Source organism: Tenacibaculum litopenaei (assembly GCF_964514025.1).
GTDB classification, from domain to species: domain Bacteria; phylum Bacteroidota; class Bacteroidia; order Flavobacteriales; family Flavobacteriaceae; genus Polaribacter; species Polaribacter litopenaei.
In genome coordinates, this window is record NZ_CAZEQT010000007.1 from 631896 (window position 1) to 689566 (window position 57671).

Annotated in this window: 48 protein-coding genes and 2 tRNA genes (2 of these 50 cut by a window edge); 14 read left to right on the forward strand and 36 right to left on the reverse strand. The window is 37.0% G+C overall.

Annotated elements, in window-relative coordinates; genetic code table 11:
• The 5 genes from ccsA to ACKTS5_RS17545 all read left to right on the forward strand — a co-directional run.
• Positions 1-2649 carry the 3' portion of a cytochrome c biogenesis protein CcsA gene (gene ccsA / locus ACKTS5_RS17525; protein WP_408045179.1) on the forward strand. It extends 498 nt beyond the left edge of the window, so only the last 2649 of its 3147 coding nucleotides appear in the window; its start codon lies off the left edge, out of view; its stop codon occupies positions 2647-2649.
• Positions 2650-2704: 55 nt separating this feature from the next.
• Positions 2705-3220, forward strand: coding sequence for a DUF2892 domain-containing protein (locus tag ACKTS5_RS17530; RefSeq protein WP_408045180.1), 516 nt, complete (start codon positions 2705-2707; stop codon positions 3218-3220).
• 63 nt (positions 3221-3283) lie between these two features.
• The gene (locus ACKTS5_RS17535) at positions 3284-5188 is read left to right on the forward strand and encodes a polysaccharide biosynthesis protein (RefSeq protein WP_408045181.1); all 1905 of its coding nucleotides are present in this window, start codon (positions 3284-3286) and stop codon (positions 5186-5188) included.
• Positions 5157-5984 (forward strand): polysaccharide biosynthesis/export family protein, encoded by an 828-nt coding sequence (locus ACKTS5_RS17540; RefSeq protein ID WP_408045182.1) that lies wholly within the window; start codon positions 5157-5159, stop codon positions 5982-5984. Before ACKTS5_RS17535 ends, ACKTS5_RS17540 begins: the two co-directional genes overlap by 32 nt.
• 7 nt (positions 5985-5991) lie before the next feature.
• Positions 5992-8364 (forward strand): GumC family protein, encoded by a 2373-nt coding sequence (locus tag ACKTS5_RS17545; protein ID WP_408045183.1) that lies wholly within the window; start codon positions 5992-5994, stop codon positions 8362-8364.
• Between the two features lie 50 nt (positions 8365-8414).
• Here the strand turns inward: ACKTS5_RS17545 and ACKTS5_RS17550 are convergent, their stop codons facing one another.
• The 3 genes from ACKTS5_RS17550 to gldJ all read right to left on the reverse strand — a co-directional run bounded on the left by ACKTS5_RS17550 (position 8415) and on the right by gldJ (position 12212).
• A complete protein-coding gene (locus tag ACKTS5_RS17550) occupies positions 8415-9152 on the reverse strand; it encodes a tyrosine-protein phosphatase (protein WP_408045184.1) in 738 nt (245 codons plus the stop codon).
• A gap of 32 nt (positions 9153-9184) precedes the next feature.
• The gene (locus ACKTS5_RS17555) at positions 9185-10438 is read right to left on the reverse strand and encodes a UDP-N-acetylmuramoyl-tripeptide--D-alanyl-D-alanine ligase (protein WP_408045185.1); all 1254 of its coding nucleotides are present in this window, start codon (positions 10436-10438) and stop codon (positions 9185-9187) included.
• A 61-nt stretch (positions 10439-10499) separates the two neighbouring features.
• Positions 10500-12212 (reverse strand): gliding motility lipoprotein GldJ, encoded by a 1713-nt coding sequence (gldJ, locus tag ACKTS5_RS17560; RefSeq protein WP_408045186.1) that lies wholly within the window; start codon positions 12210-12212, stop codon positions 10500-10502.
• 192 nt (positions 12213-12404) lie between these two features.
• Here gldJ and porU point away from each other — a divergent pair, with 192 nt between their 5' ends.
• The 6 genes from porU (at position 12405) to ACKTS5_RS17590 (ending at position 22166) form a co-directional block, all read left to right on the forward strand.
• The gene (gene porU, locus ACKTS5_RS17565; protein ID WP_408045187.1) at positions 12405-15803 is read left to right on the forward strand and encodes a type IX secretion system sortase PorU; all 3399 of its coding nucleotides are present in this window, start codon (positions 12405-12407) and stop codon (positions 15801-15803) included.
• Positions 15804-15850: 47 nt separating this feature from the next.
• Positions 15851-16927, forward strand: a complete 1077-nt coding sequence (gene porV, locus ACKTS5_RS17570; RefSeq protein ID WP_408045188.1) for a type IX secretion system outer membrane channel protein PorV — start codon at positions 15851-15853, stop codon at positions 16925-16927.
• A gap of 75 nt (positions 16928-17002) precedes the next feature.
• Positions 17003-17485 (forward strand): cytidine deaminase, encoded by a 483-nt coding sequence (cdd, locus tag ACKTS5_RS17575; RefSeq protein ID WP_408045189.1) that lies wholly within the window; start codon positions 17003-17005, stop codon positions 17483-17485.
• Positions 17486-17598: 113 nt separating this feature from the next.
• On the forward strand, positions 17599-18663 hold the full coding sequence (locus ACKTS5_RS17580) for a 3-oxoacyl-ACP synthase III family protein (RefSeq protein ID WP_408045190.1): 1065 nt from the start codon (positions 17599-17601) through the stop codon (positions 18661-18663).
• 58 nt (positions 18664-18721) lie between these two features.
• Positions 18722-20257: a glutamine-hydrolyzing GMP synthase gene (gene guaA, locus ACKTS5_RS17585; RefSeq protein WP_408045239.1), complete on the forward strand. Its 1536-nt coding sequence runs from the start codon at positions 18722-18724 to the stop codon at positions 20255-20257.
• Positions 20258-20297: 40 nt separating this feature from the next.
• Positions 20298-22166 carry a LysM peptidoglycan-binding domain-containing protein gene (locus tag ACKTS5_RS17590; RefSeq protein WP_408045191.1) on the forward strand — a complete coding sequence of 623 codons (1869 nt, stop codon included), beginning with the start codon at positions 20298-20300 and terminating at the stop codon, positions 22164-22166.
• 68 nt (positions 22167-22234) lie between these two features.
• Here ACKTS5_RS17590 and rfbB read toward each other — a convergent pair whose 3' ends face one another.
• The 32 genes from rfbB to ACKTS5_RS17750 all read right to left on the reverse strand — a co-directional run bounded on the left by rfbB (position 22235) and on the right by ACKTS5_RS17750 (position 54058).
• Positions 22235-23284 carry a dTDP-glucose 4,6-dehydratase gene (gene rfbB, locus ACKTS5_RS17595; protein ID WP_408045192.1) on the reverse strand — a complete coding sequence of 350 codons (1050 nt, stop codon included), beginning with the start codon at positions 23282-23284 and terminating at the stop codon, positions 22235-22237.
• Between the two features lie 3 nt (positions 23285-23287).
• The gene (gene rfbA, locus ACKTS5_RS17600; protein ID WP_408045193.1) at positions 23288-24172 is read right to left on the reverse strand and encodes a glucose-1-phosphate thymidylyltransferase RfbA; all 885 of its coding nucleotides are present in this window, start codon (positions 24170-24172) and stop codon (positions 23288-23290) included.
• A 12-nt stretch (positions 24173-24184) separates the two neighbouring features.
• Positions 24185-24769, reverse strand: a complete 585-nt coding sequence (locus ACKTS5_RS17605) for a PglD-related sugar-binding protein (RefSeq protein ID WP_408045194.1) — start codon at positions 24767-24769, stop codon at positions 24185-24187.
• Between the two features lie 2 nt (positions 24770-24771).
• Positions 24772-25608, reverse strand: coding sequence for a formyltransferase family protein (locus ACKTS5_RS17610; protein ID WP_408045195.1), 837 nt, complete (start codon positions 25606-25608; stop codon positions 24772-24774).
• Between the two features lie 11 nt (positions 25609-25619).
• Complete coding sequence (locus tag ACKTS5_RS17615) at positions 25620-26183, reverse strand: sugar transferase (RefSeq protein WP_408045196.1); 564 nt, start codon at positions 26181-26183, stop codon at positions 25620-25622.
• Positions 26184-26192: 9 nt separating this feature from the next.
• Entirely contained in the window at positions 26193-26876 is a 684-nt protein-coding gene (locus tag ACKTS5_RS17620; RefSeq protein WP_408045197.1) for a PIG-L deacetylase family protein, read from the reverse strand.
• A complete protein-coding gene (locus ACKTS5_RS17625) occupies positions 26873-27787 on the reverse strand; it encodes an NAD-dependent epimerase/dehydratase family protein (RefSeq protein ID WP_408045198.1) in 915 nt (304 codons plus the stop codon). The genes ACKTS5_RS17620 and ACKTS5_RS17625 overlap by 4 nt, the downstream gene beginning before the upstream one ends.
• Entirely contained in the window at positions 27780-28958 is a 1179-nt protein-coding gene (locus ACKTS5_RS17630) for a glycosyltransferase family 4 protein (RefSeq protein ID WP_408045199.1), read from the reverse strand. Before ACKTS5_RS17630 ends, ACKTS5_RS17625 begins: the two co-directional genes overlap by 8 nt.
• The gene (locus tag ACKTS5_RS17635) at positions 28955-30535 is read right to left on the reverse strand and encodes a heparinase II/III domain-containing protein (RefSeq protein WP_408045200.1); all 1581 of its coding nucleotides are present in this window, start codon (positions 30533-30535) and stop codon (positions 28955-28957) included. Before ACKTS5_RS17635 ends, ACKTS5_RS17630 begins: the two co-directional genes overlap by 4 nt.
• Positions 30525-32354: an asparagine synthase (glutamine-hydrolyzing) gene (gene asnB, locus ACKTS5_RS17640; RefSeq protein WP_408045201.1), complete on the reverse strand. Its 1830-nt coding sequence runs from the start codon at positions 32352-32354 to the stop codon at positions 30525-30527. The genes ACKTS5_RS17635 and asnB (ACKTS5_RS17640) overlap by 11 nt, the downstream gene beginning before the upstream one ends.
• A gap of 5 nt (positions 32355-32359) precedes the next feature.
• Positions 32360-33415 (reverse strand): glycosyltransferase family 4 protein, encoded by a 1056-nt coding sequence (locus ACKTS5_RS17645; RefSeq protein WP_408045202.1) that lies wholly within the window; start codon positions 33413-33415, stop codon positions 32360-32362.
• The gene (asnB, locus tag ACKTS5_RS17650; RefSeq protein ID WP_408045203.1) at positions 33402-35312 is read right to left on the reverse strand and encodes an asparagine synthase (glutamine-hydrolyzing); all 1911 of its coding nucleotides are present in this window, start codon (positions 35310-35312) and stop codon (positions 33402-33404) included. Before asnB (ACKTS5_RS17650) ends, ACKTS5_RS17645 begins: the two co-directional genes overlap by 14 nt.
• Positions 35313-35343: 31 nt before the next feature.
• Positions 35344-35778: a serine O-acetyltransferase gene (locus ACKTS5_RS17655; protein WP_408045204.1), complete on the reverse strand. Its 435-nt coding sequence runs from the start codon at positions 35776-35778 to the stop codon at positions 35344-35346.
• A 14-nt stretch (positions 35779-35792) separates the two neighbouring features.
• Positions 35793-36962, reverse strand: coding sequence for a hypothetical protein (locus tag ACKTS5_RS17660; protein WP_408045205.1), 1170 nt, complete (start codon positions 36960-36962; stop codon positions 35793-35795).
• Positions 36962-38212, reverse strand: a complete 1251-nt coding sequence (locus ACKTS5_RS17665) for an O-antigen polymerase (RefSeq protein ID WP_408045206.1) — start codon at positions 38210-38212, stop codon at positions 36962-36964. Before ACKTS5_RS17665 ends, ACKTS5_RS17660 begins: the two co-directional genes overlap by 1 nt.
• Positions 38213-38219: 7 nt before the next feature.
• Positions 38220-39431, reverse strand: coding sequence for a UDP-N-acetyl-D-mannosamine dehydrogenase (gene wecC, locus ACKTS5_RS17670; protein ID WP_408045207.1), 1212 nt, complete (start codon positions 39429-39431; stop codon positions 38220-38222).
• A 3-nt stretch (positions 39432-39434) separates the two neighbouring features.
• A complete protein-coding gene (gene wecB, locus ACKTS5_RS17675) occupies positions 39435-40562 on the reverse strand; it encodes a non-hydrolyzing UDP-N-acetylglucosamine 2-epimerase (protein WP_408045208.1) in 1128 nt (375 codons plus the stop codon).
• A gap of 49 nt (positions 40563-40611) precedes the next feature.
• Positions 40612-41628, reverse strand: a complete 1017-nt coding sequence (locus ACKTS5_RS17680; protein WP_408045209.1) for an NAD-dependent epimerase — start codon at positions 41626-41628, stop codon at positions 40612-40614.
• Positions 41628-42953, reverse strand: coding sequence for a UDP-glucose dehydrogenase family protein (locus ACKTS5_RS17685; protein WP_408045210.1), 1326 nt, complete (start codon positions 42951-42953; stop codon positions 41628-41630). The genes ACKTS5_RS17680 and ACKTS5_RS17685 overlap by 1 nt, the downstream gene beginning before the upstream one ends.
• Before the next feature lie 4 nt (positions 42954-42957).
• The gene (locus ACKTS5_RS17690; protein ID WP_408045211.1) at positions 42958-43392 is read right to left on the reverse strand and encodes an adenylyltransferase/cytidyltransferase family protein; all 435 of its coding nucleotides are present in this window, start codon (positions 43390-43392) and stop codon (positions 42958-42960) included.
• Between the two features lie 39 nt (positions 43393-43431).
• Positions 43432-44364: a Gfo/Idh/MocA family oxidoreductase gene (locus ACKTS5_RS17695; protein WP_408045212.1), complete on the reverse strand. Its 933-nt coding sequence runs from the start codon at positions 44362-44364 to the stop codon at positions 43432-43434.
• 33 nt (positions 44365-44397) lie between these two features.
• Positions 44398-44982 (reverse strand): acyltransferase, encoded by a 585-nt coding sequence (locus ACKTS5_RS17700; RefSeq protein ID WP_456243507.1) that lies wholly within the window; start codon positions 44980-44982, stop codon positions 44398-44400.
• Between the two features lie 45 nt (positions 44983-45027).
• Positions 45028-46311 carry a nucleotide sugar dehydrogenase gene (locus ACKTS5_RS17705; RefSeq protein WP_408045213.1) on the reverse strand — a complete coding sequence of 428 codons (1284 nt, stop codon included), beginning with the start codon at positions 46309-46311 and terminating at the stop codon, positions 45028-45030.
• 112 nt (positions 46312-46423) lie between these two features.
• Positions 46424-46498 (reverse strand) — tRNA-Val (locus tag ACKTS5_RS17710).
• A gap of 25 nt (positions 46499-46523) precedes the next feature.
• Positions 46524-46598, reverse strand: a tRNA-Val gene (locus ACKTS5_RS17715).
• Between the two features lie 78 nt (positions 46599-46676).
• The gene (locus ACKTS5_RS17720; RefSeq protein WP_408045214.1) at positions 46677-47888 is read right to left on the reverse strand and encodes a bifunctional folylpolyglutamate synthase/dihydrofolate synthase; all 1212 of its coding nucleotides are present in this window, start codon (positions 47886-47888) and stop codon (positions 46677-46679) included.
• A 20-nt stretch (positions 47889-47908) separates the two neighbouring features.
• On the reverse strand, positions 47909-48754 hold the full coding sequence (locus ACKTS5_RS17725) for an energy transducer TonB (RefSeq protein ID WP_408045215.1): 846 nt from the start codon (positions 48752-48754) through the stop codon (positions 47909-47911).
• Positions 48755-49147: an ExbD/TolR family protein gene (locus ACKTS5_RS17730; RefSeq protein WP_408045216.1), complete on the reverse strand. Its 393-nt coding sequence runs from the start codon at positions 49145-49147 to the stop codon at positions 48755-48757.
• Positions 49147-49833, reverse strand: a complete 687-nt coding sequence (locus ACKTS5_RS17735) for a MotA/TolQ/ExbB proton channel family protein (RefSeq protein WP_408045217.1) — start codon at positions 49831-49833, stop codon at positions 49147-49149. Before ACKTS5_RS17735 ends, ACKTS5_RS17730 begins: the two co-directional genes overlap by 1 nt.
• Positions 49834-49949: 116 nt before the next feature.
• The gene (nhaB, locus tag ACKTS5_RS17740) at positions 49950-51422 is read right to left on the reverse strand and encodes a sodium/proton antiporter NhaB (RefSeq protein WP_408045218.1); all 1473 of its coding nucleotides are present in this window, start codon (positions 51420-51422) and stop codon (positions 49950-49952) included.
• 20 nt (positions 51423-51442) lie between these two features.
• On the reverse strand, positions 51443-52669 hold the full coding sequence (locus ACKTS5_RS17745; RefSeq protein WP_408045219.1) for a Glu/Leu/Phe/Val dehydrogenase dimerization domain-containing protein: 1227 nt from the start codon (positions 52667-52669) through the stop codon (positions 51443-51445).
• Between the two features lie 300 nt (positions 52670-52969).
• Positions 52970-54058 (reverse strand): anhydro-N-acetylmuramic acid kinase, encoded by a 1089-nt coding sequence (locus ACKTS5_RS17750; RefSeq protein WP_408045220.1) that lies wholly within the window; start codon positions 54056-54058, stop codon positions 52970-52972.
• A 274-nt stretch (positions 54059-54332) separates the two neighbouring features.
• Between ACKTS5_RS17750 and ACKTS5_RS17755 the strand changes: the two genes are divergently transcribed.
• Together ACKTS5_RS17755 and ACKTS5_RS17760 are read left to right on the forward strand one after the other, a co-directional pair.
• On the forward strand, positions 54333-55475 hold the full coding sequence (locus tag ACKTS5_RS17755) for an acyl-CoA dehydrogenase (RefSeq protein WP_408045221.1): 1143 nt from the start codon (positions 54333-54335) through the stop codon (positions 55473-55475).
• 143 nt (positions 55476-55618) lie between these two features.
• Positions 55619-56734, forward strand: a complete 1116-nt coding sequence (locus tag ACKTS5_RS17760; protein ID WP_408045222.1) for a WD40/YVTN/BNR-like repeat-containing protein — start codon at positions 55619-55621, stop codon at positions 56732-56734.
• 149 nt (positions 56735-56883) lie between these two features.
• Here the strand turns inward: ACKTS5_RS17760 and ACKTS5_RS17765 are convergent, their stop codons facing one another.
• On the reverse strand, positions 56884-57477 hold the full coding sequence (locus ACKTS5_RS17765) for a hypothetical protein (protein WP_408045223.1): 594 nt from the start codon (positions 57475-57477) through the stop codon (positions 56884-56886).
• A gap of 183 nt (positions 57478-57660) precedes the next feature.
• On the opposite strand from ACKTS5_RS17765, the gene ACKTS5_RS17770 reads away from it, so the two are divergent.
• Positions 57661-57671: the beginning of a GNAT family N-acetyltransferase gene (locus ACKTS5_RS17770; protein ID WP_408045224.1), read on the forward strand. Its footprint extends 664 nt past the window's final position; only the first 11 of its 675 coding nucleotides appear in the window; the start codon lies at positions 57661-57663; its stop codon lies off the right edge, out of view.

Consider the following 57671-nt stretch of genomic DNA (forward strand, 5'->3'; position numbering starts at 1 on the left):
GACTTCAAACTCGTAAACTACATTCCGTGGTCAGAACGCAAATTCGTAGTCGATGACAATGGTGTTGAACATCTCTTTTTGGTGGAAAGTTCCTCTGGATCAAGACATGAGCACTACATTAAAAGAGGAACCATCGAAAACATTCACAATATACTAGTCGGGTTTGATGCTCCAGAAGACAATGCAAATATCAACTTCAAATACGATAACGGAAGTTTAAAATTAAAAGCTAAAAGCGATGGTGATTGGTTTAGAATGGCTGACCAAAAGAAGGGAGCCATTGTAAAAGACAGTTTACACCATTTTCAATACCTAACCCTGCACAACGTAGGTGGATTGCAGTTTGTAGTTCCTAAAACACCTGAAAAAGGAGGTATGCAAACCTTGAGAGGTAAAAAAGACAAGACAAAATACGATACTGTCGTTTTTGACATCACCGCCAACGGCGAGACAAAACGCGTTACTTTTTACGGAGGGCAATTCAATGTTGACAATCAAGAAAATTTTAGCATCGGTGAGCTAAACTTTAGAGCCTGGTACGGGTCTAAGCAACTACAAACACCATTTAAAATTAAGCTCAACGATTTCCAATTAGAAAAATATCCAGGATCTGAAAGTGCTGCTGCCTTTGCGAGTGAGATCACCGTTATCAGTCCTGAAGAAACCTTTGATTTCCGTATTTTCATGAATCATATTTTAGATTACCAAGGCTACAAGTTTTTCCAATCGAGTTATAAAATTGAAGGAGAGCACGAACAAACTCACCTTTCTGTAAACCACGATTTTTGGGGTACTTGGATTACCTATATAGGATATTTCATGTTATTTTTCGGTTTGCTTGCCGGTCTGTTTGTGAAAGGTACTCGATTTGACCACCTCAAAAAGGCGCTTGCTAAAATAGAAAAGAAAAAAAGTGCTTTAACCCTATTATTAGTAGTCTTTTCAACGTTGACTTTTGCACAACACGGAAGCACACATGCTCCAAAAGCACTAACAGAAGCTCAAATAGACTCTATTTTTAAAGCCAATACTGTGAGTAAGGAACATTCTGATCTTTTCAGCACCCTTGTTATTCAAGATGCAGGAGGAAGGATGAAACCTGCCCATACCTTTGCTTCCGAACTCGTAAGAAAGGTGTCGCAGGGAGAAAAATTCAGAGGCATGGACCCGAGCCAAGTGTTCTTATCGATCACAGAAAACCCGATGTTTTGGCTAAATGTTCCCTTTATCTATCTAGAAAGAGGGAATACACAGATTCGTGAAGTGCTCGGTGTAGACAAAGATGCAAAATACGCTCGATTCATAGACTTTTACACCCCTACTGGAGCGAGGAAACTTGACAAACTCGTCATAGAGGCTCAAAAGAAAAAAATTCAAAACAAATTCGAAAAGGACGTTATTAAAATTGAAAAACGCGTTTGGTTGTTATCACAAGCTTTGGGAGGAGGTATGCTTCGCATATTCCCAATTCCTAATGATGAAAACAACAAATGGGTTTCACAACCTGAAACTGCTCAAGCTAATTTTAAAGGAACTGATTCGGTTTTTGTTCGTCAGTCATTACCGGTATATTTGCAATTATTGCAAGCTTCAAAAAAATCGGGAGACTATACTGAAACTAACAAAATGCTAGACGGGATCAAAAGATTCCAACGCAAGCACGGATCGGAAGTAATGCCTTCGCAAGAGAAAATCGATTTAGAAATTGCTTATAACAAATCAAATATTTTCGTCAATCTATCGAAAGTATATGCTGTGGTAAGTGCCCTGTTGTTTTTATTGGTGTTCTTCCAAATTTTATCCAACAAAAAGTGGGTTAATAAAGCCGTTAAAATAATGATCTATCTCGTTATGGTAATAACAACCGTACACGCTTTAGGATTGGGTGCACGTTGGTACATCAGTGGGAATGCTCCTTGGGGTAATGCCTATGAAGCTGTCATATTTGTGGGCTTAGCCACCATGTTTTTCGCATTGGTAATTGGAAGAAAGTCGTCTTTAACGATTACAGCTACCACCTTCCTAACCGCGATCATTTTAGGATTCGCTCACCAAAACTGGTTAGACCCAGAAATTGCCAACCTAGTTCCTGTGTTAAACTCATGGTGGATGTACGTACACGTTTCGGTTATTGTTGCGAGCTACGGACCCTTTGCGATGGCCATGATTTTAGGGGTATTTGCCATGTTCTTAATCATAGCAACTACCAAAGCTAATCGCAAAACAATGGAAGAACGAATTAAAGAACTTACTGTCATCAACGAAATGGCTATGACCGTTGGGCTCGTGATGTTGACCATAGGAAACTTTTTAGGTGGAATGTGGGCCAACGAAAGTTGGGGGCGCTATTGGGGTTGGGATCCTAAAGAAACATGGGCACTGGTCTCTATTATGGTTTACGCCTTTATACTACACATGCGCTTAATTCCCGGATTACGATCGCGTTACACCTTTAACTTGTGGTCAATTATCGGATTTTACGCCATCATGTTTACCTTTTTCGGAGTAAACTTCTACTTGTCAGGATTGCATTCTTATGCAAGTGGAGATAGGGTAATTACGCCTTCATCTGTATATTATTCGATAGGGTTTGTAATAATAGTAGGAATTGCTGCTTGGTATAAGCATCAAAAATTTTACAAGAAATAAAATGAAGTTTCATAAAAAACGTACTTTTGCGCTTTAACAAAAAAGAATTGTAACTATGTTTCATAAAAATATAAAACTAGCCATCGCAGCCTTAATAACAGGATATGCCATTTACCAATTTAGCCAAGGAGAAATAGGAAATGGAATCGCCTTGCTTTTATTGGCGGGGATTTTCGTATTCTTTTATTTTAAGAATGAATTCATCTTAATGGCTTTTATCAAGTTAAGAAGTCAGGATTTTGAAGGTGCTCAGCAGTGGTTAAACCGCATTAAAAATCCTAGTGCGGCATTGATTCAGAAACAGGAAGGTTATTATAATTACCTTCACGGAATTATGCTTTCTCAAACCAATATCACCAAAGCGGAGAAATTTTTAAAGAAGGCTATCAAACTCGGATTAGCAATGGACCACGATTTAGCCATGGCAAAGCTTCAATTAGCGGGTATCGCTATGACCAAGCGCAGAAAACGAGAAGCGACTACGCTTATGAATGAAGCAAAAAAACTAGACAAACACGGAATGTTAAAAGAACAAATGCAAATGATGAAACAGCAACTAAAAAAAATATAACCCCCTACACTGCAACCCCTTATCCAATATAATTTGTACATTTACACAGTTAGGCCTAAATAAATGATTAGATCTCTTTTTTTTAAATTAATAGACAAATACGCTTCAAAGTGGGTTGTATTAGGAATAGATATTGTTTTAGTATGTATTTCTTTTGTTCTGGCATATACCGTTCGGTTTAATGCATCGTTGAATTTTAATGTTCAGGATTTATACATACAAATTCCATTTGTTGCATCCATAGCTTTTATAAGTTTTTTAACCGTAGGATCTTACAGAGGAATTATTAGACATACAGGAACCAGAGATGCTTTCAATGTCTTTGTGGGGGTTACCTTATTATCCATGATGGTTATCAGTTTTGTATTGTTTAACTCAACCTTTAAACTGATACCTAACTTCACCATACCAAAGTCAATTGTTATTATCCATTATCTCATATCTGTACTAGTTTTAGTAATCAGCAGGTATATTTTCAAAGCTTTCTTTGAAATTATTTCATCGGATTTGAATGAAATAACTAACGTCTTAATCTACGGTGCAGGAGATTCAGGTATGATTACTTATGGAGCACTAAATCGCGATACCAAAAACAACTATCAAGTTGTTGGTTTCATCGATGATAACGATAAGAAAATCGGCAAAAAGATTAATCGAATAAAAATTTATGATAGTTCGACTATAGATTTAGATTTCATCAAAAAGAAAGAAATTGACGAAATCATTATCTCTATCCAAAATATCAAATCTGATAAACTTCTAGTGTTAACTGATCGTTTATTCGAACTCGGTGTCAGTATTAAGATTGTCCCTCCTTTAACAAAATGGATTGACGGGGATTTTGAAGCCAATCAAATAAAACAAGTAAGAATTGAGGATTTGTTAAATAGAAAACCTATTTCCATCGACAATCCTATCGTCAAACGTGATGTAGATAAAAAAGTAGTATTGGTCACGGGAGCAGCAGGCTCTATTGGTTCAGAAATATCGAGACAGTTAAGTGAATACAATTGTCAGCAATTAATTTTGGTAGATCAATCTGAATCTCCCTTATATGATTTACAACAAGAATTGTTTCAAAAAAACCGGAAAAACTTTACCGCAATAGTTGCAGATGTTAGAGATATTCATCGAATGGATGAGATTTTTACTACATACAAACCTCATAAAGTATTCCATGCTGCTGCCTATAAGCATGTACCACTAATGGAACTTAGCCCGTATGAAGCTGTTAAAATAAACATTGGTGGCACTAAAAACATTGCTGATCTCGCAATAAAACATTCCGTAGAACGTTTCGTTATGGTTTCTACAGATAAAGCCGTAAACCCAACCAATGTAATGGGGGCAACAAAACGCATAGCTGAAATGTACATAGGTTGTTTAAATAATAACGAAAATCATAATACTAAATTTACTACTACCCGATTTGGAAACGTTTTGGGGTCTAATGGTTCTGTCATTCCTTTATTTAAGAAACAAATTGAAAATGGAGGACCTTTAACTGTTACGCATAAAGACATTACTCGTTATTTTATGACCATTCCTGAAGCATGTAGACTAGTTCTAGAAGCAGGAACCATGGGAAATGGTGGAGAAATTTACATTTTTGATATGGGCGAATCTGTTAAAATTTATGATATCGCTAAACGGATGATTAATCTTTCAGGACTTAGATACCCGGAGGATATTGATATCAAAATTACCGGGTTGAGACCAGGAGAAAAACTTTATGAAGAGCTACTCGCAAATGGTGAAAATACAACCCCAACTTACCATGAAAAAATTATGATAGCTAAAGTTCAACAGCTCGACTATGAGGAAACCGAAAAGAAAATATTAAACCTTTGTAAACAATACGAAGATACAACAGCAAATAGGTGTGTTCAATTAATGAAAGAGATTGTTCCAGAATACATTTCTAACAATTCTGTTTATGAAAAATTGGACACCAAAATCAAAAATTAAATCACTACTTTCGCAAAAATTTCAACAAATGCAAAAAGTCAAAAAAATTGTTTTATTCTCAGTAATAGCAATACTTTCATCTTGTGTTCCTAAAAAGGACATTGTTTACTTTCAAAATGATAAAATTGATCAAGAAAAGTTTTCTAATAGTTACAAAACAGTCATTAAACCAGCAGATTTATTACAAATTACAGTTTCCTCTGTTGACTTGGAGGCTGCCAAACCATTCAATCTCCCTGCCGTAGCGTATTCTACAACGACGAATAACATTATTGGTACTCCTAGGCAACAAGAATACTTAGTTGACAATAACGGTAATATTGATTTCCCCGTATTGGGATCGATAAAAGTTGGAGGTCTTAGTAGACAAGAATTAATTCAATATTTAAAAAAGCGACTTGTTCCTGATTATATTAAGAATCCAACAATAATTGTAAGGATTTCTAATTTCTCTGTTACTATCTTAGGTGATGTTAAAAAACCAGGTACCTATACTATTCCTAACGAACGTATTACTGTGCTTCAGGCAATCGGACTCGCAAGCGATTTAAATATATCAGGGAAACGAAATATTCAGGTAAAAAGAGAAGAGGCTGGAAAAATTAAAACTTATGATATTGATTTACGCTCTAATACACTATTCACTTCACCTGCATACTACTTGCAACAGAATGACATTGTATACGTACAACCGAATAGAGCGGCATCACAGTCTGCTTCATATAATCAAAATACAGGGCTTTTTATTTCTATCGGATCTGTACTAGTAGCATTAATTTCAGTATTAACACGTTAATTTAACCATGAAAAAAGACCAATATACGACTCATAAGATAAAAGAAAATGAGACGATAAATATACGAGCAGAGCTTGAAAAGTACATGATACACTGGAAATGGTTTGCTTTGGGTATTTTTTTAGCACTTTCTGGAGCTTTTCTTTTCCTTAGGTATTCTACACCAAAATACGCTGCTTCGTCTACAATACTAATTAAAAACGATAAAAAAGGAGGTTTATCTGAAGAGTTGGCCGCTTTTGAAGATCTTGGTATTGTAGGAGGATCAAGTAAAAATATAGACAATGAAATAGAAATTATAAAGTCTCGAAAGTTAATAACTCAAGTAGTAAAAAAGCTTAATTTAACGGTGACTTATCTCACTGAAGCCAGAATTAAGGAATCTGAACTATACAATAACAGCCCTTTAAACCTGATTAATTTCCCAAAAATCAAAAAGGATACTACATTTTTTGTGAATATTGTATCAAATTCAACCTATAAAACCATCAAAACATCAGGTGAAGAATCAGATATAATACCTTTTGACACCACAACAGAAAATATAGACCCGTCTAAGATTCATATAAAAAGTACTTCTTACCTCACTGAGAAGCAGATTGGAAAGACTATTAAAATTACAATTAAGCCAATCGATGCGGTAATTGATTATTACAGGAGCGCTATTAATGTTAGCTCTATCAATAAAAAATCAAGTGTTGTTAAAATGGGACTAAAGTCTGCTGTTCGAAAGAAAGCAGAAGATATTTTGAATCAATTAATATCACAATACAATGAAGACGCTATCAATGACAAAAAGGAAGTTTCCGAAAGAACGAGTGTTTTTATTGCTGATCGTTTAGAAAGTGTTTCAAAAGAACTCGGCAAACTAGATGATAATGTTAAAAGATTTAAAGACGAGAACAAGATTACGGATATAGAATCTGAATCTGAAATAATGTTAAAAACAAATAGTGTTAACAGAGAAAAATTAATTGAAGCATCAACACAGCTCAATTTGGTGAAAGCCTTAAATGATGAGATTGATGAGGGTTATGATTTATTACCTTCCAATCTCGGATTGGATGACCCCAATATCTCGAAATCAATATACGAATACAATAAACTAGTATTACAACGTAAACGTCTTCTCAAAAGTGCAGGAGAAAAGAACACTCTTGTGATTGAACTCAGCGAGAATATTGCCAAGGTCAAATCGTCATTAAAAAAGAGTATTTCGAACAGAGAAAAGTTACTTCAAATTAATTTGAATAATCTTAATAGAGAATCAAGGACATTCAGCTCTAAAATTTCTTCTATCCCAGCAAAAGAAAGAGATTTTCTTGATATCGCACGTCAGCAAAAGATCATTGCAGGTTTATACTCTTATCTTTTAAAGAAAAAAGAAGAAACTGCCATATCGTTAACAGCAACTGCAGTTCCTAATGCGAAAATTATTGACTCCGCATATAGTTCTAATATACCTGTTAGTCCTAAGAAAAAGATCATTTTCCTAGCTGCTATCCTTATCGGTCTAGTAGTTCCCTTCGTTATAATTTACTTAAAAGATTTATTAGACACGAAAGTTCATACGAAAAAAGATATTGAGGAATTAACTAACATTCCTTTCCTAGGAGATGTTCCGCATTCTGAGACCAAAGAAAAAATCGTTATTAATGCGGGAGCTAGGTCAAGTACGGCTGAAGCCTTCCGTTTGATTCGTACCAATTTGGATTTTATGCTATCAAATGCAGATGAAAAATTTGGAAAAACAATTTTCGTTACCTCAACCACAAGTGGAGAAGGAAAATCATTTACGTCTATTAACTTAGCAGCCTCTTTATCTTTATCAGGTAAAAGCGTGGTATTAGTTGGATTGGATTTACGTGCTCCAAAAATTACAGAGTACCTAGAGATTCCAGACAGAAAAGGGGTAACTAATTTTATTACCAATGATGAAATCACGTTGGATTCTTTGAAATTTAGTATTCCTGAAATCCCAAAACTTGACATCATCGCTTCTGGTGCCATACCACCAAACCCAGCAGAACTTCTGATGACGAATAAAATCAAAGAGATGTTCGATGAATTAAAAAATCAATACGACTACGTAATAATCGATACCGCTCCTGTGAATTTAGTGACGGATACCTTATTAATTTCTAAATATTCAGATTTGGTACTTTATGTAACACGAGCTAATTATTTAGATAAGCGTATGTTAATTGTTCCACAAACATTGTATAACGACAAAAAGTTACCGAACCTCGCAATCATATTAAATGATACTGATTTAAAGCGTGGTTATGGATACGGTTATGGATACGGTTACGGATACGGATACGGTGTTGCCGATGAAATTGGTACACCATGGTATAAAAAACTATTCGATAGATCGTAAAACAATCACAATAAAAAAAGAAGCTAATTCAAAAATTAGCTTCTTTTTTTTTATTGAAATGAGGCATTGTTTTTTATCAAATGTTCAATTTGTTTGACCGTCTTTTTATCCCCTATTTTCTGCAATAGTTTCAAGTGATTGTTGTGATGGGTATCTGTACCGACAAAGTCATACAAATTCTCTTTTAATAGCTGTTGCGCAGTTTTCTGTACCCCTTTCCCATATTGTTCCGTTAAAGACAACAAGTTTAACTGAAATAAACAACCCGCTTTTTTCAGTTTGTAATACATTTGGAAATCACGATGGTAAAAATTATAGCGCTCTGGATGTGCTAATACAGGTTTATATCCCTGTAATTGTATTTCAAATAAGATGTCAAACAAATTATAAGGCGCATTAAAATAAGACATCTCAACCAAGATTTTATTGTCCTTCAAGGTCAGTAAATCTTTTTGCTTTAGACGTTCAACAAACTGTTCATCCATCATGTATTCCGCAGCAGCTCGAAATGAGATTCCTTCTATACCTCTTTTCTTCAATTCTGTTCTCACTTCCTCAGCCTTTTCCTGAATAAGCGCCGTAGAATTTGGATATACATCACCCAAAACGTGTGGTGTTGTGATAAACTTTGTAATCCCGTAAGAGATCATTTTTTCTATCAATGCAATGGAATGATCCATGTCTTTCGCACCATCGTCAATTCCCGGAAGTAAGTGTGAATGGATATCTACAAATTCCACATCAAAAACTTCATTTAACGGGATTTCTTTCTTTTTTAGAAAAAACATAACACTAATATTATAAGTAAGTTTTTATTGATTTAAACAAGCTCTAAAACACGTTCCAGAGCCATTCCTCTCGACCCCTTTATTAACCAGGTCGTTTGCTCGATTTTTTGGGTAGTTAATACAGTTTCTAATTCTTCAAAATTCTTCAATTGCTCCAAGTCTGTATCGACCTCTGAAAAATGAGCCCCTACCAAAAAGGCATGATCGAACTGGAAACTAGCTGCTAGTGTTGCTATAGCCTGATGCTCTTCCGCACTCTGAGCTCCCAACTCAAACATATCGCCTAGCACTACCACCTTTCGTTCCGCTTCTAATTGCGCAAAACTTTTCAATGCGGACTCCATACTGGTAGGATTGGCATTGTAGGCATCCAATACAATGGTATTAGTTCCTTTTTGAATCACCTGCGAACGATTGTTTTCAGGAATATATCCTTGAATGCCCGCGATAATAGCCTTAGGTGAAACATCAAAAATTGTTCCTAAAGTAATCGCAGCCGCAATATTGGTAAAATTATAAGCTCCTATTAATTTTGTTTCAAAGCTTACACCGTCGAAACCTATAGTCACAAACGGATTCGCGCCTTTGTACTCAACGCTGTCCTCAAACATGATACGATCCATTCCTTCTGTGCGATCCAATTGTTTTTTGTCAGCAGGATTTACGATTACCTTTCGCTGATGAGCTCTCAAAAACTCATAGAGTTCCGACTTCGCTTCAACTACACCTTCTTCGGATCCAAAGCCCTCCAAATGCGCTTTCCCGAAATTGGTTATAAATCCATAATCAGGAGCCGCAATAGACGCTAACAATTCAATTTCCTTATGGTGATTTGCGCCCATCTCTACAATCCCTATTTCTAACTCAGGTGTAAATTGGAGCAGGGTTAAGGGCACCCCTATATGATTGTTCAAATTCCCTTTCGTAGCTCCTACCCTATAGCGCTGCTTTAAAACTGCATGCATCAACTCTTTCGAAGTCGTTTTTCCATTACTTCCGGTCAAACCAATAATCGGAATCGCCAATTGCTCTCTGTGATAATTGGCAAGTTCCTGTAAACATAGCAAGACATCTTTGACGAATACTATGTTCGGATGATTGGCATATGCTTCCTCATCTACAACGGCATAACTAGCCCCTTTTTCCAAGGCTTCTAAAGCAAATTTATTTCCGTTAAAATTAGCTCCTTTCAAGGCAAAAAACACACTCTTTGGAGCAATGCTACGAGTATCGGTACTCACCGTATACGACTGCTTATACAGCTCATAAAGTTGTTCTATCTTCATATTGTAAAAATAAAAAAACCCCATTTAATAATGGGGTTTTTATAACTCTTTAAGTGTATTCTTATTTATTTTGATAACGAGGCGTAGCAGTTTTACGCTTGTTCATCATCATTGGTCCCATCTTGTCAGTCGCACATCGGAATCCAATGTAGTTCGTCGACATATACTCTGGGAAATATCTTCTCTGTGCTGGATCTAACCAATATTCTCTATCGGCCCAAGAACCTCCCTTAAACACACGTGACTGATCACTAATCAAAGTAGTTCTCTTCTTATCGTCGTACTTGTAATTATTAATTACACGACCTAAAGAATCTTTTTCAGCTTCGGGCTTTGTAGGTGAATTATACATTCGTGGCTTCCCTGTTAATTGGTCCTTGTCTAACTCGTAGAACTTAGAAGAAGCTTGATCACCGTCTCCTAAACTAGAGTTATCTGCCAAGTTATAATTTCTACGCATGTAGGTATCTTCTTTCGTAATCGGAATGTACTTTACACTACCTGGTAAGTCTTTAGGAATGATACGCCCATTTTCAAGAGTATCGTATTCTATTTCTCCTAACTCATCTCCAACGATAACCACTTTACCGTCTTCGTTAATTAATTTCTTTGTAAAGATATTACCTCTAAAATAATTAAAGTCATTCGCCTCTGAATCGATAATTGGACGGTAAACATCCTCTACCCATTCTGCTACGTTTCCTGACATATCGTATAATCCGAAAGCATTTGGTGGATAACTGCGAACGGCATTTGGAATATCCGAACCATCACTACTCCATCCAGCAATACCTGAATAGTTTCCTTTACCTTGCTTGAAGTTCGCTAATTGATCTCCTCTTCTTCTCTTATCTCTATCTCTGGTGTACTTTCCGTTCCACGCGTACTTTTTTCTTCCGCGGATATTGTTGTATTCACGATTTTCAAACGTTGCTTTTGCAGCGTATTCCCACTCCACTTCTGTTGGTAATCTGAATTTTTGCGATAAAATACCATCTGTAGAAGTTACGTGTCTTCCGGTAAAAGCACCTTTTACTGGTTTTGGCTCTCCTTTTTTACGCGGTACAGGCAATCCTTTTTTATAGATTGTAGAATCTCCTTCAAATAAGGCGTAAGGATTTGTTAAATACGCATCGGTATCGAAGTTATTTTTTCCTTGGAAAGCGAGTGAATCTTCTTTAAAGATATTTTTAATGATCCCTTTCTTCATTAAAATATCAAGGTTTACTGCATTGGTACGCCATTTACAGAACTTGTTCGCCTGAAGCCAGCTAACTCCAACAACTGGATACTCAGCATACGACGGGTGACGCAAATAACTTTCTGATAATAAATTGGTATTCCCCAATCCTTTTCTCCATACAAGGGTATCTGGAAGAATTGACGCGTAAATGTGTTTGTATTGTGGCTCTTCTGGTGGGAAAACTGCTTTGGTATATTGCATGAATAAACCGTATTCAGAATTCGTTACCTCAACTTCATCCATATAAAATGAACGTACGTGCATTTGTCTTGGGGTGGTATTCCAATCAAACATAACATCATCCTGTACCAATCCCATGGTAAAGGTACCTCCTTCAATATGTACCATACCAGGAGGAACATTATTTCCTTCTTTGTACTTCCCCTTTAAAAAACCTCCGTAATTAGGGTCATTAAAGTTCCATCCAGTGAGGGAAGATTGCGATGATGAACCGCCTCTCCTACTGCTACAAGAGGCAACCAACAATCCTGTGATGGCTACTAAACTTAATAATTTTAACGTACTTTTCATGTATTTTTAACTATTTTTAAGGGTGCTGCAATTTACAATATTTCTCACTTCTTACAACTAAATTCATTTTTATTTTCAAATACAATCGAAATTAAAACACGGTATTTGCTAGAGTTGAAACGATAGTTTTTATACTTTATTATGACGAATCTAATAAAAAGATTAAAATAACTAACGTTAAAATTCGTTATTTTGTCACGTATTATGAAGCTTCGAAGTTTAATTTTTTTGTTGCTATTCTCTTGGAGTAGCTTTTCACAGACCAGATCTGTTTTGGCCGATGGTCGTTGGTATCAATTTTCCATCTCCAAATCAGGCGTTTATAAAATTGACCGCAATTTCCTTCAAGGTTTAGGAATCGATGTCAATGCCATCAACCCACAGCAACTCCAAATATACGGTAATGGTGGTGCCATGCTTCCGGAACGACTCGCTGAAGCCCGCCCTCAAGATTTACAGGAAAATGCCATTTATGTCCAGGGAGAAGCTGACGGACGCTTCGATTCAGATGATTTTATTTTGTTTTACGGCCAGGGGCCCCACGATTGGAATCTAAATTTTGCCCCCGCGACTCAAGAACACCGTCAAAATATTTATTCCGACAAGTCCTATTATTATATACGCTTGGCAAATCAACCAGGGAAGCGCATTCAAAATCTCCCAGTAGTACCCGGAACTCCAGTAGCCTCTTATACCGATTACGACGGTCGACTCTTTTACGAAAAAGAAGAACGCAACCTCTTTGCTGTCGGAAGAGCTTGGTTTGGTGAAGATTTTAGTTTTCAAAACTCACAGCGATTCGAGTTGGACTTTCCCAATCAACTTCCAGGAAGCACGGTGAATATCAAAATTAGAGCGGTAGCTATTTCTTCTCTGAGTTCATCGATGAGCGTTTCGGCAAACGGAAATACAATTGCGCCCTTAACTTTTGCCCCAGCCTCTACTTCTGCTGGTAGCCAGCTGGCTTCAGCCAATACCGTAACAGGGACCATTGCTGCAAGCACCAACTCCCGAATTAGCATAGACTTAAATTACAATAACAACGGACTTCCTTCCGCAAAAGCCTATTTGGATTATATAGAAATTACGGGAAAAAAGCGGCTAGAAGGAGGTACCCGACAGTTTAATTTCAGAAATATCGCAGCCCAGGCTGCAGCAGGAACCGTTGCCTATAGCCTGCAAAACAGCAGCCAAGTTTTTGCCGTTTGGGACGTAACAACTCCATACAACGCCGGTGCACTTCAAAACACAGGAAGCGCTACAAACTTCCAATTTACAGCTGCTGGTGGTAGCTTAAAAGAATACGTGGCAGTTAACCTCAGTGACACCTACAGTCCCAACAGAGAAGAGCAAGCGCAAATACCAAATCAAAATTTACACGGCTTGTCGAACATAGAATACCTCGTGATCACCCATAATTCACTGCTTGCCCAAGGACAACGATTAGCGGATCATCACCGAAAAAATGCTAGTTTAGCAACGGCTGTTATTCCATTGTATCAAATTTATCGCGAGTTTTCATCGGGCTCACCTGATGTTACCGGTATTCGAGATTTTATTAAATTTCTCTATGACCATTCTTCTACTTCGAAAAAATTAAAATACGTTTGTTTTTTAGGAGACTCGTCTTACGATTATAAAAACAGACTCACGAACAATAACAATTTAGTCCCCACATTTCACGCTCGGGAAAGTTTTGACTTAGTATCCTCTTATGTTACCGATGATTATTATGTAATGCTCGACGCTACCGATGGTGGAATGGTTACCAGTGACGGAATTGACGTAGCCTCTGGAAGAATTCCTGTGAATAATCCGCAAGAAGCCCGCGTTGTTATCGACAAAATATTGAGTTATTACAGTCAACAGGCGCTTGGAGACTGGCGACAAAATGTAACGTTACTCGCTGATGATATTGACCAAGATGCCGATAAAACACTACAAGCAGGCTTGGAGGAAGTCGCAGATTCCATCAGAAAACATCAGCCTATTTTCAATGTAAACAAATTATACGCCGACGCTTTTAAACAAGAAAACTCATCGGGTGGTGAACGCTATCCTCAGGTTAAAAATGCCGTGAGTAATGCTATCGAGAATGGAACCCTGGTGTTTGATTACTTTGGTCATGGAGGAGAAGATGGTTTAGCCGATGAACGATTATTAGAAATCCCACAAATTGACGCACTCAACAACAGCCAAACACTGCCCTTATTCATCACAGTGACCTGTGAGTTTTCTCGATTTGACAATCCGCTGAGAACAACTGCGGGAGAAAAACTTTTCCGAAACCCACGAGGTGGAGCCGTGAGTATGATTACGACAACTCGAGATGTCTATATTTCTACGGGGGAACGCTTTAATAAAGAATTGGTGAAATTTGTTCTGGATTTTGAAAGAAATGGCGGAAGCATTGCCCAAAATTTAGTCAAGGCAAAAAACGTTACCAGCAGCAATCAAAAGTACTTTATATTTTACTTCGGAGACCCAGCTATGGAACTCGCTATTCCTGAACCCAATATCCTCTTGACAAAAATGAACGGGAAAGACATGTCAGTGGCCATCGATACGATGAAAGCGCTGTCACGTGTCCGATTTGAAGGAGTAGTTACCGATGCCAGCAATACGCCGCTCAACAACTTTAACGGAACCCTATTCACGACTATTTTTGATAAATCAATTATAAAACAAACCCTAGATAACGACGGTTTCGGGGTAATCAATCAATTCGATTCTCAGGAAAGCAAATTATTCCGTGGTAAGGCCTCCGTTACTAACGGGCGCTTTAACTTCGAGTTCATCGTTCCTAAAGACATCCGCATTGCCTACGGTAAAGGAAAGGTCAGTTTGTATGCCCACAATAATGCAATTGACAAAGGAGGGGCTAATTTCAACGTGACTGTTGGTGGGATTAACCCTAACGCACCCAGTGATACAACAGGACCAGAAATACAAGCATTTATGAACGACGAATCGTTTGTTGAGGGCGGAAATACCAACGCCTCTCCTAACCTCGTTTTAAAATTAGCAGATATCAGTGGAATCAATACGTCCATTACCGCTGTGGACCACGATATTGTGGCCATACTGGACGGTAACGAATCGGAACCCATTATCTTAAACGATTACTATCAAACCGAACTCGATGACTTTACCAAGGGGAATGTCACCTATAAACTTCGCAATTTAAGTGAAGGAAAACACCATTTAAAAATAAAAGCCTGGGATACTTACAATAATTCATCTGAGACTTCGTTAACCTTTGTGGTTGTAAACGATGCTGGACTTACCCTCTCTAACGTGTTGAATTACCCAAATCCGTTTGTCAATTACACGGAGTTTTGGTTCAATCACAACAAACCCAATGAACCATTGGAAGTGCGAGTACAAATCTTCACTGTTTCGGGGAAGCTAGTTAAAACAATACTCCAACCAACCCAAACTACGGGAAATCTGTCGCGTTCTGTAACCTGGAACGGCCGAGATGATTTCGGAAACAAGCTAGGGAAAGGCGTGTATATTTACAAACTGAGTGTCAAATCAACCGTGAGTAATGTAGTGTCCGAGAAATACGAGAAACTCGTGATACTCTAGATAATGAGTAAAATTATATATTTGCAACATCAACAATCAGATCATCAATGAAAAAATTAACAATCCTTCTACTATGTATTGCTGGATGCATAAAAATGCAAGCTCAGCAAGGTATTACAACGGCGACCCCGTTTTTATTAATCACTTCCGATGCACGTGCAGGAGGTATGGGAGATATTGGAGTTGCTACTTCTTCGGATGCTTTTTCAATTTTCCACAACGCGGCCAAGTCTGCCTTTAATGAAAATGAAATCAGTATCGGACTTAATTACACGCCATGGCTTCGTAATTTAACAGACGATATCTTTGCTGGGAACCTGTCGTATGTTCACCGTTTTAAAGAAAATGCCGCTTGGGGGGTAGACATCAAATATTTCTCACTTGGGAAAATTGATTTACGCGACAATGCGGGAACCTCTAATGGAAGCATCAATCCGAACGAATTAGCGATTACAGGTATTTACTCTTTAAAGTTAAGTGAAACCTTTTCTATGGGAGTTGGTTTAAAATACATCAACTCTAACCTAGATGTGTCTAATAATTTAGATGCTGTAAACTCATTCGCTGTAGATGTATCAGCCTACTATCGTTCTGAGGAAGAAAACTACGGAACCTTTAACGGTCGTTACCGTTTAGGTATTAATGTAGCTAACATCGGACCAAAAGTAAGCTACACCCCGAATACAGAAAGCTTTATTCCTACCAACTTAAAATTAGGAGGTGGATTTGACTTTATCTTCGACGACTATAACTTATTAGGATTAAATGTAGAATTCACTAAGTTATTAGTGCCTTCTAGCCCAAATTCAACTCGTGGTTGGTTTGATGGAATGTTTACTTCTTTGGGAGACCGTAGTTTTAGTGAAGAATTACAAGAAGTTACTTGGGCACTTGGAGCTGAGTACTTGTACAACAAAGCCTTTGCCTTACGAGCGGGGTATTTCCACGAAAGTGAAAACAAAGGAAACCGTCAGTATTTTACAATGGGGGCAGGTTTCAAAGCACGTTCATTCTCTTTAGACTTATCGTACTTGATGAATACCTCAGATGTTAACAACCCATTAGAGAACACTTTGCGTTTCTCTTTATCATTTGATTTAGGACAAATTTACGACGACTATTAATATAATTTTTTTTAGTAACTTCGTACCAAATATAAAAGCTGTCTGAAATGACGGCTTTTTTCGACTTTATACTTTATGAAAAAAATAGACATTGCTACCTCAGCACTAATTTTTGACGAGCTTTCACAAATGCCAGAAAGTGATCAAACTCTAATGAACGCAGCAATTGAAGCTAGAGCCAAGGCCTATGCTCCGTATTCTAATTTTCAAGTTGGAGCGGCAATTCTTTTGGAAACTGGAGAAATTGTAAGCGGGAACAATCAGGAAAATGCCGCCTACCCTTCAGGAATGTGTGCCGAACGAGTAGCTATCTGGAAAGCAGGTTCTACGTATCCGAATATGGTCGTAAAGAAAATCGCGATTTCCGCGGCTTCTAACACGAGTACCGTTGACAAGCCCGTAGGTCCCTGTGGAGCCTGCCGACAAACCTTATCGGAATACGAAATCAATCAAAAACAACCCATCGAAGTTTTGTTCATGGGCGAAGTAGGAAAAATTGTAAAAACAGAGTCCTTACTCTCCCTACTACCGTTTTCATTTGACAGTTCATATCTGTAAATATAAATGGCCATTTTTGTGATATTCATAAAAATGGCCATTCTTTTTAAAATTTAATTTTTATTCTTAAATAATTTGTCGTCCTTGTACGTTTACAAGTAAACTCGAGTACAATGATGAAGGCCGTTATTACAGGAACAGGAACCTATATTCCAACTATTACGAAAAAGAACGAACAATTTAACAACGAACATTTCCTACTTCCTGACGGGTCTAGTATCAACGATTCCAACCCCATTATCATTGAAAAATTTAAAGATATTACTGGAATCAAAGCCCGACGCTATGCGGAACAGACTTATAACACTTCTGATCTCGGATTTTTTGCCGCTCAAAAAGCTATCGAAACCGCCAATATTGATCCAGAAACCATCGATTATATCATCTTTGCTCATAATTTCGGAGATGTAAAACACCAAACCGTACAAAGCGATTTACTCCCGAGCTTAGCATCACGGGTAAAGCACCTATTACAAATTCAGAATCCAAACTGCATTGCCTATGACATTTTATTCGGATGTCCTGGTTGGGTGCAAGGCGTTATTCAAGCCCAAGCATTTATCAAAGCGGGCATCGCAAAAAGAGCGCTGGTAATCGGAGCCGAAACACTGTCGAGAGTAATTGACAAGTACGATCGCGACTCTATGATCTACGGTGACGGTGCAGGAGCTTGTATCGTAGAAAAGAAAGAGCACGGCAGCGCTGGGATCCTAAGCCATGCCAGCCAAACTTTTGCCAAAGACGAAGCCTATCACCTATTCTATGGTAGTTCGTACAATCCTACTGACGATCCTTCTATACGCTATATCAAAATGTTTGGCCGAAAAATATACGAGTTCGCGCTGACCAGAGTACCTCAAGCCATGAAATCAGCCTTGGATGAAAGTAATGTCCCTATCACCGACCTCAAAAAAATCTTTATTCACCAAGCCAATGAAAAAATGGACGAAGCTATAGTAAAGCGATTTTATCGCCTGTACAAAATGGCCGTACCAGAGAATATCATGCCTATGAGTATCTACAAACTCGGGAATAGTAGTGTTGCCACAGTACCCACTTTGTTAGATTTAGTCCTCAGAGGTCAAATTGACGATCAAGAAGTGCAACCAGGTGATGTTATCATGCTTGCCTCTGTCGGAGCAGGAATGAACATCAACGCCATCGTATACCAATATTAGTAGGAAAAAAAATGAGTCGGTAGCACGCAAATCTAAAATGGAAATATTATTTTTGCGGATGCAACAACACAATGTACTTATATTAGATTTCGGATCGCAATATACCCAGTTAATTGCGCGCCGTGTAAGGGAACTCAACATTTATTGTGAGATACACCCCTTCAACAAAATTCCCGCTAACTTAGACGATTTTAAAGCCGTGATTTTATCAGGAAGTCCTTCTTCTGTTCGTTCAGACGAAGCACCTCACCCTGACTTGTCAGAGATTCGCGGAAAAAAACCGCTATTAGCCGTTTGTTATGGCGCTCAATATTTAGCTCATTTCTCAGGTGGTCTTGTGGCCCCATCAAATACCAGAGAATACGGAAGAGCGAATTTGTCGTTTATCAAAGAGGACGAAGTATTCTTTGACGCCATTCAAGAAGGAAGTCAAGTATGGATGAGCCATTCTGATACCATCAAAGACCTTCCTACTAATGGAGTTTTACTGGCGAGCACTCACGACGTAATTAACGCCGCATACAAAATTGAAGGAGAAACTACCTATGCCATTCAATTCCATCCTGAAGTATACCATTCTACTGACGGAAAACGCCTGTTAGAAAACTTTTTAGTACGCATCGCTGGTGTGGCCCAAAACTGGACCCCAGATTCTTTTGTTGACGAAACCGTTGCGGCCTTAAAAGCTAAAATTGGTAATGATAAAGTAGTTCTCGGTTTATCAGGAGGTGTAGACTCTACGGTAGCAGCTGTCTTACTTCACAAAGCTATAGGTAGCAACCTGCACTGTATTTTTGTGAACAATGGCCTTTTGAGGAAAAATGAATTTACCGCCGTTCTCGACCAATACGAAGGTATGGGACTCAACGTAAAAGGAGTGGATGCCTCAGAACGCTTTTTAAACGAGCTTGCCGGTTTATCAGACCCCGAAGCTAAACGAAAAGCCATCGGAAAAGTATTCATCGATGTCTTTGACGACGAAGCACACCAAATTGAAGATGCTAAGTGGTTAGGACAAGGGACTATTTACCCAGATGTAATCGAATCTGTATCTGTAAACGGTGGACCTTCGGCAACCATTAAAAGTCATCACAACGTAGGGGGACTTCCTGATTTCATGAAGTTAAAAGTAGTTGAGCCTCTCCGTATGATTTTTAAAGACGAGGTACGAAGAGTTGGAGCTTCAATGGGGATAGACAAGGAACTATTAGGAAGACATCCTTTTCCAGGACCTGGATTAGCAATTCGTATCTTGGGAGATATTACCGCTGAAAAAGTACGTATCTTACAAGAAGTTGATGCCATTTTTATCAATGGACTCAAAGAAGACGGACTGTACGATAAAGTATGGCAAGCAGGAGCTATTCTACTCCCTGTAAACTCTGTTGGAGTTATGGGTGACGAACGCACCTATGAAAAAGTAGTTGCACTCCGAGCGGTAGAAAGTACCGACGGTATGACTGCTGATTGGGTGAACTTGCCATATGAGTTTTTACAAAAAACATCGAATAAAATTATCAATAACGTAAAAGGAGTGAACAGAGTCGTTTACGATATCAGCTCTAAACCACCTGCAACAATTGAGTGGGAATAACGTTACATATACAAAGAATTAAGTAAAGTTTTAGAAGTAAATGAAGAAGTTACAATTTTTAATTTTATCAGGAATATTGACCTTCACCATCTCTTGTGGTCAACAAAAGCGATTTGTTTCCTATAAAATTCAAGAGGGCGAAACTATGGAAGATGTAGCCAAACGCCTCGAAATTAATCGCGAAGATTTAATGCGATTGAATCCGGATGTCGGTCAAAATCCATCTCCTAATACGGTCATTGTCATTCCTAACCCTAAGATTAAAAAGGGTAATTCTTCTGCTTCTAACTCCTCTGATACCTACGCGGTCGTTGATGAAACTCCATCAGAACCCGCTGGTACTAAAAACAGTGAAGAAAGTAGTACTACGAGTAATTCCGAAACTTCAGAAGGAGCCGAAGTTAGTTATCAAACTAAGGTCGTTACCAAATACGAAACACACAAAGTAAAACCAGGTGAAACGGTATATCGCATCACTAAAAATTACGGGATTACTAAGGAAGAACTCATCGCGTTAAACCCAGAATTCCCTGGAATTCAAAACAACGTATTAAGTATTGGACAGGTGTTAAAAGTCAAGGCTATCGAAGAGACCATTACCCTTGATAAAGAAACCGTTTTAGAGCAATACCTTACCCATACCGTTCAGAGTAAAGAAACGGTATTTAGTATCACCAGACGCTATAATATTACCAAAGAAGACTTGTTGCAGCTCAATCCTGAATACCCTGAGCTTAAAGACAACGCTTTGGCAATAGGTCAATTGCTAAAAATTAAACCTATTGAGGAAGCGAAAACCATTGAGGATATCAAATTTTACAGAGATAGTATCCAACTTGACACAGAAATCAACTTGGCAATTTTACTACCGTTCAAATCACAAGCCTACGATACTTTAAGTGCCAAAAAGATATTTACCAATAACAAATTGGGGAATATGGTGACCGATTTTTACTTAGGGGCTTCTATGGCTATTGACTCGTTAAAAAAACAAGGTATTAACATCAATACCCAAGTATTCGATACGGGGAATCGCGGTAAAAATATCGAGGCAATCATCGACAACGACGAACTCGACAACGCTGATGTTGTTATCGGTCCATTTTATTCCGATAAAGTAACTGCGGTAAGCAAACACGTGAATGCACCTGTGATTTTCCCGCACTATTCAAATAAGCAACACAAGCTTTCGGGAGGTAAAATAATAAAAGTAGCTCCTGAAAAAGAAGATTACGCGAATTACCTAAGTAACTATATGAAGGCTAATTATCACGGAGAGACTATTTTTCTAGTCGGCGATTCGCAAGCAGATTCTAAAAAGACCATCCAACTCTTACACCAAAACCTCAAACAACACGATTCTATCCGTGCAATACACAGCTTGTACCCAAAAGATGGATACATTAAAAAAGAGCGTTTTACTAATAAGATGAAAGCGGGTACAAAAAACTGGGTCGTAATAGTATCTAATGATAAGGTTGCCGTTGCTGATGCTTTAAACAGCATGATTGGACTTCCAGACGATATGGAGGTACAAGTGTTTGCTGTAGAAAAGAACAAGGCGTATAACAGCATTGATAACAACAAGCTCGCCAACATCAACTTTACTTATGTGACGGCACAATACGCTGATGAAGCCTCACAAGAAATTCTGAATTTTAATAAAAAATACCAAGCGAAAAACAACGCACTTCCTTCTGACTATGCCATCAAAGGATTTGATATTACCTATGACACACTGATGCGTTTGGCTTCAGGAAATAGTTTATCAGCTACTTTTAAAGAAGGAATCTCCTTCCGTTTGGAAAACAAATTCGACTACCGTAAAAAGTTATTTGGAACCACCAGTAACCGCGGTTTGTTTATCGTTCAATACAATAGAGACTTGAGCTTAAAACGACTAAAGTAAGCTTCTTGCTAAACCGTATAAAAAACCTCGAACAACATTCTTGTTCGAGGTTTTTTTATATGCTTTCTTTAGTGCTTATACATTTTATCGTAGTAATCCTGATATGCTCCAGAGACTACGGCTTTCACCCACTCTGGGTGTTCCAGGTACCATTGTACTGTTGCCCTTAGACCTTGTTCAAAATCCAAACTAGGACTCCAATTCAACTCTCTTTTTATTTTCGAGGCATCTATGGCATAACGGTAATCGTGACCTTTTCTATCTGTAACAAATTGTATCAAGGACTCCGAATGACCAATGGGGTTTCCGAGCAAAGCATCTGTCACCTCAATCAATAACTTTACGAGTGCTAAATTACTGTACTCATTATCTCCTCCGATAGCGTAGGTTTCCCCGATTTTTCCTCTGTGCAACACTACATCGATTGCGCGAGCGTGGTCTTCTACATACAACCAATCTCTAACATTACTTCCATCGCCGTAAATCGGCAGTGGTTTTCCATTACAGATATTATTAATACACAGTGGAATTAGTTTTTCAGGAAATTGATTCGGCCCGTAATTATTAGAACAATTAGAAATTACGATCGGTAATTGATAGGTATCGTAAAACGCTCTTACAAAATGATCTGACGACGCCTTAGATGCTGAATATGGAGAATGTGGATCGTAGGCTGTTGATTCATCAAAATACCCTTCGTGGCTTAGGCTACCAAACACTTCATCCGTTGAAATATGGTAGAACAACTTACCTGAGAAATCACCTTCCCAAGCCAAACGAGCTTCTTGCAATAAGGTCAAAGTTCCCATGACATTTGTACGTGCGAAATGCAAAGGATCTTCGATAGACCTGTCCACATGAGATTCCGCTGCCAAATGCACTACCGTATCAAACCGATGCTCTTTAAACAACTTCTTAACTAATGACGCATCACAAATATCTCCCTTTACAAAGCTGTAATTGGGTGCCGCTTGCACACTTGTTAGATTGTTTAAATTTCCTGCATAACTCAAACTATCAAGATTTACTAGTTGATAGTTTGGGTACTTCTCTACCAATAATTTGATTACATGAGATCCTATAAAACCAGCACCACCGGTCACCAAAATTCGCTTCATCTATTATTTCTTATTTGCTGCTACTATATTCATTAAATACTGCCCGTAATCACTTTTTGCGAGTGGTTTTGCCAGTTTTTCCAATTGGGCCAAATCTATATACTTCATGTAGTAAGCTATTTCTTCAATACACGCAACTTTCAGACCTTGGCGTTTTTCTATAGTTTCAATAAACTGGCCTGCTTCCATCAACGAATCATGAGTTCCTGTATCGAGCCAAGCAAAGCCTCTACCCATCAAGGAAACTTTCAAGTTTGAAGCTTCTAAATAGGCTTGATTAACACTTGTTATTTCTAATTCTCCGCGTGCTGAAGGCACTACTTTTTCCGCAATATCCACTACTGAATTCGGATAGAAATACAAGCCTACCACCGCGTAATTTGACGCTGGTACCACAGGCTTTTCTACGATAGATTTAGCGGTTCCTTCTTCGTCAAAACTCACAACACCATACCGTTGTGGGTCTTTTACATAATACCCAAAAATGGTCGCCTTTTTTTGTTGCGTTACCATAGTCACGGCTGCATTTAACATTTCAGGCAATCCGTGCCCATAGAAGATGTTATCTCCTAAGATCAAACACACGTCATCGCTCCCAATAAACTCCTTCCCGATTATAAAAGCTTGGGCCAAACCATCGGGTGAAGGCTGTTGTGCATAACTCAAAGAAACTCCTAACTCTTGGCCATCTCCCAACAACTGTTCAAAATTTGGCAGGTCGTGAGGTGTCGAAATAATGAGAATTTCACGAATACCCGCCAGCATCAATACCGACAATGGATAGTAAATCATCGGTTTGTCATAAATTGGTAAGAGCTGTTTAGATACGGCCCTCGTAATGGGATACAATCGAGTTCCTGCACCTCCTGCTAAAATAATTCCTTTCATAAGAATGACTCTTTAAGGTAATATTGATCCAGCTTTTATTCTCATTCCTTCTTCAATATGTATAGGTTCATCAATTTTAGTTCCATTACCTAAATAAACTTCATTTCCCAAGACGACTCCTGTTGAAAGTGAAGTTGTAGGCATCAACATGCAAAAAGCACCAATAACACTATCATGCGAAACTACCGACGCTGAGTTAATATACGTACAACGACCGACCTTAATATCGGTTGTCAAAACACAATTTGCAGCGATTACAACTCCTTCTTCTAATTGGACAGATTTCTTGTCATAAATCACCGAGGAAGGATGAATTATTACTGGAAAATTAATATTTCTGTTTGAAATTTTGTTCCGTATTAACTTTCGAATAACAGGATTCCCTACTCCAATAACTACATTAAGTGATTCTTTCTTTTCATTTAATAAAGCTACGGAACCAACAACCTGATAGCCAGCCACTTTAGTTCCTGCAATTACAGCATCATCATAAAATCCAACTATTTCCCACTTTTTATCGTATTCATTAATCGATTTAATCATCGCCAACACCTCTCTTCCAAGTCCTCCGGTACCAATAATCGCAATCTTTTTCATAATCAAATATCTAAAACTTCATAATTTGTTGCATAGAAATATCCATCTTTCAGACAAATTTCGAAACTAGCTTTTCGAGCCAACTTTTGGGCATTAGCTACCCCTTTCCAAACAATAATTTTTTTATCATCCTGGATAAAAAACGCCCCAGGGTAAGGTTTGGTGGTAGCTCTAACCAATCGATCGACATTCTCCATCGTCATATGATTCAAAATTTCACCATCTTTAGGTTTCCTACCTTCCCAATAGGTCGCCTTGGCTTCATCCTGTTTCCAGCCTTTAACAGTACCTTTCAACAAATCACCATATAGCTTCTTGATTAATGTTTCATGTGCTGTATTAACTTTTTGATACAGAGTTGTAGAAGTTTCGTCCGATAAAATAGGTACTTCTTCCTGTCCTAAAATTAATCCAGTATCTACTCCTTCATCCATTTTAAAAAAAGACACCCCTGTTTTATCTAGTCCTTTTATAATTGCCCAAGGAATTGCTGCTCTTCCCCTTCCAATAGGCAACAAAGTTGGATGTGCTCCAATAGCACCTAAATTAGGAGCTTCAATAACTTCTTTAGAAGCTATCTGTGACCATCCTATAATAAATAACCAATCAATTTCATGTTCTTTTATAGCGTTAACAACGGCTTCATCATTGATATGGTTTGACTTTACAATTGGGATATTATGAGTACTCGCAAACTCATCTACATAGATTCTTCCAGATTTTTTCTTTGCTTTCTCATCTGGAATAGAAACAATTAAATCTAATTCTCCATTTATATCATAAATGGCTTCCATACAGCTCAATCCAATTTGAACACAGGTAACAAATGCAAACTTCATATGTTTAGTGATTAATATGTTGGTGGTTTTTTTGTAAAATAAACAACAGTTTTACCTAAGATAAGTAAATCCATAGATAAAGAAACTTTCTCTGCATATTCTCCATCAAATTTTGCCTTCTCTTCTTCGGGCATATGATCATAAGAATTCACCTGTGCCCATCCAGTCAATCCGGGCTTTAATGTTAAAGCTTTATTAGATCTTCTCAATTTAATAAGATTTACTTGCGAAGGGATCGGTGGTCGGGGGCCGATAAAACTCATGTCCCCTTTCAAAACGTTAAAAAATTGCGGTAATTCATCCAAATTGGTTCTTCGAATAAACTTACCGAAAGGTGTTATTTGTAATTTATCTTTTTCGTGAGACTCTACATTTGGGGTTTTTAGAGGCATACTTCGAAACTTATAAAACATAAATTCTCGTCCTTCTTTTCCTACTCTAATTTGCTTAAAGATAGGAGTTCCAAAATCTTGTAAATAAATTATTAGACCAATAACCAAATATACTGGAATCAGCCCAATAATTAAACAGACTGCCAAGACTATATCAAAAACTCGCTTAAAAATTAAAAACATAAAATCATTTTAAGGTTCAATAATATGCATTGCCGTTTGAAAGGCTTCACAATACAACTTACCTACTTGAGATCCTCTCAAGGTGGCTAAAGCCCTAATAGCTTCATCACTTCTTGGATGAGGATAAGGACGCATTACTCCTTCATAGGCATACAGAGCTTTTAATTTATGTACTATCCCTTGTTCCCCTACTTCGATAAAAGTGTCTGGGACAAAATTTTGTCCGTCCACAGGAAAAGCCCAATCAGTAGAGGATGGTATTTCCATAAAATATAAACTTTGTAAAGGCTTCAGGGGTTTTCTTTGATACAAACGAGCCGCTGCTTGACAAGCTTTTGAAGTATGATAATGATCGTTATTGAGATCGTATGGATGATGAGTGATAATTACATCTGGTTGCACCTCTTCAATAATCTTTTCAATAAACTGCACGAGCTCTAAATGAGGTACTGTATTAAATTTTATATTTGGAAAAGGGCCTAAAATAGGTCGCTCCGCTCCCATAAACTTTTGTGCATTATTTGTATGTTTTTCTAATTCCTCAATATCTGGTCGATGTCTTCTGGCATCCACACTCCCCGACAAGATACAATTGAATACTTTATGTCCTTTCTGTGTCAACACATATGAACTTGCTCCAAACCCTAATGCTTCATCGTCTGGATGAGCTGTTACTGTTAAATACGTTTTCATCTAAATGATTTTATTGTTTTATGTAATCCTGCTTTTGTCGAGATAGGTAATTCAATATCTAATGCTTCCTTTATTTTTCTATTGGACACCACATAGTTCTCGGTTAATTTGTCCAATCGATGTGAGTTGACGGGGAGATGAACAATATCCCCGAGTCTAGCTAAGGCTTTGACAACTCCCTTGGGAAGATCGATCCTTTTAAGCGGCCTTCCAATTACCCCACTTATCAACGATACAAGATCCAGCGTAGATAATGCTTCATCATCTGCTACATTAAAAATCCCCGAATCAATTGAACTGTACATCAATTTTTCTATAATGAAACACAAATTATCGACGGATACGAATGATCTTTTATTCTCAAATTTACCCAACGGATAAGGGATTCCTTTGTTAACAAAAGTATATAATAAATTAAGGTTCCCTTTATTACCTGGTCCATGAATCATACATGGTCGTAAAACATAAACATTTTTTCCTTCTCTTTTTTTATGTTTCATTAAATATTCTTCAGCAGCCAATTTTGACTGACCATATGGGGTTAAGGGTTCCGGAACAAACTCTTCCGTAAGTACTCCATCGACAGTATCCGCTACAGCTTTAACCGAACTTACATAAATAAACGTTTGGCAACTACTCGTCAAGAAATGTTCAAAAATCTCTTTTGTTAGCTCTGTATTTACATCGAAATACTCATTTGGTCTACTTACATTTTTTAAATCATGTGCTTTTCCTGCTAAATGTACAAAAGCATCACCATCACTCAATATCTCTGGAGTTAACTCCTCATAGGTAATATTATTATTTAAATGGGTCCTCGATACTCCTTGAACGTCAAAGTTTACCTTTAAATACTCTTTGAGGTTGGTACCAACAAACCCCGTAACCCCCGAAATAAATACTTTACCCATTTAATAATGAAATTATAGATTTCGCCATTTGTTTATTTATTTCCTTTCTTGAAAACTTTTTCTTAAACACCTTTCTATCTACCATTTTATATTTATATGTTTTCAATTTCTCCGATAACTCTTCAAAATTTGTAGGCTCAAATAAGAGTATATTATCCAAATGCTCTGACAAAAACACGTTTGCGTATCCGCCTACACCTGCTATTATCGGCTTGTTAAAAGTCCCATACTCAAAAAGTTTTGAAGGCAGTACCCTCTCAAATGCTTTATGTTTATTTAAATGCAAAAATAGATAGTGTGAACTTTCATAATAACCTATTAACTCTTTCCTGGAAACTGGAGGTATTAGTTTAACATTCTTCAATCCTCGTTTAGTAATTTCCTCTACTAATTTAGTCTTAGCCCCTCCATCACCGATTATTAAAAACTCAAAAACACCGGTGAATTTCTCTGCTAAAGGAGGTATAACTAGATCTAATCCTTGCCCTTCACCAATATTACCACCATAAACGATTGTCTTAACCTCTTGGTCATTTAATTCCAGAGGTTCTGATTGGGAATCTTTTAGAAAAATTTCATCTATACCATTCGTGTAAAAAGAATAACTTGTTTCGTATTGATCAAAATAACTCTTAAAACCTTCCGAAACTAAATTAATATGATCCGCATATCCAAAAGTGTATCTTTCTATTGGTTTTAGAACTGTATTTAAACCTAATTTCAACAATTTATTTTTGAAGATATCCGTAATTGTTTCACGAAAAATATCTCGGATATCTAGATACAATTTAGCTTTCTGTTTCCTTGCTATCTTTGCTCCCAAAAAGGCTGTAAACAAACGAGAAGAAGAAGCGTAAACTAAATCGTATTCCTTATCCTTAACCAATGTTAATGTATCAAAATAAAACTTTTTAAAAGACTTAATTTGGCCAATAATTCCACTTCCATGTTCAGGGATTTCAATTCTATGAATAGTCACCTGATTATTAAGACGATCAACACTATCAGCTTTTACCTTATAGGAATCGTATCGATTGGGTTGTGTTGTTACTACATCTACCACAGTTTCCTGTCCTAATTGTTCTAATAACTCCTTGAATAAGGATGTATTTCTAAAAGAGCCAGCACACAAATCTGGCTCAAAATAAAAACTTAAGAATAAAATATTCATAATGATACTTTGGTTGTTAAGATTTGATCGAAGCCCACTACTAACTTTAAAGCTTCTACAGTTTTATTAAACCCTTTCGCCAACTGATAGTTTTGAAGGTTAATAGCGTTTGCACCTTGAAATTCAATTTTAATATTTCCAACACGAGCAGTCATATTATGAACCTCTACCTCAATATGCTCATCAAAGTGAAAAATGGCCTTAGCATTACCTTCCGTTGGTTTTGAAATCGAATCACGAATATAAACTTCATCGGAATTCCAGCTAAAACTTCTCGTATGATTCATTCCATTTTCTCGATAGCCATCATGTGTAGCTGTAATACTACATTCCTCCTCCTTCAGATCAATAATTGAAGCTCTTTTAGCAACTCTAAACCCACCCCAAACTTGAGATTGCTCAGCATTATTAATCACTACAGTGTTATGAGCGCCAGTTGATCTTTCCTTTTGCCTGGTTTCGTTCTTATCATACGTCGATATTCCGGTATCGACAATTATTGGTTTTTTTTGATGATGAAACTCAAAACTCAACGTATCACTATGAGCATGTCCTGGTTGATAACTAGGTCCAATATTTCCTACATCGAAAAACAACTCAAAATTTTCTGTTGCTACTTTTCTATATCCCGAATCACTAAAAGGGAAACACCTTTTTTCTATGGCCAAAGCATTAGCGTAAACAAAAATTTCATTTGAACTAATTGTTATCCCTGGTGAAGCATCATTTACCATAGGAACAGTCCCGTTTTTATACGTTACATTATAAAGCCAACCTAACATACGTTCCGCCGTTTCGACAAGGTATGCGAGATCTTCCTTTGGTCTAGCTCGATCATTAGTTCGGGCTAAACTGACAGCATCTAATAATCGATACAATATAAGTATATGATACATTGGTGATAATTCAAAATGAGCGCCATCATTCAGTATTTGTTCGTCTAACTCACTTTTTAAAATCTCAATCGCTTTATCATAATATTTCTGATCTTTAAAAATATGCGAAACAAACCAAAGTGCAAATCCATTTTCTAACAAATGGTTTCCTAATAAATGATATTCTAAAGTCCCCATAAGTCTGTCAGCATCCTCTTTCAGTAATTTAAAATAACTTGGGTCATTTAATTGATTTTTTCCAATAAACTTCATTAAATTCATTATCCGTAAAGAGGTCGGATAAGGTTCTTTTCCATCCTTTACAAGATGATAATCTTCAATAAAATTCTGAATTAACCTCTGTCCTTGTTCTGAGGAGATATTTTCTTGATTTAAATATTCAAAATAATTCAAGTTATACGTCCATAATTTACCAAAAGAATCCTCATTCCAATCGATAACCGGAATAAAAGCTTTTTTCAAGTTTAAAAACTCGAAGGTATTTTCACCTTTTAGTGTTGTTGGGTTGTAAACTACATCCCTCCACTCTAAATCCAGAAACTGCTCCTCTTTACCTTTAAAACCTGGCGTGATTCCTATCATCGAACGCACTCTGTAATATATTTGGTAATATATCTGAATCGGTTTTAAGTATTTTACAGTATGAAATACTAACGGTATTTTTTTAATTTTATCCAGCATAATTTTTCAACCAGTAAGAAAAGTGTAATAACTGATATAACTTGTAAGTATTGTTCACTCTCTTATCAAAATGCTTTTGAGCTATTTCACGGACAACCTCTTCCTTTACAAACTCAAATAATCCATTTTTTCGATATACTTCAAGTATTGATTCGAACCCAAGCTGATATATAAAATTATCCATCGGTGGGTTAAATCCAGCTTTTTTCCTATCAACAATTTTCTTGGGAAGGTACTTCAAAAGATAAGCTCTTAGAGGTTTCTTAAATTTAAATAAATCGATCAAACCTATATCTTTCAAATTCCATGATAACTCATAAAGTCGTTTTGTTGCTAAAGGCACTCTTAACTCGATACTAGCCTGCATACTTGATTTATCAGATACAGAAAAATTATGGGAAAGGAACCCGAAATAATCCAAATACATTGCTTTCCGGAGTTTACTCATTCCTTTTACAGGAGCCAATAATCTATCTAGTTTATCTTTATATCGGTCAATTCCTGTTTTACTTTCCAATAAACTCTCCACTTCACTCATAGAAAAATATCCTATAAGTGATGTATATTTCATAGAGAAATCCTTTGCATCAAAGTAATTTTGAAATCGTTCGGCTTTTTTAGCCATCCATTTACTTCTTTTTCCAAAAACGCGAACTAATGGTTTCATTAAACCTAACAGGCCATCGTATTTAACTAATTTATAGCGTGGATACCCGGCCATAATTTCATCAGCTCCCATACCACTGATCATGACTGTTAATCCCTTAGCTTTTGCTTTCTCTGATAAAAGCTTAGAACTTTGGTATGTAAAGTCAGCGATAAGTTCTTCATTACCTATGGCGACTTCCTCTACTAAAGCCAAAAATTTATCATTCGTCTCTGTCTCCTCTAAAGGAATAGCTTCTACATCTATATTTAGTTTTTTACCTATTTCCATAGCATAATCATAATCGCTAGACATTCCTGCCTCTTTATAATCATTTTCAGATGACTTTACAGTAATAGGTAATATTGTGTTTCTAGTTTGTGACAGGATAATACTTGAATCAATTCCTCCACTAAAAAACAATCCAACAGGAACATCAGCTACCAAATGTTCACGAATAGAATTATCAATTTCTTTCTCTATTATACTGTTTGAACTCTTCATTTTAGGCGCCTTAGAAAGGTTCCAATATTTCACTTCCTCAAGCAAATTAGCATCCAAATCATATACTTCATATCCTGCTTGCGCGATTTTTCGGATGTTTTTAAATCCTGTTTCAGGTTCGTAAATGAATCCGTTGAGCAGATATTCCGCTAAACACGATTCATCTATTCTTTTCGCTTCAGGAAGTACGGAAAAAATTGATTTAATTTCAGAAGAAAAAATCAACTTCCCTTCTTCCTGGTAAACATAAAGTGGTTTAATTCCAAGACTATCTCTTACCAAAAAGAGCTTTTTAGATGTTTCATTGAACCAAGCAAATGAAAACATTCCTTCTACCTGTCCAATCTGTTCTATTCCCTTCTTAATTAACCAATGTAAGAGTACTTCCGTATCACTTTCAGTCTGAAAATCAACACCCTCAGCTAGCAATATAGCTTTCAGCTCTTTATAATTGTAGATTTCCCCATTAAAAACGAGTATTTGATTTTGGTATATAAATGGTTGGTTAGCTCCTTCATTCAAGTCAATAATACTCAAACGTCGGTGTCCCATTTTAAGATTCTGAAACTCATATATGCCTTGAGCATCAGGTCCTCGGTGCTCCATTTCAATTAATCCTTCGTGCAGCTTTAATTCTTGCTTACTTATATATCCTAATATTCCACACATCTCTTCTAAAATTTTCGTAAAAGACTTTCAAAAACTCTGTAATTCCATTCATCAGAATCAAATTTCTTAACAAAAGTTTTTGAATTCTTACCGTATTCTTCTCTCTTATTTGGTTTCTCTATCAAATAGGTCATTGCTTTAACTAGGTCAGGTATATTCTGAGGTTCAATCAATAATCCATTGTAATCATGTTCTACCAATTCAGTAAGGTATCTCCAATCAGTTGATACTATTGGAAGACCAGCTTGCATTGCCTCAATTAAAGCCCCAGGATATCCCTCTCCTTTCCAAAACGAAGGAAATAAAAAAGCATCGTACGTGAACAATTGCTTTCTGATGACATCCGCCGTAACCTCACCTATATAATTCACTCTTTCCATATTTCTCATGCGAGACTCTAATTCGGCATCCGTACATTTTCCATAAATATCTAGTATCACCTGTTCTTCATGATCAAGTTGCTTAAAAGCATCCAGCAACACCTTAATTCCTTTTTCTTCCTTCACATGGCCGGCATAAACAAATCTCACCACTTCATTAACTCTCTTCTCTACGCTTTCTATAGCAATTGGTCTGGATGTCGCAAACCAATGAACATTATCTTCTGTCTTAAGATGCTCTCTCCAAAACTTAATTAAACCTTTCGTCTGTAATAAAATCTGGTCTGCAGCTTTTAACTTATGAATAAGCAACTCATTTACATTCGATTCTTTATAAAAAAGATCCAAATCACTCCCAAAAAAACGAAACTGGATTTTCTTTCCAAGCAATTTAGCAATTCTCAAAAATATTGGTCCCCATACTGCAATTCTCCTCGGGTTAGCGTGAAAAGAAATAATATCATGAGTGAAAATCAAACTTATAATCCTCAACAATAGGAATACCTGTAACAAAATGTTTTTCAACCTATTTTCACTCAATTTTAAATTGACAACCTTAAATTCAAAAGAGTTTATCTTGTCGGTTGCTTTCACCAAATAATCAAAAGAAACTGTAGTACCGCCAATAGGAGGTGGTAACGGACCAATGAGCAAAACCTTTTTCTTTCTATTTCCTTCCATAAGTCTCCCATTGTTTACTCCACATTTGAAACATAAAAACATGCCATAACTTACGCTCACTCAAATTCTCTCCACGTAAAAATCGATTTTTATAATCTACGATAAATGGAATGTTAAACAACGAACTATCAAGTTCATCTTCGGAAATCAATTGATTCAATTGATCTCTTAAAGGACCCCGCAACCATTCAGCTAACGGGATAACAAATCCTTGTTTGGGGCGTTCAATCATTTCTTTTGGCACAAAGTCCCAGACCACGGATTTTAGCAATCGTTTTGTATGAGTATTAGGGACTATTTTTAAATCATTACTTAAGGAAAATGACTTTTCAATAATTCTATAATCAAGTAAAGGCTCTCTTCCCTCAATTGATGAAAACATCGTGGCCTTGTCAACCTTTGTCATTATTTGATCTGGTAGGTGTGTTTTAATATCCACATAAAGCATATCATCAATATCATTTCCTGAATTAGGAGAAATATTTTTGAAATAACTCAAATCCTCCTTTTTTACCTCCTTAATCCAATCACCTATTTCTGTATCCGATATATACTGAGAGACACCACACATAACATCAACTAAACTTTCCTTTTTAGCGAGTTCTCTAACCTTTTTCAATCTCGTATCGAAGTTGCGTATTTTTAATGAATTGGCTAGAGCAACAATTGGTTTGGATGAAAGTAAGCCAAACAGGACTTTAAACGGTAGTGAGTTCAACATCCTTCTTTTGTTAAAAATATCTATAGCCCATTGATGTTTATCGTATCCTGCGAAGATTTCATCTCCTCCATCCGCCGAAAGAACAACTTTTACATGTTTTGAAGCTTTTTCACTCACCATCATCGTGGGTATCGCACTTGGATCTCCAAATGGTTCATCGTAGAAAAAAGGGATTTTACCTACGAAATTCAATGCATCTTTAGAACTACATATGAATTCGTGATGCTCTGTACCAAAATGAGAAGCTATGGCCTTCGCATGTGATGATTCATCAATCGCTTTATCCTCAAAACCAATGGTAAATGTTTTTAGCCCCTTATGCGTTTTAGAAAGTATTCCTGTTAATAATGTACTATCATAGCCTCCGCTAAGAAATACTCCAACGGGAACATCAGAAACCATCCTGTAATTAAATGAACTTTCGAACAGCTCTTTAAACTCATTCTTTTGTTCTTCTAAAGAACTATTTTTCTTCTTTCTAATTTGTTTTTCAAGCTCCCAATAAACTTCTTCTTCAAATTCTCCAGAGTTTAAATCATAAGAGATAAAAGCTCCTGGAACAACTTTGTGGATACCTTGATATATACATTTATGATTCGGAACATAACCGTATTGTAAAAAGCTTTGGACAGCTGAATTATCCACTTTCGGAGTAAAATCACTGTCTCCAAAAAACGACTTCAATTCAGAACCGAAATAGAATTTACCGGCATTGACTCCGTAATAAAGAGGTTTGACCCCAACCCTATCTCTGAACATAAACACCTTCTCTGCGTTAATATCCATTAAGACTATCGCAAACATTCCATTTAATCGATTCACAAAATCTTTCCCATACATACTATACAAGACCAAAATCACCTCTGAATCTGAATCCGACTTAAAGGTAATCCCCTCTTCTTTTTCTACCTGCTTTTTAAGCTCATTAAAGTTGTAAACCTCTCCATTGTAAACCATGCAGACAGTTCTATCCTCATTCCACATCGGTTGATTACCCGCAGGTGACAAATCTAAAATTGACAATCTCCTATGCACAAAACCAACAGTAGCGCCAGCAGTCGAAACCACCTCAACACCCTGATTATCTGGACCTCTATGTGAGATCAACTCTCCCATTTTTCTGAGCGTATCAGTTGTTATATCTCCCTTTGAAATTATTCCCGAAAAACCACACATTATTTATAAATTTTATAGCCTTGTTACAATACTAAATATAATCACTCTTCTTTATTCCTGTTTTAATAATCCTTGCTGGTACTCCAACCACTAGAGACCCTGAAGGAATATCTTTTACAACAACTGCATTCGCACCTATAACCACGTCATCACCAATGGTTATAGGCCCCAATATAACAGCTCCAGCACCTACATACACGTTATTACCTAACACTGGGACTTCAATTTTCTTGGAAGTTCCACCCAAGGTCACATTTTGATCGATGTGACAATTATCTCCTATGACACAATTCTGGTGGATAACGACACCAATACCACCATACCCTAAAATAAAGTTTTTCCCTACCTTTAAATTATAAGGAAAATAACATCCGAAAATCAATCTGATGAAATAGGTTATAAATTTAGGTAGAACGGGGATTTTCCTAAGTCTATAGGATATTCTCTGCAATAATATTGGATTCATTTTAACTTTTTTAATTAATTTCTGTTTAGCTTCGAATGCTTTTTATACAAACGATACACGTTAACAAACATGTATGCATAAGAAATAAAACAAACCATCGCTATTACTAATTCATTTTTGATTAGATAACTACTAATCAATAGTCCAATGGATTCAATTACAAATCCGAAAAAATAGATTTTCCCTAACAGTTTAACATTCTCATTAAGTACAGCAAAAGATAAAGCAATAACACAAGAATAGACTACTACTGAACAAAATAATATTACATAAAGAATTTCATTTCCGACCAAGATATTTTTGTACACCAAATTTCCAACATAATATCCCATTAAAATCATTAAAGGAACTAAACACAGTCCTATCAACACCTTTTTTCTATCAATAGAAACGCTTTTGTTATCGATCGATTTATTCAATATTATATTTGAAAAACTTCGTGGTAAGAAATATAAAGGCTCCACAATATTCAAAATTCCAGTATAAATACCCAAGGCACTAGGAAAAAACACTTTAATAAAAAATGTATCAATTTTCAATACTAAATTATTCAAAATAGCAAAGCCTCCTATACTAAATATTTCTTTGTAATACAGTTTAATCGAAGGAATCCCTATAACATTCATCTTAATTTTTCCTTTAAAGAACAAAATCAATATACACGTTAATACATAAATTATATAAATCAGATACCAACTATATACCACATCCAATTCATACAATATAAGTCCAGTAAAACTAATTAACACAGACAAAAAAGTAATCGAGAAATTGAGTTTAAACAACGAAAGTCCAAACAAAGCATGCGTTAATAACTGATATAAATAATGAAAAAGTAAAAAAGTAAAAACTGTATAAACATTATAGGATGGGAATATTGACGTTTGTAAGACAAACGTATTTATACCAACTAACATCAGAAAAACTACAATAACATTTATCAAAGAAACAAGGACTTTAAAAAAATCCACCTCATTCTCCTTTTTGACATCAATGTTTAGTTTTAAGTCTGCTCCTAGAATGGAAATTACCACCAAAATACTGGTAAATACAAGAAAATAATTATATTCCCCCAAAAAAGTTAATCCAAAACTATCCAAAGCATAGATTGACAAATAGAGACGAAAAAACAATAATATTAAACTCGTTCCCAAATTAACAAGTCCATCTGGAATTTTATTCATTAGCCAACATTCTTTTTAAGGGAATTAACAAAAATAACCCCGATAGATAAGACACTATAAATAAAAAAAGCTTGTATAAGCATACCACTATCTGCTCTAAAAACGATCAGTAATAAAGGGTATAATGACGATTCATACACGAGCTTAGCTTCTTCAGGTAACACATTGGCATAATTAAATACGAAAAACACAAAAACTGCTAAAAACAAGGATCCTAAAATTACACCTAAAACACCGAAATTACCGATACCTTCTGCAAGCAAACTACTTGCTAAAAAAGCTCCAGCTCTACCATCTGAATTTTCATAATTCTTTACGAAATGCATTCCGTAAACATCAACGCGTTCACCTATTAACCATCCTGGCATCAGAGCCGTCAGCCCACTTAAGTATGTTTCCCCGTAGAGTACTTCCTTCTCTTCATTTAGGGTTCGATCAATTATATAATAATGCGCCTTGTTTTCACCTGACACCAAATTCTTAACATCAAATATTTTTCTTTCTTTAGAAAATTCGAGAACCTCGGAGAAATCCGTTCTAAAATTCCTTGCATCTCCTAAAAAAGTAAATATTGGAATAAATAAAAATATACCTACAAAAATTGTTTTATTCTTTAAAATTTTAAGGCTGTAGAGAACATACCCATAAGCCAAAAAGGTTGTAACGATTATTCTTCTTTCACCAAGAGCTAAAAAAATCAAGATATATAAGGCTGTGATAATGTAGGTAAGAATATTCGATTTACCTGCCTTTCTATTAACTAAATAAATAAAAGAAAAATAGAATGGCAGTGAATAAATTAGTAACATATATGCCCCCATTCCTTGATCATCGATATACCGATCATATCTCGAGGTCAAAAAATACTGGATAAATGATCCGTATGTTGAGAACACGAAATAAAAATAGATAGCAAAAGAAATACCAATCCATAACCAGATGTTGGTCAGTTTGGTATTTATTTTTATTTTTCTAGACTTACCTGATATTTTCCGATGTATACTCGCTATGACATCATAAAAACCAATAAATAAAGCTGTGAATATAATCAGAAGCCAATAATCGATTTCCTTAGAATTTAATGGTAAATAATATTTATTATAATCCCCAACATCATTGAAAAATGCGACGGGGAATATATAATACAATCCAACGATTAGTATAAAAACTTTAGGATTAAAGAAATTATATTTACTTTTTACAAAAACTCTAAAAAAAATGAATATATAAATTAAAAAACCTAATAACATCTCGATTTTAGCCTCTAGAATTACAAAAATCTAAAACAATTTTTCCTTCTAGATTATTTATATTTTTAAATTCATCGTGATTGACGAGAAACACAATGATATCCGCATCCTCAGCAGCCACTTGATAATCAGTTAATTTGAAAACACTGTGTTCCTCAATATTAGGCTCAACGATAAAGTACTCGCCATTATTATCATTTTGTAACACCTTATTAACGATATATTTTGCTGGTGATTCACGAAGATCATCTATGTTCGGTTTAAATGCCAAGCCCATCAATGCCACCTTCGGTTTTCTCCCGTTATCTAACTCAAACTTTAGTTTTGCTGTTTGAATTTTTTCCGCACACCAAAATGACTTATAATTATTCACCTCTCTAGCAGTTCCGATGATTTTAGTTTCCATTGGATACTCCGATACGATAAAATATGGATCTACGGCAATACAATGACCTCCCACACCACATCCTGGCTGTAAAATATTTACTCTCGGGTGCTTATTCGCTAAATTGATGAGTTCCCATACATTAATATCTGCTTTGTCGCAAATCAAAGAGAGTTCGTTCGCGAAGGCAATTTGAACATCTCTTGAAGAATTTTCAACTAATTTACACATTTCAGCAGTGCGAGCATTTGTCTTGTGTAAATCTCCTTTTACATATTGTCCATAAAAAGCAATAGCTTTTTCGGTAGAAGCTTTATCAATCCCCCCTATTACGCGATCATTATGAACAAGTTCGTACATTACATTACCCGGTAATACACGCTCTGGGCAATATGCAATATAAAGTTTATCTCGAAGCTCTGGTCTCTGCCCATAAATTAGATCTCGCATCTTTTCAGTAGTTCCAACGGGAGAGGTTGACTCAATAATATATAAATCCCCCTCTTTAAGAAGTGGAATAATTCCACGAGTAGCAGCCTCTACAAAAGAAATATCTGGTTCATTCTTTCCTTTAAAAGGAGTGGGAACAACAATTAAGTAATTATTTGCCTCAACCGCCGAAGTAGCAGCTTTTAAATATCCTCCCGCTACCGCTTGTGCAACTGCATTATCTAAATCTGGTTCTACGATATGAATTTCGCCCCTATTTATCGTTTCAACTACATTTTCATTGATATCTACACCATAGACATTTACATTATTTTGAGCAATTAGAGCTGCTGTGGGTAACCCAATGTACCCTAACCCAATCATTACAACTTCAGGCTTCTTCATTCTTTATAATTCTTTTATATAGTTGACAATTTGACTACACGCTGACCCATCTCCATATGGATTGTGTAATTTACTCATTGAAGAGTATCTGTTTTTATTATTCAATAAATCTTGAGCTTCTTGAACAATCTTATCTTTATCCGTACCTACCAACAGAACTGTCCCTGCATCCACTGCCTCAGGTCTTTCTGTAGTGTTTCTCATTACAAGTACTGGCTTCCCTAAACTCGGTGCCTCTTCCTGAACTCCTCCACTATCTGTTATAATTAGGTAGGATTGATTCATTAGCCAAACGAAAGCAGGGTATGAAAGAGGCGCTATTAATTGAATATTAGCAATTCCATCGAGTAATTCATATACCGGTTTTTGAACATTTGGGTTTAGGTGTACTGGATAGATGATTTGGACATCTTCATTAGTTTCAGCTAACCTCCTCAAAGCAGTACATATATCAATAAACCCTTGACCATGATTCTCTCGTCTGTGACCAGTAACTAAAATTATTTTTTTTGTTAAGTCTACAACTCCTTTCAAGAAAGAAACTTCCTCATCCTTGAAGTCATCAGAAGTAACTTTCTCAGAACTAAAATGAAGTGCATCAATAACAGTATTTCCTGTAACTATAATTGCATCCTCATTTATATTCTCATTCATTAAATTAGTCTTTGAAGTAGTCGTCGGTGAAAAATGAAAATCACTAATGCGTCCAGTAACACTTCTGTTTATTTCCTCTGGAAATGGTGATCTCTTATTAAAAGTTCTCAATCCAGCTTCTACGTGACATACCTGAGCTCCTGAATAAAAAGCTGCAATACTAGAAGCCATCGTAGTAGTGGTATCTCCATGAACATAAACATAATCAGGTTGGAATTCTTCTAAAATCGGCTTAAGACCTGTTATGATGTCAGCAGTAAGCGTATACAAATTTTGATTAGGCTTCATTAAATCCATATCAAAATCTGGGGTTATTTCAAAAAATTCTAAAACTTGATCTAACATTTCTCTGTGTTGTGCTGTAATACACACTTTTGTATCAAATACATCATTGTATTTAGCAAACTCCTTAACTAACGGAGCCATTTTTATAGCTTCAGGTCTCGTTCCAAAAATTATTAAATTCTTCTTTTTCATCAATCTCTTTTTTTACGTAAACTTATCATTGTGAATTATTAAAACTGATTTAACTTTTTTGGGTATATTCCTTGTACCAAACTACGAATTCCCGAACTCCATCGCTTATATCCGTTTGAGGCTTGTAACCATAATCTGAAATCAATCTAGTAACATCTGCCCATGTTCTCTGGACATCTCCAGCTTGCATAGGGTACATTTCCTTATCCGCCACCGTTTCAAAATTATCCTCCAAGGCAGCTATAAAGTCCATCAATTTCACCGAATTATTGTTCCCTATATTATACAATTTATAAAGTTCAGTTGTTCTTGGTGTCGAAGTTAACACTCTATTTACACCTTCTACGATATCATCGATATAAGTAAAATCTCGTTCCATGTTTCCATTGTTAAAGACTTTAATACACTTATTATTCGTTATTGCATCGGCAAACAGAATAGGTGCCATATCTGGTCGTCCCCAAGGACCGTAAACTGTAAAAAACCTCAACCCTGTTGTCGGTATCTTATACAAATGGCTATATGTATGAGCCATTAATTCGTTGCTCTTCTTTGTAGCTGCATATAAACTCACTGGTGAATCTACGCGATCTTCCTCTTCAAAAGGAATCTTTTGGTTAGATCCATAAACACTAGAGCTACTAGCATAAACCAAATGCTTGATTTCAAAAAATCTAGATGCCTCTAATATATTCATAAAGCCTACGATATTACTCTGGACGTACACATCAGGATTTTCAATACTATAACGAACTCCTGCTTGCGCAGCTAAATTACATACAACATCAAAAGACTCCTCTTTGAATAAAGTAAATAAAGCATCTTTATCTTCTAAATTTAATCTTTCAAACTTGAAATTATCAAAGCTATCACTCTGTGCTTTATTGTAAAACTTTGTAGCTTTCTCGCGAGTAATCCCCAACTCTTTTAGACGCGCATACTTTAAGTTCACATCGTAATAATCGTTAATATTATCAACACCAACCACTTCGTGTCCTTGATTTAAAAGACTATTACTTAAATGATAACCTATAAAGCCTGCAGCCCCAGTAACCAAAATCTTCATTAATTTTTCCCTATTTGATAGTATTCAAATCCTTTCTCTTCCAGATTAAACACATTATATTGATTTCTCCCATCAAAAATAACTGGCTGCTTAAGCTGTTTCGTAATTTCATCAAAATCTGGCGATCTAAACTCCTTCCACTCTGTTAATAAAATCAAAGCATCAGCATCTTCTAAAACGTCATATTTGGCTTTTTTATAAGCGACATCATGAACATCTTTCAAGTAAAAATGAGCCGCTTCATCCATAGCTTTCGGATCGTAGGCATTGACTTTAGCTCCTCGCTTCACCAATTCTTTAATGACGTATATAGCCGGAGCTTCACGCATGTCATCAGTTCCTGGTTTAAAAGCTAGTCCCCACACCCCAAAGGTCATCCCTGTCAAATCTTCACCATACTTCCTCACAATCTTCTCAGAAATAACAAATTTTTGACGGTCATTTACATCTTCAACTGATTTTATCAATTGAGCATTGTAATCATGCTCTTCCGCAATTTTTTTTAAGGCCTTAACATCCTTCGGAAAACACGAGCCTCCATAACCCGCGCCAGGATATATAAAACTATACCCGATGCGAGCATCGGAACCTATCCCGATACGTACATTATTAACATCTGCTCCAACTCTCTCACAAATATTAGATATCTCATTCATAAATGAGATCTTTGTTGCTAACATTGCGTTCGCTGCGTATTTTGTCATCTCAGCTGATTTAATATCCATACCGATAAATCGATCATGAGACATTGTAAATGGAGCGTACAATTGCTTCATTTTATCAAAAGCGTAGTCTGAATCAGCTCCGATTACCACTCTATCTGGCTTCATGAAATCATTGATAGCATCTCCTTCCTTCAAAAATTCCGGATTCGAAACTACATCGAACTGAATTTTCTCCCCTCTTTTTTGCAATTCTTCAAAAATCGTTGCTTTTACTTTATCTGCAGTTCCTACAGGTACAGTTGACTTATCTACAACAATCAATCTTTTTTCCATTGATTGTCCTATTTCTCTAGCTACAGCTAACACATATTGTAAATCAGCAGAACCATCTTCCCCCATAGGTGTTCCAACAGCTATAAAAACTATTTCAGCATCTTTAATTGCCTCTTCTAGACTAGTTGTAAAGAATAAGTTCTCGTTCTTTACATTTTTTAAAACCATTGCTTCTAAGCCTGGTTCGTAGATTGGAATCACCCCCTCATGTAACTTTTTAATTTTTTCCCTGTCGATATCTACACAAGTAACTTTGTTTCCCATTTCTGAAAAACAAGTTCCTGAAACTAGTCCTACATAACCAGTACCAATTACGGCTATATTCATTTATTTATTTTTTATCCTTAGATTTTAAACTTTCTTTATCGTGAACTTCCTTTCTTAATCCACTACTTGAAAATCTGTGCTCTCTTTTGTTAAAGTACAGTTTTATACCTTTTTTCTCACAATAGTCTCTTCCCGTAAACAGCTTACTCGCATACTCATCTCCAATAACTCTCACATCTATATGAAAAGATCTTAATATATCTTCTAAATCCTGCTCCGTAGTATAAGGAACGATTTCATCTACATACTTACAACCTTTTAGCTGTATATATCGTTCAACAACAGACTGCACTGGTCTGTTTTTTTCTGGTCTATCAATGGTAGGATCAGTTTGAAGGCCACAAATCAAATAATCACATTGTCGCTTGGCCTCTTCAAGCATTTTAATGTGCCCCGCGTGAAGTAAGTCGAAAGCACTAAAAGTAATACCGATTTTCATTTTCTTCTCTCTTTTTAAAGGACAAATATATGTCTTCTTTTATAATAAAAAATGTTTTTCTCCTAATTTTACAGTTTTTTTACACCTGATATCATACACAAGTTCAATGGATTCCCTTGCAGCTTGAATTCCATATCCACCCCCACTAAGAACATCCTCATAACTCACTGTATGCAAATCAGTAAAGCCTTCACTAAATTCAATTTCTTTATTATTCACAGTTATTGATCTGTAAGTTTTTTTACCTTCTGCCACACAAAAATCAGGCAACTTTCCACCATCAATTGACAGATACCAACGCACTCGTGCTTTTTCAAATTCAAGATAACCCGACATTGTTTTTTCATCTTTATAATGCACAAAATTTTCCTGTACTTTACCAAAAACCCAACCGAGCATATCAAAAAAATGAACTCCAATATTTAAGGCTACACCTCCTGATTTAGATACATCTCCTTTCCAAGAAACATCATACCAACTCCCCCTAGAAACAATATAGGTCAAATCGACTTCGTATTTTGTATTAATCCCGCTATTTACAACCTGTTTTTTTAACCCCAGTATAGCAGGATGATATCGCAATTGTAAAATAGAATACACATTCCCTTCAGACTCTAACTCAATCGACTCCAATGCATCCAAATTCCATGGATTTAACACCAAAGGCTTCTCACAAATCGCACTAGCTCCGCTTCGCAATCCCATTCTTATATGAGAATCATGTAAGTAATTTGGAGTACAAATACTTAAGAAATCTAGATTTACATTTGCCTGCCTCTTCAACTTCTCAAGATGACGATCAAAGCGTTCAAACTCTACAAAAAAATCTGCTTCAGGGAAATACGAATCAAGTATCCCAACACTATCAAACTTATCCAAAGCCGCCAATAAATCACCACCAACCTCTTTAATAGCCTTTAAATGTCGTGGAGCAACATAGCCCGCAACCCCTATAATAGCAAAGTTCTTCATAATATTAGTTTAACAGCTCAATCTAACAAAACCCTATTTTTTATTATTTTCAAACACGCTAACCCTATCTTCAATCTTCCTATACCAATCTTTCCCCTCATCACACTGGGCTATTCCATTTTCATCAAATTCAAGACGTATGCCTGATCTACTCACCCACCCAATATGCCTAGCTGGGTTCCCAACTAACAAAGCGAAAGGAGCGACATCTTTAGTTACTACAGCACCTGCGCCGATCATTGCAAAAGCCCCTAATCGAACCCCACAAATTACAGTCGCATTTGCCCCAACTGACACTCCACGCTCTAAATAGGTTTCCTGATACTCTTTTTTTCTTACGATATGACTTCTCGGATTTTTAACATTGGTAAATACTGCAGAAGGACCTATAAAAACATCGTCATCACATATAACACCAGAATAAATTGAAACATTGTTTTGCACCTTAACATTCCCCCCCAATACTACACCTGGATGAATAACGACATTTTGCCCTAAATTACAACCCTCCCCAATTACAGAATCAGACATAACATGAGAAAAATGCCAAATCTTTACCCCTTTACTTATAATCGCACCATCATCTACCACAGCCGTATCATGTACAAAATAATCCATAAAAGTTACTTATAATTTATCTCTTTAAAGCTAACCACACATCCCCTACAACCTTGCGTCTACAACCTCACTAGACCAAGTTCCTTTTACATCGTAAACTACAGAATTCTCTTCTCGATAAAGACCTAAGTCCATTTTTTCAAACTCACTATGAGCAACAGCCAACACGACAGCATCAAACTTAACATCTGGAACCCTCGGAGAAAGCACCATTCCAAACTCTGCCTGAACATCCTCTGCCCTTGCCCACGGATCGTAAACAACTACATCTGTACCAAAGCCCTTTAATCCTCGAACCAAATCTACCACCTTAGTATTCCTAACATCGGGGCAATTTTCCTTGAATGTTACTCCCAAAACTAAAACTTTAGCATTCCGCACCAATATATCATGTTGAATCATCAACTTAACTACCTCTGTTGCCACATACTCTCCCATCCCATCATTCAACCTGCGACCTGCTAAAATGATTTCCGGATGATACCCTTTTGACTGAGCCTTCTGAGCTAAATAATACGGATCCACCCCGATACAATGCCCTCCAACTAAACCAGGCTTAAAGGGTAGAAAATTCCACTTGGTCGCAGCTGCTTTCAAAACCTCACCAGTATCTATCTCTAGGAGATTAAAAATCTTAGCTAATTCATTCACAAAAGCGATGTTAATATCTCGCTGACAATTCTCAATTATCTTTGATGCTTCCGCTACTTTTATTGAACTAGCCATATAAGTCCCAGCTTTAATAACTGATTTATATAACTGATCAATCTTAAAAGCTATTTCTGGTGTCGATCCCGAGGTTACTTTTAAAATATTCTCTACAGTCCTCACCTTATCTCCTGGGCTAATGCGTTCTGGAGAATACCCTACAAAGAAGTCACGATTAAAAACCAATTTCGACTCCTTCTCTACAACTGGAATACAATCTTCTTCCGTCGCTCCTGGGTACACCGTTGATTCATAAATCACAACTCCTCCTTTTTTTATCCATCTCGCTACGGTACCGCTAGCAGCTAGTAAAGGACCTAATATCGGTTGATTGTTTTTATCTACTGATGTAGGTACTGTGATAATAAAATAATCACACCCTTCTAAAGCGTCCTCTATCGAAGTAACAAACAATCCTTTTTCAACATTTCTATCCGCAACCAATACCTCTTTCAAAGTACTATCTTCCACCTCTAAAGTCTTATCAACCCCACCTTTTAGCTCTTGTACTCGCTGATTATTGATATCAAAACCAATCACCTTATACTTCTCAGCAAATAAACTTGCCAATGGCAAACCAACATAACCTAAACCAATAACACCTATCACAGGATTACTCATGTATATAACTTAAAAATTTAAACAACGAATTTACAAAAAGAGGAATAAATTGCACAACAAATGCTTAGAAATGAAAAAACCTCACTAGACAACTAGTGAGGTTTTGTATCTGTGGGCGCGAAGGGATTCGAACCCCTGACCCCTTGGGTGTAAACCAAGTGCTCTGAACCAACTGAGCTACGCGCCCTGATGCAATTAACTTTAAAGAGTTGTGGGCGCGAAGGGATTCGAACCCCTGACCCCTTGGGTGTAAACCAAGTGCTCTGAACCAACTGAGCTACGCGCCCTTTTTGTTAATTGCTGATTGCGGGTGCAAATATATGACCCTTTTTTGAATTGACAAGGGCTTTTTTCATTTTTTTTCATCACAAAACCTCAGCAACCACGAAAGTACTACCTCCTACATACCCAATATCACCCTCTTTTAAATTCATTAACAAGGACTTATAAGCTTCCGCTACCGATGAAAATTTTTTTCCAAAAATTTTATTTTTTTTTGCCCTTGCTTGCAATTCCTCCACTTCCATAGCCCTAGGAATGTCCGGAGCACAAAAATAATAGTGAGCATTTTCTGGAAACATCGGTAAAATTTCATCAATATTTTTATCAGAAACTACCCCCAATAGAATATGAAGGTCTTTATAGGACTCCTTTTTTAACTGTTCAAGGGTGTAAAAAAGCCCTTCTTTGTTATGAGCAGTGTCACAAATAACCTTAGGTGCCTCTTGTAAAACTTGCCATCTCCCTTTCAAGTTGGTATTTTGAACTACCTTTTTCAATCCAACACGCAGTACCTCTTCAGAAATTACAAAGCCCCTTAAGGTTTGTAAAGCCGTAACCGCCGTCCTGACATTATTATATTGATAAGTCCCTAACAGATCCGTTTCGTAGTCCATCGGTCCTTGGTCAGAAGCAAAGAGGATGGGGGCTTCACACATCGTTGCCTTTTCCATAAATACCGCGGTCGTTTCCTCTTGCCGTTCTCCAATAACCACCGGAACATTAGGTTTGATGATCCCAGCCTTTTCAAAAGCGATCTTTTCAAGGGTATCCCCTAGCATCTGCACATGATCCAATCCAATATTGGTAATAACCGATACTTCTGGAGTAATAATGTTGGTAGAATCTAATCGACCTCCCAAACCAACTTCAATGATGGCAATATCTACCGCTGCTTTCGCAAAAGCTTCAAAGGCCATGCCTACCGTCATTTCAAAAAATGACAGTCCTTGGGCTTCCATAAAGTCTCTGTGGGAAGCCACGAAATCTGTAACAGCAGCTTTAGAGAGCTCTTGCCCGTTGATACGAATGCGTTCTGTAAAGTTTTTTAAATGCGGAGATGTATACAAACCTACCTTATAACCTGCTTCCTGCAATACAGAAGCGAGCATATGACTGGTCGATCCCTTTCCATTTGTTCCTCCTACATGAATTGATTTAAATTGGTCTTGAGGATTCCCGAGGTACTCCGCCAAGGCCACTATATTGGTCAAATCTTTTTTGAACGCTGCTTTACCCTGTCGCTGATACATGGGTAACTGGGCGAACATCCAGTCTAAAGTTTGCTGATATGTCATAATCGCAATGCCCTCTCTTGTTATTGAGCAAGTGAAAATTTATAAATTATCGTTCCTTTTTGCCTACTCGGTGCGTTTCCGTCTGGATTCCACTTTGTTCTCAAAGCCGCTTCCTTTGCAGGCTTTAATAAGCAGGGAGAAGTATTCGTAGAGCCTTTTACCCCAGGAATGGCCTTTATTACTTTACCATTTTTATCTACCTCTATTTTCACTACGACGATTCCCTCTTGTTGGCAATCGGGCTTTTCTATAGGCTTTGATAACGCTTTTCTTCCCTTCAAGTTGTAATTACCGCCAGAACCGCTACCTGCCTTACCGTAGTATTTTGAAGAATTGGCATCGCCATTTTTATTTCCTTTGGTTCCTTCTTGTGCATCATCGCCTTCACCGGCAGCTCCTTTGTCAGAAGTACCGTTTAACAAACTGTTCAGAGCATCACTCGCCGCCTTAGAAGGCTTAGGTTTCTCCTTTTCTTTAGGTTTTGGTGTTTCTTTCTTAGGAGTCTCAACAGTTTTTTCCACCGTTTCTTCTTTGGTTTGATCGTTTTTCTCAACAACCGGGACATCTTCTGCCGACTCATCAGTAATGACGTCTTCCTGTGCCGTTTCTTGAGGCGTATCCTGAACTTCTTCCTGTGGCTGCACCTGTTCTTCAGTAACCTCTTTCGTACTCGATTGCTGTTGGGTGTGCTCTACAGGATCTCCACGTCCTACCTCTGAATTTCCGAAATTAATCGCCAAACCGTATTCGATAGGTGGGTCCAAGTACTTCATCCCATAATTAAAGATGCCAAACAATAACAACAATAAAATCAAAAGTGTCAGTACTGCGGATTTCTTTTTATGTTTTGTATCTAAAAACGCCATTTATTTTCCTTTAACAGCTAAAATCATTTTTAGCTTATTTCTATTTGCGATATCAATAACCTTCATAATTTGCTTATAAGGTACGTTCTGATCTCCTCGAATTACTACCGTTTTCTTTTTGTCTGCTCCTACCTTAGTGAGGAGTGTTCTCTCCAAATTGGTTTTCGAAACTTTAGACTTATCGATGTAAAAGACGGAGTTTTTAGTGATCGTAACAGCGACAGAGGTATTATTCTCTGTTTTTCCTCCTGCTTTCGGTAATAAAACATCAATAGCACTTACCGTAACGAGGGTCGATGTCAACATGAAAAATATCAGTAATAAAAATACGATATCCGTCATTGACGACATATTAAAACTCGGATCTACTTTATTTCTTCCTCGTAAATTCATTATACTGGTTCGTTTAATAGATCTAAAAACTCTACTGACTTAGCCTCCATTTGATATACCACCTTATCGGTACGCACCACCAAATGGTTATAAGTAATATATGCGATAATCCCTACAATTAACCCAGCAACGGTAGTCGTCATTGCCGTGTAAAGCCCATCAGACAACATCTTGATATCTATTTGACCTCCAGAGTTCGCTATTTCATGAATGGCAACAATCATTCCAATTACCGTTCCTAAAAACCCTATCATCGGAGCTGCTCCAGCAATGGTAGCCAATACACTGACGTTTTTCTCCAACTGATAGACTTCTAACTTACCTGCATTTTCGATGGCTTTATTGATATCATCTAACGGTTTTCCGATTCTCGAAATTCCCTTTCCGATGAGTCTTGCTGTTGGGGTATTGGTATTATCACACAAAGACTTTGCGCTTTCCAATTTACCATTGGTCACGTGATCCTTGATTTGATTCATAAAGTTTTTATCTACATTGGCCGCTGCTTTAATAGCAAAAAATCGCTCAAAATAAATATAGAGTGCAACCGCTAACAGTACAAATAATAAGGCGATGATAAGCTGTCCTCCTACACCTCCATCCATAATCAATTTATAGATCGATAAGGTTTTTTCTTCTGACACTTCTTCCAAAGCTGCTGCTTGATCTTGAAAATATGCTAACATTAAATAAGGTTTAAGTTTTAAATTACTAACGAATGAGTTCTTTTTTAATTGTTTAAAAAAAATCCTGAATTGTACAATTCAGGATTTAAAAATATAAAATAAATAGACTTTTTAATTTACGACAGCATTAATTTTACCATTACATAGCCTAATCCTCCTAGAACGATGGTATAAGGCAAGGCCATTTTAACCATTTTTCCATATGATAAATTAATCAAAGGTGCTAGCGACGACGTTAATAAGAATAAAAATGCCGCCTGACCATTAGGTGTTGCTACACTCGGTAAATTGGTTCCAGTATTAATAGCGATGGCTAATTTTTCAAAATGCTCTCTATCGATAACACCGCTTTCAAATGCATTTTGTACCTCTCCAATATATACGGTTGCCACAAATACATTATCACTAATAGCCGATAAGAATCCGTTAGCGATATAGAACAACCCTGGCTGTGACGCTGGATCCTGCTCTAAAGCCCAATGAATAATAGGACTGAACAAGTGTTGATCGTGAATCATTGCTACGATGACAAAGAATACGACTAACAGCCCCGTAAATGGCAATGCCTCTTCAAAAGCATGTCCTAATTGATGTTCATCGATAATTCCCATAAAGGCCGTTTGAACGATGATCAAAGCGAGTCCGATAAATCCGACAGGTGCAATGTGTAAAGCCAATCCTGCAATCAATAAGATAGCTGAAACTCCTTGTACTATTAAACCGTACTTCTGTTTTTCGGTACGTTTTGCATCTTCTTCTTCGGTATATCTCTCAATAATCTCAGCCGCTACGTTCGGAAGTTTTGCTCCAAATCCAAACCATCCTGTGGTTTCGAGTACTGCTGTTGTTGCCAAACCTGCCAGTAAAACAGGAATCGTAATAGGAGCCATTTTCACAAAGAACTGAACAAAATCCCAGCCCAAACGCTCACCAATAAGTAAGTTCTGTGGTTCTCCTACTAAAGTACAAACACCTCCAAGAGCTGTCCCTACTACTCCGTGCATGATTAAACTTCTCAAAAAGCTACGGAACTGCTCAAGGGTTTCCCCACTCAATTCCTTTCTATCGAGAATTCCGTCATCATCGTAATCTTCTGAACTCGAATGAATTTTGTGATACACTCCATAGAATCCAACCGCTACACTAATTAATACAGCTGTTACCGTAAGTGCATCTAAAAATGCAGACAATACCGCTGCTAAAAACACAAAGAGTAAGGATAATACTAATTTCGATTTAATTTTTGTAAACACCTTACTGAAAATATACATCAATAGGGGTTTCATAAAATAAATCCCAGCAACCATAAACACTAACAGTAATACTACTTCAAGGTTATGATCCACTTCTTTGTAGGCATTTTTCGGGGAAGTCAATCCTAATGCCAGTGCCTGGATGGCCAATAATCCTCCCGATTGTAAGGGATAACACTTCAGTGCCATCGCCAGAGTAAAGATGAACTCAGCAATAAAAAGCCAAGCAGTAACCTGCTTTCCGATTACAAAAAAGGAAAAGACATTAAAAATTAAGAAACCAATCATGGTCATTTTAAACCATTTTGGACTCGCCCCTAAAAAATATTTAAACATGGTATTGTTATTTTACGCTTCTACAGTAGCTCTTTTAAAGCTATTTCAAAAGCAGTTTCACTTATTTTAGTTTTCGAAGCACTACGTGCAAAGGTTCTTTGCAGTGCTTTCTTTATTGTATTTGAAGTATCGTCAAAAATAGCACGATCTGTCATTTCTACTCTACGCTCCATGAAGTAAGCAAATACTCTTGCCATACCACAATTAGAAATAAAGTCAGGAATTAAACTCACCTTGCTATCAGTATCTTCCATGATTGGACCGAAGAAAATTTCTTTGTCAGCAAACGGAACATTAGCACCACATGAAATCACTTCCAAACCAGTACTAATCATTTGATTAATCTGATCTTGAGTTACTAAACGAGAAGCCGCACAAGGTGCAAAAATCTCACAAGGTAAATTCCATATTCTACTGTTCATTTCTTCGAATGGGATCATATTTTCGGCAACCAAGGTGTTCCCGTCTTTCTGTAAGTACAAGGCTTTAATTTCTTCAAAGGTGAATCCTTCTTCATTGATTACTCCTCCTACTCGGTCGATAATCCCTACTACTTTTGCTCCCATTTGAGCCAGGTAAAATGCTGCTGCTGCACCAACATTACCAAACCCTTGCACAATAGCTCTTTTACCTGCTACATTACCTCCGTAAATGTCGTAGTAATGACGAACTGCCTCTGCTACTCCATACCCGGTAATCATGTCTGCAACGGTGTATTTTCTGGCAATACTCGGAGATAAATCAGCATCTTCTAATACCTTGATTACTCCGTGTCTCAATTGCCCAATTCTGTTAATTTTATCTGCTTCTGTTGGCTTAAAGTGTCCGTTAAACACTCCTTCTTGTGGGTGCCAAACTCCGCTATCTTCTGTGATTGGAATCACTTCGTGAATTTCATCGACATTTAAATCACCTCCTGTTCCGTAGTAATTTTTTAACAAAGGAGCTACCGCCTTATACCAGCGTTCCAACACTCCTTTTTTACGAGGGTCGTGTGGGTCAAAATTTATTCCCGATTTTGCCCCTCCAATGGCAGGTCCAGAAACGGTAAATTTAACCTCCATCGTTTTTGCTAAAGACATCACTTCGTACTTGTCTAGGCCCTTTCTCATTCTCGTTCCTCCACCTGCAGCACCTCCTCGCAATGAGTTGATTACTGTCCATCCCTCAGCTTCAGTTTCCGAATCTTTCCAATTAAAAACGATTTCTGGTTGTTTTTCTTCGTATTTTTTTAATAGTTCTTTCATTGTGTATAAAAATAATATTCAACTTTACTGCTATTCTTTTTCTTAGCGCTGTACTTGTTTGTAATGTTCCCCCCGAAGGGGCCTTAAAGCTGATTCATTTTTAACTAGTTTAGGGATTTATTCAATTCTACAAACTTACCATAAAAAAATAGGTTATTGCTATAAAAATTGACCTTCGCTTATTATTTCCACAGAAAAGTTTCTGTTCCATAAAAGAATATTCCCACTCGATTTTGTCGAGGGCTAAAATACGGTGGAAACTTTAAAGAAAGAAAAAGTTTCCATAATTTTTACACAGTTTTAACATTCCGTGAATGCTGCCTGAGTACCCCCCTGAGGCTCAAATATTTCACCCGAACTGTGATCCTTCACAGCCCCTGTTACTGCCGCTAAGCAGTTGACCTGTCCTTCCATCCTTAGCAGGCCAAGTAAAGCAAAAATCAATGCCTCCTTATAATTGATAAGGGCTTCCTCTCCTTTTACTACCCTTCCTTTTGCATAAAATTCTATGCGCTCCATAAGATAGGTATTAAAAGTTCCTCCTCCTGTCACCAGACAAATAGCTCCTGTTCCCAAACAGCTACCAATCTGAAAAGCTGCGTGTTCAACAACGGTATGTAAAATATTCGGAATTGGGACGGGCCGCTCCGTTAAGATCGGAAACACCTCTGCTAAAACCCATTCTAATCCCAGTGATTTCGGTGGTTGCCACTGATAGTATTCCAGTGAATTTAGTCGCTCAAACAGCTCAACATCCAGGGTACCTGTTCTTGCCAAAGTCCCTTTGTCATCGTATTCTAAATTCAACTGACGCGTAAATTTATTCAGTACGATATTAACAGGGCCTATATCATAGGCTATTCGCTTTCCGTTCTCCTCATACGATATGTTGGCAAAACCTCCCAGATTCATACAATGTGTATAGTCATCGAACAAGAGTTGGTCTCCAATCGGAACCAGAGGAGCTCCTTGGCCTCCCAAAGCCACGTCCTGTGTTCTAAAGTCACAAACGACTTTTTGTCCGGTTGTATTCGCTATTACCTGTCCATCTCCTATTTGCAAAGTGACACCTACCTCAGGTTGGTGTAATACGGTGTGCCCATGTGAAGCAATGAAATCTACTACTGAAATCCCATGAGCCTTCATAAATTCATTAATTACTTCCCCTAGTAACACACCATAAGCTGTCGTTAACTCCGCATGTTCAGCACTTGATTTCCCGATGGCTTCCTGTAATCTCGTCCGCCACGAATTCGAATAGGCAACTGTTTGACAAGCGAGAATCTCATAATTTTTATAATTCTCCCGTGCTATTTTTACATAGACAAGATCTATTCCATCTAAAGAAGTTCCGGACATAAGCCCAATACAGTAATGGTATTTTTTCATTGACAAGCTAGCTTTTTCTACTTCAAAGGTATACTGAAAAACTCATATTAACAATTTGTAATCACGGAGTATGTAATATTCGTATTCTCTCATTCTAAGAAATCATTCCTCTTAAAAAAGACAGGTAAAAATATAGTTGATTAACAGATTATAAAAAAAACACCCAAGAATTGTTCTAAATAGATTTAATAGTCCTTCTCTTTTGAAAATTTGACTATAAACAAGTATATTTGGGGACAAATTTTACGAATTTAACAATAATATTAAACAATAGATGGATTTTAACCTTACTGAAGAGCATTTAATGATTCGCGATGCTGCACGTGATTTTGCACAAACCGAATTATTACCAGGAGTCATTGAAAGAGATGAAAAACAAGAGTTCCCTAATGAGTTAGTTAGAAAAATGGGAGAGCTCGGATTTATGGGAGTGATGGTAGATCCGAAATACGGAGGAAGTGGAATGGATACCATTTCTTACGTGTTAATTATGGAAGAATTGTCAAAAATTGACGCTTCGGCCTCGGTAATGGTTTCTGTGAACAATTCATTAGTGTGTTATGGATTGGAAAGCTATGGTACCGAAGAACAAAAACAAAAATACTTGACAAAATTAGCCACTGGTGAACAAATTGGTGCCTTTTGTTTAAGCGAACCTGAAGCGGGAAGTGATGCTACCTCTCAGGCAACTACTGCTGAAGATAAAGGAGATTACTACTTGTTGAACGGTACAAAAAACTGGATTACCAATGGAGGTCGTGCAGATGTATTTTTGGTAATCGCACAAACTGACAGAAGTAAAGGACACCGCGGAATCAACGCTTTCATCGTAGAAAAAGGTATGGAAGGATTCCATGTTGGGCCTAAAGAAGATAAATTAGGAATTAGAGGTTCAGATACGCATACTTTACAGTTTAACGATGTAAAGGTTCCTAAAGAAAATCGTATTGGAGAAGATGGATTCGGATTCAAATTCGCCATGAAAACACTTTCAGGAGGACGTATTGGTATTGCTGCTCAAGCTTTAGGAATTGCATCAGGAGCCTATGAATTAGCCTTAAAATATTCAAAAGAACGCAAAGCTTTTGGTACGGAAATTTGTAACCACCAAGCTATCGCATTCAAATTGGCTGACATGTATACAGAAATTGCCGCTGCAAGACATTTAGTAATGCAATCTGCCTGTGATAAAGATGCGGGTGCCAACTACGACCGTTCGGGAGCTATGGCTAAATTATACGCATCTAAAGTAGCCATGGAACAGACTGTTGAAGCTGTGCAAATTCACGGAGGAAACGGATTCGTTAAAGAATACCACGTAGAACGTTTAATGCGTGATGCTAAAATCACACAGATTTACGAAGGAACTTCAGAAATCCAGAAAATCGTTATCTCAAGAAGCTTGATCAAAGAATAGTTTCTTGAAAACTTAATATCAAAAGCTCGTCATCACTTGACGAGCTTTTTTTATAGGATTGATTTGTCCTTAATAATGATTAATTTTTATACCATAGTTTTTTTAGTGAGTCCTTATTTTTGAGAGCTAAAAATTTAAACTATATGAAAATTAAAAGAATGCTAATCGTCCTCTGTTTGGCGATTACAGCCGCATGCTCAAATGACGAACCAGCAGACAACCCTACAGGAGGAAATCCTTCAAATGGAGGATCAACACCAACTCCTTCTTCCATTGCTACCGTAACAAAATTAGATGCCTTTACAACTTTACCTTTAGAGGCCATCCATTTTGTCAATGCGACAACTGGGTATGCCGTTGCGAGTAAGCTGAATTCAGGCGGTTCAAAATCTTCCTCTATTTACAAAACTACAGACGGGGCAAATACCTGGACTAAGATCTACAGTACTTCCTTGTTTAACATTGCAAAAATCAAGTCAAAAGATGCCAATTTTCTAATGGCCATCGCTCCTACAGGAGAGGTTTTAACAACTAGGGATGCTGGTAGTACCTGGAGTTTAAACAATGCCTTAACAGGTAAAAACTACCATTTAACAGATTTGACCTTTCATACAGGGGATGATGAAATCTATATTGTAGGCTACCATGAAACGACGAAAGACGGATTGATGTTTATCGGAATTAATGACGGTGCTATTTGGTCAAAAAACATCAATGCTGAACTTACAAACCTCGTTAAAGCAACTCCGTTAATGGCTACAGAATATTTAGCGGCTACCAAATTGCTCGTCTTTTCCGGAGGAACGAGTACTAAAGGAGCGCTCTTTACTTTGTACAAAGCAAAATACGAACGCGAAGGAAACTATACCGCAGCTCAATTAGTGGATGTTGCGGCCAAAGACGGAACTGTTATCGCTGTGGGTAACAACGGACTAACCAATACAGGAAGTGAGAAAGGAGTCATGTTTGGATCGGTACATAACGGTGACTGGAATGATGTTGATTACGGTCACAATAACAAACTTGTTGCAGTAGCCTTGACACGCTTATCTAAAAATGCGGTTGCCGTGGGACGAAATACAGCTTCTCAATCGACCGATGGAGAGTTTATCACCGTCTCAAAAGACAACGGAAATAGCTGGCATAGCATTAAACACAGTATTACCAACGGAGCTTGGAACGATGTTTATGCTTTAGATGCTGATACATTTATAGCAGTAGGTGCACAAGGAATGCTCGCAAAAATTGAAATCAAATAACAATACCCTAGAACGTCACTTCGGAATCGTTATGAAAAACTATGTTACATTCAAAACTACCGAGACATGCTGCCTCAGTAGTCCAAAATAACGATGCCTTTTGACATCTATTTAGTTTGATAAGCCCATCATGTTTGATGGGCTATTTTTTATCCACCTATCGGAGTTAAACCTAAATCAGGTAGATTCCAACACATGGAAGTAAGCCTAAACTGCACGCGAATTTTCATTCGATACGAGTAACCTCCATTGTAAAAATGCCCCGTAACTCGGGTGTAGCCCGTAATGATATACCCTTTTCCAGGTCTCAGTGCTTGCGCCTTCGTTTTCCATCCGTCCATATGAGCATTTAACGCATAGGCAGGTGTACAACAATTTTTTATTTCAACCCAAAACTCGCGATACACATAGGTGTTTCCAGGCGCCCAGTTACAATTGCCTAATGGTTCGGTTCGACATTGATTCATCATTGAAATCATGTTGTTTTGATGTACATAAGGACTTCCACTTCCCGAGGTATAGGAGCATCCATCATCTATTAAGCTGTTACACGGAGGAGATATGGGAGCCGCCATTTCTACATCCTTTCCTACCGTTGTTTTTGATTCGACTTCAACTCCGGTAGTACCGGAAGTATCTGGCGGTGTTACCAAATCTTCAGATGAACAACTGACGATTACCATACTTAACATTCCTAGTACTACCCATGATAGTACCGTTTTTTTTACGTTTAAAATTCTCATAATAAATTTGATTAGTTTACCTACTCTATTCTAAGGCTTTTCGGTAGCCACCTGTCTTATTTTTAGATCGATCTATTGGTAAGTGTTGGGGTAACTATTTTCATTACCCAATAAATTCTAAAAAAACAGGATTACAGCTCCTGAGAACTGTTGAGTATCCTAATTTTTTGATATCTTGAATCCATGAAAATTGA

Excerpts from the sequence above, each read along its gene's own strand:
- ACKTS5_RS17655 (WP_408045204.1), bottom strand. The coding sequence starts at position 35,778 with ATGAATCCAATATTATTGCAGAGAATATCCTATAGACTTAGGAAAATC.
- ACKTS5_RS17615 (WP_408045196.1), bottom strand. The coding sequence starts at position 26,183 with ATGTTTTTAATTTTTAAGCGAGTTTTTGATATAGTCTTGGCAGTCTGT.
- ACKTS5_RS17750 (WP_408045220.1), bottom strand. The coding sequence starts at position 54,058 with ATGAAAAAATACCATTACTGTATTGGGCTTATGTCCGGAACTTCTTTA.
- ACKTS5_RS17665 (WP_408045206.1), bottom strand. The coding sequence starts at position 38,212 with ATGTTATTAGGTTTTTTAATTTATATATTCATTTTTTTTAGAGTTTTT.
- ACKTS5_RS17550 (WP_408045184.1), bottom strand. The coding sequence starts at position 9,152 with ATGTTTTTTCTAAAAAAGAAAGAAATCCCGTTAAATGAAGTTTTTGAT.
- wecB (WP_408045208.1), bottom strand. The coding sequence starts at position 40,562 with ATGAAAAAGAAGAATTTAATAATTTTTGGAACGAGACCTGAAGCTATA.
- wecC (WP_408045207.1), bottom strand. The coding sequence starts at position 39,431 with ATGAAGAAGCCTGAAGTTGTAATGATTGGGTTAGGGTACATTGGGTTA.
- ACKTS5_RS17690 (WP_408045211.1), bottom strand. The coding sequence starts at position 43,392 with ATGAAAATCGGTATTACTTTTAGTGCTTTCGACTTACTTCACGCGGGG.
- cdd (WP_408045189.1), top strand. The coding sequence starts at position 17,003 with ATGAAAAAAATAGACATTGCTACCTCAGCACTAATTTTTGACGAGCTT.
- ACKTS5_RS17580 (WP_408045190.1), top strand. The coding sequence starts at position 17,599 with ATGATGAAGGCCGTTATTACAGGAACAGGAACCTATATTCCAACTATT.
- ACKTS5_RS17630 (WP_408045199.1), bottom strand. The coding sequence starts at position 28,958 with ATGAATATTTTATTCTTAAGTTTTTATTTTGAGCCAGATTTGTGTGCT.
- ACKTS5_RS17605 (WP_408045194.1), bottom strand. The coding sequence starts at position 24,769 with ATGAAAAAGATTGCGATTATTGGTACCGGAGGACTTGGAAGAGAGGTG.
- porV (WP_408045188.1), top strand. The coding sequence starts at position 15,851 with ATGAAAAAATTAACAATCCTTCTACTATGTATTGCTGGATGCATAAAA.
- ACKTS5_RS17680 (WP_408045209.1), bottom strand. The coding sequence starts at position 41,628 with ATGAAGATTTTGGTTACTGGGGCTGCAGGCTTTATAGGTTATCATTTA.
- rfbA (WP_408045193.1), bottom strand. The coding sequence starts at position 24,172 with ATGAAAGGAATTATTTTAGCAGGAGGTGCAGGAACTCGATTGTATCCC.
- gldJ (WP_408045186.1), bottom strand. The coding sequence starts at position 12,212 with ATGAAAAGTACGTTAAAATTATTAAGTTTAGTAGCCATCACAGGATTG.
- ACKTS5_RS17720 (WP_408045214.1), bottom strand. The coding sequence starts at position 47,888 with ATGACATATCAGCAAACTTTAGACTGGATGTTCGCCCAGTTACCCATG.
- ACKTS5_RS17725 (WP_408045215.1), bottom strand. The coding sequence starts at position 48,754 with ATGGCGTTTTTAGATACAAAACATAAAAAGAAATCCGCAGTACTGACA.
- ACKTS5_RS17625 (WP_408045198.1), bottom strand. The coding sequence starts at position 27,787 with ATGGGTAAAGTATTTATTTCGGGGGTTACGGGGTTTGTTGGTACCAAC.
- ACKTS5_RS17555 (WP_408045185.1), bottom strand. The coding sequence starts at position 10,438 with ATGAAGATAGAACAACTTTATGAGCTGTATAAGCAGTCGTATACGGTG.
- guaA (WP_408045239.1), top strand. The coding sequence starts at position 18,722 with ATGCAACAACACAATGTACTTATATTAGATTTCGGATCGCAATATACC.
- ACKTS5_RS17735 (WP_408045217.1), bottom strand. The coding sequence starts at position 49,833 with ATGTTAGCATATTTTCAAGATCAAGCAGCAGCTTTGGAAGAAGTGTCA.
- ACKTS5_RS17590 (WP_408045191.1), top strand. The coding sequence starts at position 20,298 with ATGAAGAAGTTACAATTTTTAATTTTATCAGGAATATTGACCTTCACC.
- asnB (WP_408045201.1), bottom strand. The coding sequence starts at position 32,354 with ATGTGTGGAATATTAGGATATATAAGTAAGCAAGAATTAAAGCTGCAC.
- ACKTS5_RS17685 (WP_408045210.1), bottom strand. The coding sequence starts at position 42,953 with ATGAATATAGCCGTAATTGGTACTGGTTATGTAGGACTAGTTTCAGGA.
- ACKTS5_RS17765 (WP_408045223.1), bottom strand. The coding sequence starts at position 57,477 with ATGAGAATTTTAAACGTAAAAAAAACGGTACTATCATGGGTAGTACTA.
- ACKTS5_RS17695 (WP_408045212.1), bottom strand. The coding sequence starts at position 44,364 with ATGAAGAACTTTGCTATTATAGGGGTTGCGGGCTATGTTGCTCCACGA.
- ACKTS5_RS17620 (WP_408045197.1), bottom strand. The coding sequence starts at position 26,876 with ATGAAAACGTATTTAACAGTAACAGCTCATCCAGACGATGAAGCATTA.
- ACKTS5_RS17660 (WP_408045205.1), bottom strand. The coding sequence starts at position 36,962 with ATGAATAAAATTCCAGATGGACTTGTTAATTTGGGAACGAGTTTAATA.
- ACKTS5_RS17610 (WP_408045195.1), bottom strand. The coding sequence starts at position 25,608 with ATGAAGTTTGCATTTGTTACCTGTGTTCAAATTGGATTGAGCTGTATG.
- ACKTS5_RS17730 (WP_408045216.1), bottom strand. The coding sequence starts at position 49,147 with ATGAATTTACGAGGAAGAAATAAAGTAGATCCGAGTTTTAATATGTCG.
- ACKTS5_RS17705 (WP_408045213.1), bottom strand. The coding sequence starts at position 46,311 with ATGAGTAATCCTGTGATAGGTGTTATTGGTTTAGGTTATGTTGGTTTG.
- ACKTS5_RS17530 (WP_408045180.1), top strand. The coding sequence starts at position 2,705 with ATGTTTCATAAAAATATAAAACTAGCCATCGCAGCCTTAATAACAGGA.
- ACKTS5_RS17635 (WP_408045200.1), bottom strand. The coding sequence starts at position 30,535 with ATGCTGGATAAAATTAAAAAAATACCGTTAGTATTTCATACTGTAAAA.
- ACKTS5_RS17755 (WP_408045221.1), top strand. The coding sequence starts at position 54,333 with ATGGATTTTAACCTTACTGAAGAGCATTTAATGATTCGCGATGCTGCA.
- ACKTS5_RS17540 (WP_408045182.1), top strand. The coding sequence starts at position 5,157 with ATGAAAAATTGGACACCAAAATCAAAAATTAAATCACTACTTTCGCAA.
- ACKTS5_RS17760 (WP_408045222.1), top strand. The coding sequence starts at position 55,619 with ATGAAAATTAAAAGAATGCTAATCGTCCTCTGTTTGGCGATTACAGCC.
- ACKTS5_RS17545 (WP_408045183.1), top strand. The coding sequence starts at position 5,992 with ATGAAAAAAGACCAATATACGACTCATAAGATAAAAGAAAATGAGACG.
- asnB (WP_408045203.1), bottom strand. The coding sequence starts at position 35,312 with ATGTGTGGTTTTTCGGGAATAATTTCAAAGGGAGATATAACAACTGAT.
- ACKTS5_RS17745 (WP_408045219.1), bottom strand. The coding sequence starts at position 52,669 with ATGAAAGAACTATTAAAAAAATACGAAGAAAAACAACCAGAAATCGTT.
- ACKTS5_RS17645 (WP_408045202.1), bottom strand. The coding sequence starts at position 33,415 with ATGGAAGGAAATAGAAAGAAAAAGGTTTTGCTCATTGGTCCGTTACCA.
- rfbB (WP_408045192.1), bottom strand. The coding sequence starts at position 23,284 with ATGAAGCGAATTTTGGTGACCGGTGGTGCTGGTTTTATAGGATCTCAT.
- ACKTS5_RS17535 (WP_408045181.1), top strand. The coding sequence starts at position 3,284 with ATGATTAGATCTCTTTTTTTTAAATTAATAGACAAATACGCTTCAAAG.
- nhaB (WP_408045218.1), bottom strand. The coding sequence starts at position 51,422 with ATGTTTAAATATTTTTTAGGGGCGAGTCCAAAATGGTTTAAAATGACC.
- ACKTS5_RS17700 (WP_456243507.1), bottom strand. The coding sequence starts at position 44,982 with ATGGATTATTTTGTACATGATACGGCTGTGGTAGATGATGGTGCGATT.